Here is a 57671-nt window from a genome sequence, read left to right as displayed (position 1 = left end):
GTTCACCTGCGCTGAGTTGGACCCACGCTGAGTCAGCAGCAACTCGCGCACACGCCGTTTGCCAAAAGCAATCGCGCGTGGGCTGCCCACCTGGTCGATGAGCCCATCGGTGGTGATGAACACCAGGCTGCCCGGTGGCAGCACCAGCTCCTGGTTGTGCCAGGTGAAGTCAAACTCGGTGTCGACGTAGCCCACACCTTTGCGCTGGCCCTCGATCACCTCCACCTGGTCAACACCGGGGCGCAACACAAACAAGGCCAGGCGGGCTCCGGCAAACAGCAGGCGGCCATGCTCTGGCTCAAACCAGAAACAGGCGGCGTCCATGCCGTCATCCGACCCCGGGGTGTCGCCCTGCCGGTCGATCTGCCCCAGCATCTGTTGGATGCTGCGGTTGACACAGCCCAACAACAAGGCCGGGTCGCGGGCACCGTGTCGCTCGATGGCCTGGTTCATGCTGGTCGACGCGATCAAGGTCATAAAGGCGCCGGGCACCCCATGGCCAGTGCAGTCGGCCACGGTGGCGAACCAGCCCTGGGGGTTGTTGCTGAACAGGTAGAAGTCTCCACCCACCACATCGCGGGGCTCCCAGACCAGATCGGCATCCGGGCAAGCGCGGGCCAAGACCTCACGCGAGCTGCGCAGCGTGGCTTGCTGGATCACACTGGCGTATTCAATGCTGTGCATGATCTGGCGGTTGCGCGCCTCTTGCAGCTCGGCCACCACCCGCATCAACTGCAAACCACCACCCACACCAGCGTAATTCCCAGCCCGGGTGATGATGAAGCCGTCGGACAAGGCCTTCTCACCGTACGAAATCGCTTTCAGCGTGAGGGTCTCGATGTCCATGGCGGCATCCACCACCAGGGGCTCCTTGTCCATGAAGGCAATACAGCTTTTGCGGCCGTAAATCTCCATGCGGTAAGGCTTGCTCATCTGCGACAAGAAGATGTCACGGTTGATGAGCCCGATGGGGCGGCTGCCCTCGAGCACGGGCAGACTGGTCAGGTCACGATGCCGACTGAAGACATCGAGCACTTTTTCGTTGGTCTCGTCCGTGGTCATGGACGGCGCCTGGGTGCACAGGTCACCTGCTGCGGGCTGGCGAAATCGCGGGCGACAGTCGCGCAGGTACTCGTTGTTGTCTGACATGGGGGAAGCGGGAGGTGGGGTGTCCCTGGATGCTATGACAGACATATTGAGTTTTTGTGACAGTCCCATCCTGATCACCAGCCACCGTGGTCAGGACTGGGCACCGCGCGGGTCTCGATGTCACGAGCCAGGTGATGGAACACCGCCACATGCCCCTCGGGTACGGTGTCAAGCAGTGTCTTGACCACCCGCAGGCCATAAGACGGGCCACATTTCTCCACAATCAGGCGCGCTGCCTGCGCCACGTTCTGGATGAACTCGACCTCCCCTTGGCTGCTGTGCAGACAGGCGGCCATCGACGACGCCTCCAAATCGCGCAACAGCTGCAACCGGTCAACGATGTACATCTTGGTGCCTGCCAAGGAACGGCGTGTGCGTGGTGTCTGTGCCTGATCGTCTGTCTTGGGCCAGGCTGGCAAGCGGTCAGCACCCGAAGCAACTGCAACAGAAGCAAGAAGTGCGTCGTGAGGGGCTGTGAGACCGTGTGCACACTCCTCCAGATAACCGGATGCCAGCAGGCGCTGCACCTGCGGCCCGATGTCACGCGCCAGCAGCTGCTGCAGCGACATACGTGAATGGCTGCCATTGGCCAGGATCACGATCTGGCGCTCGCGCGGCGCCAGATGGGGGTCGCGGCTGCGCAGCGCCTCCCTGCCCTTGTCGGTCTTGATCAGTTTCATGCCCCTAGCTCTCGCAACAAACAACAGGGGGCAACCGTAACGCCCCCAGATGAATCGCCTGTGACACCGGGTGCAGCGGCTCGGCGCCGCTCGGTCAAAACAGCACAGCCAAACCGGCGTATGGCTCTGGCGGAATGGGTTTGGGGCGGTACGTAACCAGTACGTACCCAAGCCAGCTCCATGGGTATTAGGGTAAACCCTATACTGCACCGCAACAAAGTTTTTTTAGGAGGAAATCATCATGACCGACACCGTTCTGTACCCGTCCCGCTTGGCCCACGACGCCAACACCGTGAGTGATGCCCTGCGCGAGCTTGGCACCGCTACCCGCCGGTTGCTGGCAGCCGTGCTCAAGTCCGTGCTGAGAGCTCGTCCTATGAGCCAAGTCGTCACCGCGCAACAAGAAGCCGACAAGCTGCGCGCCTACGCCGACACCCTGTACCGTACCGACCCGCGTTATGCGGACGACCTGTACGCTGCCGCCAACCGCCACGAAATGGCCGTGGTGTCTGCCATGGCGCCGCTGGCCCAATAACCGAGCCAAGGCCCTGTGGTTGCTTCCTGCCACAGGGCTTGACCCTGACAACAGCCGACAACATAGCCATGTTGCCGACCCATTTTTCTGGAGGACACACCATGTCCCCTTTTGACACTTTTGCCAAAACCACCAGCCAACTGCTGAGTCTGCCCTTTGACCTGGCCCGCGCCAACTACGCCGCTGCCGTGCGTCTGGGTCTGATCAAGAACTCTTTGCTGAACTCCGCCCGCTTTGAGCAACGGCTCGGCGCAGCCGAACGCCTGACCCTCGGTCCCTGGGCACGCAAGGTTTAAACACGCTTCGGCACTGATGTGGCGCAGCCAGACTGGGCCGTGCGCCACACCCCATAGTCATCATCAAGTATGGCTGTAGCCCTTGTACATAAAGGGCTGGCAGCTATCAATTCACACACCTTGCGTCAACCAGACTAGGTGTTCTCAAGCCACGCAACCGCAAGAATTGATTGAGCTGATCCGGCTGCGTGAGTGCCTCAAGCCCTCGGTTTGAGCTATCCTCAACGCCCATCACCCGTTGTTGTTTGGGGCATGCATGGATTGGTCACGCGAAGAAGTTGAAGCCGTCGTTGCGGACTACTTGACCATGCTCACCTTGGAGCTGGCAGGCCAAAGTTACAACAAGACCCAACACCGCAAGCTGTTGCAGGCCAAGCTCAATAGTCGGTCTGATGCCGCCATCGAGTTCAAACATTGCAATATCAGCGCAGTGATGATTGAGCTCGGGTTTCCCTACATCCGGGGTTATCAACCCCGATCCAATTACCAAACACTTCTGGGTGAGATTGCCCAAGCGCAGGTGGGTGCCACCACCTCGCTGGATCACGTGGCACTCGCAGCAGTGCAACAGCCGGCCATCACCCCTGTGCAAACCGACTTTAGAAAAGTCAAAACCACAGCGCCCTCCAGGCATGACCCACATGTCTTGCACGAGCCGCGCACCCCTCTGCTATTCAAGGCGGTCAAACGCGACTACTTTGAGCGCGAAGCGCAAAACCGCTCGCTCGGGCTGGCGGGTGAAGAATTTGTCGTCTTGTTTGAACATTGGCGACTCAACGCGCTGGGCCAAGCACGGTTGGCCGACAAGGTGGAACACGTCTCCCAATCCAAAGGTGACGGCCTGGGCTACGACGTGTTGTCGTTTGAGTCGGATGGCAAAGAGCGCCTGATTGAAGTGAAAACAACCACTTTTGGCCGGGACACGCCGTTCTTTGTGTCACGCGGGGAGCTGGCGCTGTCCCAGGACGCCAAAGACCAGTTTCACCTGTATCGCTTGTTTGAGTTCCGAAAAGCGCCCCGCCTGTTTGACCTGCCTGGCGCGCTGGATCAGCATTGCCTGCTGGACCCGGTGACGTACCGGGCCAGCTTTGGTTGAGAGCCTGGTGTGAGCTGAGGCTTGAGCCACCCTCCAAGCGTTGGCCACAACACCCTCATCGCACCAGAACCTACCTATAAAGTAGCGATCAAGCCCTTTTTTATAAGGGCTTTTAGCTATTTAAGTAATAGCTAAAAAAGACAACTTCAGGGTTTCTCAGGCGGCTTAGCCGGGGCCGCAAACCACTGATCGGGTGGCACAATTTTGGGCGAGGCCGGGTCCTCAAAGTACTGGGGCGACATGATCTGCACACCGTAGGTGTTGAACACATCCTGGATGTTGGCGTGCAAGGCACTCATCACCATGGCGCGTGGACGCGGCTCGCTCGGAATCGCCTGGCACACCAGCCGGTACTGCGGGTACCAGTCGCCCAGCGCGGTCTGGAACACCTGCGGCGCAGGCTCGGCCAACACCCCGGGGGTGTGCAGTGCCGCCTCGATCAGCATGGCGTGCACCTGACGCCAGGGGGTGTCATAGCCAATGGTGACCTGGGTGTCCAAGGCAAAGCCCTGGCCACGCACCGCGCGCGAGTAGTTGCGGGTGGTGTCGTTGAGCACGGCCGAGTTGGACAGGGTCAGCTCCTCGCCCATGCCGGTGCGGATGCGGGTGAAAAACATGCCCAGTTCGGTGATCGTGCCCTCGTGCCCACCAATGGCCACATATTCACCCTGGCGGTAAACGCGGCCATAGGTGAGGATCAGCCCGCTGGCCACCTGCCCTACCAGATTCGACGCCCCGAGCGAAATCATCAGACCCAGCAGCACCGACAGGCCCTTGAAGGCCTCGGTTTGGGCGCCCGGCAGATACGGGTAGGCCATGGCCAGCGCAAACAGCCAGACCACAATCTTGACGATGCGCCGGGTCGGTTCAGCCACCGCGGCGTCAAGCCAGGTCACCTGCAACTCGCCCTCTGCGATGCGCCTGAACAACGCGTCAAGCGCCTTCGTGCCGATGCGGGTCAGGTAAAAAATGACCACGGCGGTCAGCAGGCCCGGCAAGGCAGACACCACGGCCGCCCCCATGCCGCCCACCAGATCCCACAAGAAGCTGTTGAGCAACTCACCCCACCGGTGGGTATAGGGGAATCTGGCCAGCACAAAACTCAGCCATTCGTAACCCACCACAAACAGCAGCAGCCGGTAAGTGCCGGTCAATACCGCCTGAGCCGCGCCCACCACCCGCGACGGATGCAACAACTGGACGCCACCGAGTTGCAGGCGATCCGCCTGCTTTTGCAGCACCGCCGCCAGGCCATGCGCCACAACGCGACGCACCCGCCCCAGCAGCCACACCAAGACCCCGGCCACCAGCGTGGCCAGCGCGGTCAAGCCAGCGGAGTGCAGGATCGCGTCCAGAGTGCGACTCTCGTGGCTGGCAGCAATGGCCTGCTGCAAGGCCGTGGCACTGCGTTGGGCCTGCTGCGCCAGCGTGTCCTGTTCGAGTTGGTTGATGTCGTCCGGCGTGACAAAAAACGCGGTGGCGCCGTCAATCTGCACCATCACGCCGGCGGTTTCCGGCTTTTGGGTGACCACATGGGGACCGGGCTGGCTCAGCAGCTCCTGGATACGCACCTGGGCACGGCGCACACGGTCCGGGGCCGACACGCCGTACAGGCTGCCACGCAGGGTGGTGATGTCGCGGTTGAAAAACCGCAGCGTGCTCTCAGCGGTGGCGGCACTGGACGCCAAGTTGGTATCGGACGCTGATGCGGCGGTCTGAGCATGGGATGACAGGGCCACACCAAACACCAGCAGCAGAAAAAGAAGGAGTGCACGCACAGGCAACAGTCTCCGCTCGGAAAGAAAACGAACTGGCCAGGACGAGGGCTCAGCCCTGCGTGCTGCGCAACCCATCATGCAACTCAACCAGCGCCAGCGTGATCTTGTGGCCGGGGTCCAGGTAGATCATCGGCAGGGATTGTTCGTGCGATTCGCGGATACGCACCGATGAGGGCAAATACGGTTGCAGCACCGGCAGGCCTTCTTCAATAAGCTCCGCCACCATGCGCTGCGGCAGGTTGGCGCGTGGCTGGAACTGGTTGACCACAATGCCGTCCACCTGCAGCTTGTCGTTGTGGTCGGCGCGGATTTCGGCCACGTTCTCCAGCAGGGTGTAGAGCGCCTGGCGCGAGAAACTGTCGCAGTCAAACGGGATCAGGCAGCCGGTGGCACCAATCAGCGCGGCACGGGTGTAGAAATTGAGCGCGGGCGCGGTGTCGATGTAAATGCGGTCATAACTATCGGCCAGCTTTTGCAGGGCTTCGCGCAGCTTGTAGATTTTCTGGCGCGATTCGAGCTTGACCTGCAACTCGGTCAGCGCCGGGCTGGAGGGCATCAGATCCAGGTTCTCAAATGGCGTCTGCACCACAAAATCCGTGGGCGGTTTGCTCTTGAAACTGTAGCTCAGCGTGTGTTCAAAAAAATCAGCCACGCTGGGCTGGCCGTCGGCGGCGGTGCTGCCCAGCAGGTAACTGGTGGAGTTGCCCTGCGGGTCCAGGTCAATCACCAGGGTACTCAAGCCCTGGCTGGCGCTGATGGCAGCCAGGTTGCAGGTGATGGTGGATTTGCCAACGCCACCTTTCTGGTTGAACACAACAATGGGCATGAAACAGCTCCTATGAAGCAATGGTGAAATCTCTGGTCAGTCAGCGCTATTGTCTGCGACGCCATGGCACAAGCCGCCCGGCAGTCACCAGATGCGCACGCGATCTTTGGGCGCCCGCCACATCGGGTCGCCGGGTCGGGTGCCAAACGCCTGGTGGAAACTGTCCAGGTGCAGCAGAGGCACAAAGCCGCGTAACCGGCTGTTGCCGTGGTAGTCCATCTGGGCCAGCAGGCGCAGTCGCTCGGGGCGGCCCTTGTAGGCCCACAGCTGTGACCAGGCGACAAAACAGCGTTGGTCGGTGCTCAGACCATCCACCTTGGGCTGGGGCTGGCCAGCCAGTTCGCGCTGCAGCGCCGCGTACCCGAGGGTGATGCCCCCCAGATCGGCGGTGTTTTCAGTGAGTGTGAGTTCACCGTTGTGTTGCAGGCCAGGCAGGATCGTGTACTGGCTGTATTGTTTGACCAGCACATCGGTGCGTTTCTTGAACTCGGCCGTGGCTTGTGGTGTCCACCAGTCACGCAGGTTACCGGCCGGGCCAAACTGCCGCCCAAAACTGTCAAAGCCGTGCGTCAACTCGTGGCCAATGACGGCGCCGATGGTGCAGTAGTTCACCGCAGCGTCGGCCCCCGGTTTGTAGAACGGCGGCTGCACGATGGCGGCGGTGATGTCGATGCTGTTGGTCTGCGGGTTGTAGGCGGCGTTGACCGAGATCGGCGTCGTTTGATTGGGGCTGGCAAAACGGTCTTTCAGCACCGGCTTGCCGATTTGCGAGATCTCGCTGCGAAAGGCGAAGTCGCTGAGGCGTTGCACATTGCCAAAGTGGTCGTCGGGCTTGACCACCACCGCGCTGAAGTCAATCCATTGCTGGGGGTAGCCCACCTGAATGTCCACCTTGCCGAGTTTGTCCAGCGCCGCTGCGCGGGTGGGCTCATCCAGCCAGGTGTTGGCACGCAGGCGCTGGGCGAACTCTTCCTTCACGTGACCCACCATACGGGTGATGTCGCGCCGGGTCGACTCCGGAAAATACGCCTGCACATAGAGCTGCGACAAGGGGTGAAACAGCTGCGCACCAATTTGCTGGGTGACCACGCGTTCACGCTCAGGCAGAGTCGTCAGACCTTTGTGCTGGCGGTTGAACTCTTCATCCATCTGGCGCCAGGGGCGACCGAGTTCGGAGGCGCGTGCGCCCAGCACATACCAGCGCATCGAGGATTTCAGCTCTGCGGGTGATCGGCTGGCCAGCAAGGTCTGCGCTGCCTTCAGACCGCCCACGTCAAACACCTGCAGTGTCGGTGTCACCGGCACACCCAGCGTGTTCAGGAACACCGTCAGGTCCAGACCGGGGATCAGCGCCTGGGCCTGCGCCAGGGTCATGATGTTGTAGGTCTGGCTGGGGTCACGCATCTGGATCGCGGTCAGCCGGCCAGCCGCAATGCTGGCCTCCATGGCCAACACCTGTTGCGCGGCCTCCCCGGCCTGCTGGGCGGTCTGCCCGGCATGGGTGAACATGGCCGCCATGTAGTCGCGGTACATGTCCCGCAGAGGCTGGCTCTCTGGCTTGGCGTATTCGTCATGCTCCAGCGCCTGCATGCCGGGAATCAGTACCAGAATCTGTCGAGAGCTGTCTTTGGCGTCGGGTGTGGCCGAGGCATTGATGAGCGGCGAGATGCCAAATTTGGCCTGAATGCGCGCGGCCAGAGCGCCGTAGTCTGCGGGCGTGGCACCCGCTGCAGCAATGGCGTCCAGATCGTCCTGCACCGGCTGGAGGCCCAGCGCGTCCATACGCGCCAGATCCATGGCCGCTGTGTAAAAGTCACCAATCTGCTGCTGCGGGCTGCCCGAAGGCGCTGGCGTCGCAGCGGCATCCTTGATGAGTTTGAGCAACTGCTTGTCCAGGTTGGCAGCCAGTAGCGAGAAGCCACCCACATCGGCCTCGCTGGCAGGGATCTCGGTGCGCTTGAGCCAGCTGCCAACGGCATAGTCGTAGAAGTCTTTGCGCGGGCTCACGCTGGTGTACATGTTGTCGACCGAATAACCCAGCGGCGGCGCATTGGCCAGGTCAGAACCCGCCAGACGAAGATCCAGCGTGTACCGGGTGCTTTCGTGGCGCCGGGCCGCGTTGCGCATCAGGTACACACGCACCGTGTAGTTACCTGCGACCGTGGCTTGAACCGATGCGGTGTTGCCTGAACTCGAGCCAATGAATACGGCCTCTTGAGAACCCGGCGGCAGCACATTGAAGTAGGCTGACCGGTTGGTGGGCTTGAACAACAACGCCAGGGTCTGGCCCGCAGCCAGGTGCAACTTGTAGTCCATTGTCTGGTCACCTTGGATATGACCCCGGACACTGACCGATGTCGCGCCCTTTTTGAACTGGATGTGTTGCTGCTGGAGATGGTTGGCAGCCCCGACTGGGACAACACACAGCAACAAAGCTGACGCCGAACAAGCCAGAAAGGTGTGTTTGATCAATGTGTTCATGCTGCCATTATTGGCAACAAGTCAGGCAACTTAGCGGCCGATGGCTGCAATTTGAGGAACAGAGAGGTGTTTAAACAACAGCCCGCCCCAGGTACATCGGCCTGCGCCATGCAGCTCGTGACCTGAGCGCAATCTTGGTAACGATCTATGAGTCTGAGCGAGCAGGACAGGCCTTGAGCGTTTTTTGCCCCATTCATCAGCCAAACCTAATTTGATTGGCAATTTATTTGAATTTTCATGATGAATAAGCCTGTCTATAGTCCACCCATTCACAACGCAACATCATCACCCCGAAGGAGAGACTGCATGGATCAATCGAACCGATATGCCGACCTGAGCCTCAAGGAAGACGACCTCATCGCCGGCGGCAAACACATCCTGGTGGCGTACAAGATGGCGCCCAAGACGGGCTACGGTTACCTGGAAGCGGCAGCCCACTTTGCGGCAGAGTCCTCCACCGGCACCAATGTGGAAGTGAGCACCACCGACGATTTCACCCGCAGCGTGGACGCGCTGGTGTATCACATCGACGAAGCCACCGAGGACATGCGCATTGCCTACCCGATTGACCTGTTCGACCGCAATGTGACCGATGGCCGCTTCATGCTGGTGTCGTTCCTGACCCTGGCGATTGGCAACAACCAGGGCATGGGTGACATCAAACACGCCAAGATGATCGACTTTTATATGCCCGAGCGGGTCATCCAGATGTTTGACGGCCCGGCCAAGGACATCTCGGACCTGTGGCGCATTCTGGGCCGTCCGATCAAGGACGGTGGCTACATTGCCGGCACCATCATCAAACCCAAGCTGGGTCTGCGCCCGCAGCAGTTTGCCGATGCGGCCTACCAGTTCTGGCTGGGTGGTGACTTCATCAAAAACGACGAGCCGCAAGGCAACCAGGTGTTTGCGCCGATCAAGAAAACCCTGCCGCTGGTCTACGACTCGCTCAAACGCGCCCAGGACGAAACCGGCCAGGCCAAGCTGTTCTCGATGAACATCACCGCCGACGACCACTACGAGATGCTGGCCCGCGCCGACTTTGCACTGGAAGTTTTTGGCCCGGACGCAGACAAGCTGGCCTTCCTGGTGGACGGCTATGTGGGTGGCCCCGGCATGGTGACCACGGCCCGGCGCCAATACCCCGGCCAATACCTGCACTACCACCGTGCCGGCCACGGCGCGGTCACCAGCCCGAGCGCCAAGCGCGGTTACACCGCCTTTGTGCTGGCCAAGATGAGCCGTCTGCAAGGGGCGTCGGGCATCCACGTCGGCACCATGGGCTACGGCAAGATGGAAGGTGAAGGCGACGACCGTGGCATCGCCTACATGATCGAGCGCGACGAGTGCCAGGGCCCGGTCTACTTCCAGAAGTGGTACGGCATGAAGCCGACCACCCCAATCATCTCGGGCGGCATGAACGCGCTGCGCCTGCCAGGCTTCTTCAAGAACCTGGGCCACGGCAATGTGATCAACACCGCTGGCGGCGGCTCTTATGGCCACATTGACTCACCCGCAGCCGGTGCGGTGTCGTTGCGTCAGTCGTATGAATGCTGGAAGGCGGGTGCCGACCCGATCGAGTTTGCCAAGGAACACAAAGAATTCGCCCGCGCGTTTGAGTCGTTCCCGGGGGATGCCGACAAGCTGTTCCCAGGCTGGCGCGAAAAACTCGGCGTGCACAAGTAAGCACGGGGTCATGCTATCGGGGGCCTCGGTGGACTGGCCCGTTGCGACTGGCTGCCTTACGCGACGTTTGTGGAAGGCATGTTGCGACAGGGTGCCCTGCGCCGCGAATGTCCCCCGAAAGTGGCCTACAGCCACTTTCTCCTCCTCTATTTCGCTTTGCAGGACTCCCCATCACAACATGCCCGAAATGATTTCAGCGTTCAAGCATGGCAGGCAAACCAACACAGCCAAGCAGCGTGCGTTGGGTGTCTGACGCAGCGGAATAAAGGAGGAGGTTCGGGCATAGCCCGAACCGGGGGACATCCGCGGAGTCGGACACCCAATGCGCGCTGCGGGTTCGACCAAGAATGCTGACAAACAGGATTTCAGGTCTACCATCCCTTCTTCGATGTCACTTGCCCCAACCGTGACCCCATAGGAAAGCGCACCATGACCAACTTGGCAGAGCAATACCGCATCACCCAAGAGCCTTTCTACCAGCCACAAAGCAACGAGGTGGAACTGTACGAAGCAGCTTACAACGCCCGCCTGCCAGTCATGGTCAAAGGCCCCACCGGTTGTGGCAAGTCGCGTTTTATCGAATACATGGCCTTCAAACTCGGCAAACCGCTGATCACCGTGGCCTGCAACGAGGACATGACTGCCAGCGACCTGGTGGGTCGTTACCTGCTGGAGACCAACGGCACCCGTTGGCTCGACGGCCCGCTGGCCACAGCGGCGCGCATTGGTGCGATCTGTTACCTGGATGAAATCGTCGAGGCGCGGCAAGACACCACCGTGGTGATCCACCCGCTGACCGACCACCGCCGCCAGTTACCACTCGATAAAAAAGGTGAGCTGATCCAGGCGCACCCGGACTTTCAGCTGGTCATCTCCTACAACCCAGGCTACCAGAGCCTGATGAAAGACCTCAAACAAAGCACCAAACAGCGTTTTGTCGGTTTTGACTTTGATTACCCGGCTGCCGATCTGGAAGCCAGCATCATCGCCACCGAAACCGGTATCAACAAAGCCGATGCGGTGCGGCTGGTCAAGGTGGGCGCGGCGGCGCGGGCACTCAAAGGGCATGGTCTGGACGAAGGTATCTCGACCCGCCTGCTGGTGTACGCGGCCACCCTGATCCAGGCCGAGGTGAACCCGCTGGACGCCTGCCGTATGGCGCTGGTGCGCCCGATCACCGACGACGCCGACATCCGCGCCACACTGGACCACGCCATCGACGCGATTTTTGCTTGAGCCCCATGAGTACGCTGGCTGACACGCCCAGCCCCACCGGCCTGCAAACCGAGCAGCTGGCCGCATGGCGCAAACAACTGGACTGCGGTTTCTCCCAGATCGACGACGTATTTGAAGCCTGTATGGCCGAGGCGTCTGCAAAACTCAGCCCGCAAGGGCTCGACGAGTATCTGGCGCAGGCGCGCTTTCTGGGCAAGATGGGCCGCGGTGTGGAGCCGGTGCTGATTTTTTTGCAGGAGTGGCCACCGATTGCCCAGACTGTGGGGGAAGAGTCACTCGATGCGGTGATGGCCACGGTGCGCACCATCAACAAGTCACCCAACGGCAAAGCCATCGCCCCGTTTTTGCAAAGCCTGGCAGCCGTGGCGCGGCGCCTGCCGACCCAGACGCAGCTGCAGCATTACATGGACCTGAGTCTGTTGCTGCTGGAGCGCACCAGCGGCTCGATCCACGGCATCCACAAAACTTACCCGAGCCCGAGCCTGATCGTGTTCTTCGAGAAAGCGCCGCTGCTATTGGGTGCGCTGAGTCTGCAGGGCCTCAGTAACTGGATCAACTACGGCATCCGCAACTACAGCCACCACCCCGAGCAGCAGCGCGACTTTTTCAGCCTGAGCTCCGCCGACAGCCGCGCGGTGTTGCAGCGCGAGCGCCACGGCACCCTGCTGATGGACCACACCCGCGTGCTCGACCTGTACCTGCGCGCGCTGTGGCAAGACGAGGATGTGCTGGTGCCCTACTCCACCACCTTCGATGTGCAGCGCCAGCCGATGCCCTACTTTGATAACTACGGCATGCGCCTGCCCGACGTGTACGACGAGCGCGCGGGTATCTCCGGCATCGACCGCTACCGCGCCGCTCTGGCGCACATGGCGGCACACCGGCGCTGGAGCACACCGATTTTTGCCGACAACTTCAGCCCGGCGCAGCGCCTGGCGATCGAGTGTTTTGAAGACGCGCGCATGGATCTGCTGACGCTGCGACGCTACCCCGGCCTTCGACGGATTTTCTCGGCACTGCACCCGACACCACAGGCAGGCGCCTGCAACCCGGCCACCCATTCCTGTCTGAGGCACCGGTTGGCTTTGCTGTCACGCGCGCTCTTGGACCCGCCCAAACGTTTTGAGACGCCGCCACTGGCCGAGTGGGTACAGCGTTTTCACGCCCTGCTGGACCACGGGGAGTCCAGCACCACCGAGATCGCTGGCCTGGCCCTGAGTTACCTGGGCAAAACCCGCCAGCAGAGTGACCAGCTGCCCGACACCTGGTTTGAGGACACCGAGGTCGATTACCGCGACGACAACCGCCACCTCTGGCGATTCCATGAGCTCTCAGACGACGAAGAGACATTTAGCAACCCGGACCAGACACCACCCAAGACGGAATTGCACAGCCTGCCGCCACGCCATTACCCGGAGTGGGACTACAGCAGCCAGACCGTGCGGCCAGACTGGGTCAGCCTCTACGAGCGCCTGCACCCCAGCGGCAACCCGGCCGACATCGACGCCCTGCTGGCCAAACACAGCGCCCTGGCCAAACGCCTGAAACGCCTGCTTGATCTGCTCAAACCACAAGACAAGGTGCGGGTACGCTTTCAGGAAGACGGCAGCGAGCTCGATCTGGACGTGGCGATTCGCTCACTGATCGATTTGAAGGGCGGCAGCCAGCCCGACACACGCATCAACATGAGCCACACCACCAATGGCCGCAGCATCGCGGTCACGCTCTTGCTGGACCTGTCCGAGTCGCTCAACGAGACCGCGCGTGGTTCAGAGCAGACGGTGCTACAACTGAGTCAGGAAGCGGTGTCGCTCTTAGCCTGGGCGATTGAACAGCTCGGTGACCCGCTGGCGATTGCCGGCTTTCACTCCAACACCCGCCACGATGTGCGTTACTTTCACCTCAAGGGTTTTGGAGAACACTGGGGCGATGCCGTCAAGGCGCGCCTGGCGGCGATGCAGGCTGGCTACAGCACTCGCATGGGCGCGGCGTTGCGCCATGCGGCCCACACTTTGGCCAGCCAGAAGGCCGACAAAAAACTGCTGCTGGTACTGACCGACGGCCAGCCTTCCGACATCGACGTGAAGGACGAGCGCCTGCTGATCGAGGACGCCAAGGTGGCGGTGCGTGAGCTGGGCAACCAGGGGATATTTAGCTACTGCATCAGCCTGGACGCGGGTGCCGATACCTATGTGCGTGACATCTTTGGCCAGCACTACACGGTGGTGGACAACATCAGCCGCTTGCCCGAACAGCTGCCCAGGCTGTTCCTCGCACTAACCCGTTGAAACTATCTTTTAGATAGCTACTAACCCTTGATGAACGAGGTCTAGAGGCTGTTTTGATACACAACACGTCCACCCACCAGCGTGCAACGCACACGCCCAGGCAGCTCGTAACCTGAGAACGGGGTGTGTTTGCCCTGGCTCACCAGCGCATCGGCCTTCACTGTCCAGGCAGCTTGTGGGTCAAACACACACACATCACCCAGACCACCCAGAGCCAGATGGCCTGTGCGGCCCTGGCGCGCGCCCAGCGCCTTGCCGAGCAGCGCGGCGGGGCTATCGGTCACCACCGAGAGTGCGCGCAACAGGTCGGCACCCGCATCTTGATGCCACTTGAAGGCCAGGCTCAGCAGCAGCTCCAGCCCGGTGGCGCCGGGTTCACTCTCGGCAAACGGCAGCATCTTGGCATCGTCATCCACCGGGGTGTGGTCCGACACCAGCGCATCGATGGTGCCGTCGGCCAACCCGGCACGCAGCGCGTCGCGGTCACGCTGCTGGCGCAACGGCGGGGTCAGGCGGGCGCGGCTGTCAAAGTAGCCCATGTCGGTGTCAGTCAGGTGCAGCGAGTTGATGCTCACATCACAGGTCAGGGCCAACCCCTGCGCCTTGGCCTGGCGCACCAGCTCAACCCCGGCGGCGCTGCTGATGCGGCACAGGTGCACGCGTGCGCCGGTGGCGCGCATCAGCTCAAAAATGGTGTGCATCGCAATGGTTTCGGCCATCACCGGCACGCCGCTCAGGCCCATGCGGGTGGCGAGTGGGCCGCTGGCGGCCACACCCTGCCCCAAGAAACCGTCCTGCGGACGCAGCCAGACGGCGTAGCCAAAGGTGCTGGCGTACTGGAAAGCACGCTGCAGCACCTGGGTGTTGGAGAGCGCCACCTCGGCCTGGCTGAAAGCCACACAACCGGCATCGGTGAGTTCGACCATCTCGGTCAGCACCGTGCCCTGCAGGTTGCGCGTCAGAGCGCCCAGCGGGTAAACGCGGGCCTGTTGTAATTTTTCGGCACGAAAACGCAGCATCTCGACCAGGCCGGACTCGTCAAGCACCGGGTCGGTGTCGGGCTGGCACACCAGGCTGGTGATGCCTCCGGCCACCGCCGCCGACATTTCGGACTCCAGCATGCGGGCGTGTTCGTAACCGGGTTCACGCAGGCGCACCGCCAAATCCACCAGACCGGGCAGCACCAGGCAACCGCTGGCGTCGATGGTCAGTTCGGGTGAAAAGTCAGGCGCTACATCGCCAATAGCAACCACGGCATTGCCAGCAAGGGCCACATCGGCTATTTGGTCGTAACCGCTGGCCGGGTCGATGACCCGCCCGCCTCGGATCAGCACAGTCTTGGGTGTATTCATAACAGTCGTCTCAATGAAGGGGGGAGGCTCAGGGCTCGTTGCCAGCCACGATGCTCATGACCGCCATACGCACCGCAATGCCAAAGGTGACCTGCGGCAGGATCACGCTGTGCGCGCCATCGACCACCGCCGAGTCGATCTCGACACCACGGTTGATCGGGCCGGGGTGCATCACGATGGCGTCACTCTTGGCCAGTTGCAACTTCTCGGGCGTCAGGCCAAAACTTTTGAAAAACTCCTGGCTGGAGGGCAGCAGCGCACCACTCATACGTTCGTTTTGCAGGCGCAGCATGATGATCACGTCGCAGCCCTTGATGCCTTCTTCGAGCGTGTGGCAGACCCGCACACCCATCTGCGCCATGTCGCTGGGCACCAGGGTTTTGGGGCCGACCACGCGCACCTCGGCGCAGCCCAGGGTGGTGAGTGCGTGGATATCGGAACGCGCCACGCGTGAATGCAACACGTCGCCGACGATGGCCACGGTCAGGTTGGAAAAGTCTTTTTTGTAGTGCCGGATGGTGTACATGTCCAGCAGACCCTGGGTCGGGTGCGCGTGGCGGCCGTCACCAGCGTTGACCACATGCACATGCGGCGCCACATGCTGGGCGATCAGGTAGGGCGCACCCGACTCGCTGTGGCGGACCACAAAAATGTCGGCGGCCATCGCACTCAGGTTGGCAATCGTGTCAAGCAGCGACTCACCCTTGGACGCGGAGGACTTGGCGATGTCGAGGTTGATCACGTCAGCGCTCAGGCGTTTGGCGGCGATCTCAAACGTGGTGCGGGTGCGCGTGGAGTTCTCGAAGAACAGGTTGAAGACACTTTTGCCACGTAACAGCGGCACCTTCTTGACCTCGCGGTCACCGACCGAGACGAAATTGGTGGCGGTGTCGAGCACATGGGTCAGCACACTTTTGGGCAGACCCTCGGTGGACAGCAGGTGGATCAGCTCGCCGTGTTTGTTGAGTTGCGGGTTGTTTTTGTAAAGCATAGTCAGCGCACTTTCACATTGAAGCTGAACTGGCCGGCCTCATCACGCGCCAGCGACAGTGATTGATTGGCCGGAAGGTGGATACGCGCGGCGTAGATGTCTGGCGCAATCGGCAGCTCGCGCCCGCCCCGGTCCACCAGCACCGCCAGTTTGATGCTGGCCGGACGGCCAAAGTCGAACAGCTCGTTGACCACCGCGCGAATGGTGCGCCCGGTGAACAACACGTCGTCGAGCAGCAGGATGTGGGCGTCATTCACATCAAAGGGAATCTGTGTTTGCGCGGCGGTCGTCATACCCCGGCTAGCGTAGTCATCCCGGTGCATGGCCGAGGAGATCACGCCAATAGGCTCGGTCAAAGCCAGGTCCTGCTGCAGGCGTTGCGCCAGCCAGGCGCCACCCGAGGTGATGCCCATCAGGCGCATACCGGGTTTAAAAACGGTTTTGACACTGGCCAGCAAGTCGCCGTAGAGGGCTTCGGCATCGAGTTCGAGCATGCTCATTGGGGGAGATTCCTTAAAAACTGTTCCAGGATGATGCAGGCGGCCGCGGCGTCGGCATCACGGGCGCCATCAGAACGCGCCTCGGTGGTGGTGTAACGCTCGTCCACCTCAAACACCGGCAGCTTGAAGCGGCCGTGTAGTTGCCGGGCAAAACGTCTTGCTTTCGCTGTGTTTTCATGCGCGGCGCCGTCCGGGTGAAACGGCACCCCAACCACCAGCGCGTCGGGCTGCCAGGTCTTGAGTTGGGCGGCAATCTTGACAAAGCGCGCATCGCCTTCGGCGGTGATCGTGCCTTGCGGCTGGGCGGTGCGCATCAGGCGGTTGCCCACGGCAAAACCTGTGCGCTTCACACCAAAGTCCAGCGCCAGAAAGGTCATCAAGCCAGGCGCTACAAAGGCGGTAGCTACTGGGGCTTGATCTGTCTGGGCTAGAGCCATTTTTTAACAAATAGTGTGGGTGTGTCAGGCATGGCCAGCATCGGGCGTCAGCATCCAGGCTTGCAGGCCCAGCAGTTGCAGGGCTTGTTCGTAACGCTGGTCAATCGGGGTGTCAAAAATCACCCGCACATCGGCCTCGACGGTGAGCCAGCTGTTGTCGATCAGCTCAGACTCCAACTGCCCTTCGCCCCAGGCCGAATAACCCAGAGACACCATCACCTTGCGTGGGCCGGAGCCCGAGGAAATGGCCTCCAGCACATCACGTGAGGTGGTCATCTCCAGCCCGCCGGGAATGATCATGGTGGAGGAATAGACCGGGTCAACGGGTTTGTCCGCGTCCTTGAAAATCGCCTCGTGCAGCACAAAACCACGTTCGGTCTGCACCGGGCCGCCCAAAAACACCGGGTCGTCACTGAGGTCGGGGCGCATCAGCGGCAGCTCGACCTTGTCAAACAGGCCCTTGAGCGAGATGTCGCAGGGTTTGTTGATCACCAGGCCCAAAGCACCGCGTTCGCTGTGTTCACACAAATAAACGACACTGCGCGCAAACAGCGGGTCCTCCAGCCCAGGCATGGCGATCAGAAAGTGATTCGTCAGGTTGGTGGAGGCAGAATCAGAGGACATCAAACGATTTTAGCGATGAACACAAGCCACGAATACGAGACCGGATTGATGTGGTTCCGCCGCGATTTGCGCAGCAGCGACAACGCCACACTGCACCGGGCCTTGCGCAGTTGCCGCCAGTTGCACTGCGTTTTTGTCTTTGACCGGGCCATTCTGGAGGCCCTGCCACGGGTCGACCGGCGCGTGGAATTTATCCGCGAATCCTTGGTGGAACTGGATGAGGCGCTACGGCTTTTGAGTCAACACACCAACGGTGGTCTGATCATTCGCCACGCGGTGGCCAGTGACGAGATTCCCCGCCTGGCGCGCCAGCTCCAGGTCCAGGCCGTGTTTGCCGGGAATGACTACGAACCACAAGCCATCGAACGCGACACGGTTGTCGCCAACGCACTGCAAGCTGATGGCATCGCGTTGCTTACCTGCAAAGACCATGTGATTTTTGAGCGCCGCGAGATCCTGACGCAAAGTGGCGGCGTCTACGGCGTGTTCACCCCGTACAAGAACAACTGGCTCTCGCGTCTGGCCCCCGAACACCTGGTGGACCACAATGTCAACACGCTGGGAAACCGCTTGGCGCCACGACCACCCGAGTTTCAGACACTGGTTCCGACTCTGGCCGACATCGGTTTTGAGCCCAGCAACCTGGGGCAACTCAAGATCCCAACCGGCATGTCCGGCGGTGCACGCCTGTTTGAGGACTTCTTCGAGCGCATGGACCGTTATGACCGCACGCGGGACTTCCCAGCTACCAAAGGGCCGAGTTACCTGAGTGTGCACCTGCGTTTTGGCACGGTGTCGCTGCGCCGCCTGGTGGCCATCGCCTGGCAGCGCCAGCTGGCGGGCAGCGCAGGCGCTGCGGTGTGGCTCAGCGAGCTGGTCTGGCGCGACTTTTATGTGGCCATCCTGGCCAATTTCCCCCATGTAGCCACCCAGGCCTTCAAACCCGAATATGACGCGATTTCTTGGGAGACTGGCCCCGAGGCCGAGGCCCTGTTCGCCGCCTGGTGTGCCGGGCGCACCGGTTACCCGCTGGTGGACGCGGCCATGGCGCAGCTCAACCAGACCGGCTACATGCACAACCGCCTGCGCATGGTGGTCGGCAGCTTCCTGGTGAAAGATTTAGGGCTGGACTGGCGCTGGGGTGAGGCCTACTTTGCCAAGCACCTGAACGACTTTGATTTAAGCGCCAACAACGGCGGCTGGCAATGGGTGGCCTCCAGCGGCTGTGATGCACAACCCTACTTTCGCATCTTCAATCCCATCAGCCAGAGCGAGAAGTTTGACCCCGAGGGCAAATTCATCCGGCGCTACCTGCCGCAACTGGCGCCCCTGTCCAACAAAAGCATCCACGCGCCCTGGCTGGCCAAACCGCTGGAGTTGCAAGCGGCAGGCGTAACGCTGGGTGGCAACTACCCGCAACCGGTGGTGCAACACGACGCGGCGCGGGCAAAAACCCTGGCGCGGTATGCGGTGGTGAAAAAAGCCCCAAGCGCTTGAATCACCCGTCTGGGGTGAAGCAACGCAGGGATTTACATGAATTTGATAGCTATCAGCCCTTATTTCATAAGGGCTAGAGGCCTATTTGGCTTGAAAACTGGCGTCACAATAGCCACGTACCAGCGCCAGAAGCTCGTCTTCTGGATAGGGTTTGCCGAGGTAGTGATCGACCCCGAGCGCACGCGCGTAGTCGCGGTGTTTTTCGGCGATGCGTGAGGTGATCATGATCACCGGCAGGTCTTTGAGACGGTCATCACTGCGGATGTTGCGCACCAGGTCAAAACCGTCCATACGCGGCATCTCGATGTCGGCCAGCACCACCACCGGTTTTTCCAGCTGCAGCTGCTCCAACGCCTGCAGACCATCGGCGGCCAGGGCCACCCGGTAACCTTCGCGCTTCAACAGCCGCTGCGTGACACGCCGCACGGTGATCGAGTCATCCACCACCAGCACCAGCGGCACCTGGCTGGCCGGGGAGACCTGGTCAGACGGCGTGACACCTTGTGTCTGGGCAGCAGCTGAAGCAGCACCCGCATGGGCTGAGGTGTAGGCCTGCGCCTGTTCACCATAGGCCCCCGCCAGCGCCACCGGGTTGTAGATCAGCACCACCGCACCGGAGGCCAGTGCCGACATGCCCACCAGACCCGGCAAGCGTGACAACTGCGGACCGAGGTTCTTGACCACCACTTCCTGGTTGCCCAGCACCTCGTCCACATGCAGGGCGACCAACTGGCCCGCGCTGCGAAAAACCGCCACCGGCGCCGTTTTGGCGGGTGGCTCGGTACTGGCGGCTGAGGTTTGCAACAAGGCCCCGGCCCAGTAAAAGACCAGTTCCTGCCCGTTGTAATCAAAATGCCTCGACTGGTAGGCCGCCTGCAGCACCGCCAGCGGCACCCGGCGTACCAGCTCGATCTGGTTGGCGGGCACCCCCATCACCAGTTCACCAAAACGCAGCAGCACCACCTGGTTGACCGCCGTGGTCAAAGGCAGCACCAACTTGAAGCGGCTGCCCTGACCGGCCTCGGTACTGAGCTCCACCCGCCCCCCGAGGGCATTGACCTCGTTGCGCACCACGTCCAGGCCAATCCCGCGCCCGGCCATCTCGCTGAGCTCGGGTGCGGTAGACAGGCCCGAGCTGAAGACCAAATTGGCCACCTGGGCCTCGGTCAACACCTGATCGACCTCGATCAGTCCCTGGGCCAGCGCTTTGTCACGGATACGCACCAAGTCCAGGCCCACACCGTCATCGGCAAAACTCACTGCCACGTCGTTGCTTTGCTGCTCCACTGTGAGGGTGATGACTCCGACCTCGGGTTTGCCAGCGGCCAGACGGGCAGCCGTGGGCTCGATGCCATGACCCACCGCGTTGCGCAGAATGTGTTCGAACGCTGGTACGGCGCGCTCCAGCACACCACGGTCCAGTTCGAGAGAGCCCCCTTCGATCTCCAGTCGGGCGGCTTTGCCAACGTCCTTGGACGCCTGGCGCACCACACCGTGCAGGCGCTCGGCCACACTGTCGAACTCGACCATGCGAGTGCGCAGCAGATCACGCTGCAAATCACGCGTCTGCCGACCCTGTGCGGCCAAGTCGTCTTCAACACCGGCCACCGTTTGCTGCAGCGTGCGCTGCAAGGTGGCCACGTCGTGCACCGACTCGGCCATCATGCGGGTGAGCTCCTGCACCCGGGTGAAGCGGTCGAATTCGAGCGGATCAAAACCCTGCTCGGAGTCCTTGGCCAGCGCCATGCGCGACTGCATTTGTGACTCGGACTGCAGCTCCAGGTCGCGCAACTGCCCACGCAGGCGCGACAGGTTGCTGGTCAGTTCCCCCAGCGAGCCATGCAACTGGCCCAGGCGCGACTCGAGCCGAGAGCGCGAGATCATCACCTCACCGGCCTGGTCCACCATGTGGTCGATCAGCTGGGCCTTGACCCGGATGGTCTGGCTGGAGGCGCGGCGCAGTGGCGGCGCGGTTAAGGGTGTCAGGCCCGCCAGCAAGGGCGATAGATCACGGACAGCAGGCGCAGCCGACGGGTCGGACTCCTCATCCTGCGCCGACCCCAGTTCAACCGCCATGGTGGACGCCACCTCCGGCAACACCAGCTCGGACAATGGTGTGGCGCGCAAGGCCTCAAAACGCTGGGTGATGGCATCCAGTTGCGCCAGCAAGGGTGTCACCTGGCTGGTGTGCGCGGTCTCGGCATCAATCAGTTCAACCGCCGACTCCATGCGGTGTGCCATCTCGCCCAGGCCCATCGCCCCGGCGAGCCGGGCACTGCCCTTGAGGGTGTGCAAAACGCGCAAGACCTCCTGACGGGCACCGAGGTTGTCGGGGCGCACACTCCACTGCCGCAGCGCACCACTGAGTTGTGGCAACAGTTCCAGGGCTTCTTCTTCAAACACCGAGAACAGGTCCACATCCAGCGTATCCACCACCTCGCTGACCACGTCGGGAGCGGCCACAGGCAGCTCGGACTCGGGGGGCTCAGGCTCGGCCACCTCAAAGTCGATATCACCCAGGTCGATCTCGGAGACCGGTGCCTCCTCTGGCGGCTGGGCAAGCAGGTCAGCATCAGGCGGCGCCAACACGTCGTCAAAATCCAGATCCAGTTCGGGCGGTTCCTCGTCGAGCCAAGACAACGGCGATACCGGTTGCGACAGATCACTGTCGAGCACCGACTTCAGGGCAGCCAGGACCTCTGGGTCCGGTTGTTTGAGGAAACCCGCCGCAAACTGGTGCAGCAGGCGCCGGATGTCCTCGGCCGCGTCAACAAACAGTTGCGCGTGTTCGGGCAGGCCGGCCTCACCCAGGTGGGTGTGTTCCAGCGCATGCTCCAGCGCTCGCGCCAGTTCCGACAGGGCCAGGAAACCAACGGTAGCCGAGCTGCCTGCGAGCGAGTGCGCAAGGCCAATGGTCGAATCGGGCACCGGCTGCGCCAGCTCCATCGACCACTCGGTCAGCTCGGTCAACAGACGGCGTGACCATTCGTCGGCCTCGTTGAGGTACACGTTGTAGAGCGGGATGCCAATCCGCAGGGTGCCAATCACCTTGACCTGTTCTTCGGCGGGCTCGGATGGCGTCTCCAGCCCATCCATGGCGTCAGGCAACACCCCGTCGGCCTCAACGACACCAAGCTCTGGCTCTGGTTCAGACTCTGGTTCTGCTTCGGCATCGGGCAACATCAGCTCAATCGGCTCCTCGCTGTCCGATGCCGTCTCGGCCGGTGCCAATACATCGTCCAGAGGTACACCGAGCGATGCCAGCGGGTCCTCCGGTACATCCGGCTGGTCTTCGGAAAAGTCTGCAAAGTTGCTCAGCAGGGTTTCGCTGAAGTCCACCAACTGTGTTTCGCTGAAATCCTGCTTCGCCGGGGTGGCAGCGTCCGTCAGCACCTCGGCGGCCACCGGCGCCTCATCCACAACAGGGGGCTCCATGGGCGTGACCACGGGCGGCAACAGATCGTCCAGGACATCGGGCTCAGCCAATTCGTCAGGCGTCGCTTCCGGCGCAGGCAACGGTGCCGCCACCGTGCTGCCATGCAGCAACAACTCGGTCGCGATACCGTCGACGCGCAAGCGGTCGGCCGCACTGCGAAACGGTGTGGCGCTCCAGGCAGTGTCGTTGTGGCCCGCAATGTCGTTGATCCACTGGCCAAAACCTTGCAAGGCCTGGTGGGCCAGGTGCACCAGTTCCGGGCTGGCAGGCAACTGCTGTGGCAACCAGGCATTGAGCAACTGCTCCATGGCCCAGGCCGCTTCTCCAAACTCGGTCAGGCCCACCATGCGGGCACTGCCCTTGAGGGTGTGGAAAGCACGCCGCAAGCTGGTCTGCTGGTCCATCGCGGCCGGGTCGTTGTGCAAAGCCAGTACCGCGCCCAGCCCGGTTTCGATCACCTCCTGCGCCTCTTCCAGGAAGATGTCGCGCAGCTCGGCGTCATCATCCACATCGTCTTCCATGGGCGCAGCCGCTTTGGCCGCCAGATCTTCCGAGGGCGCCACAAGCGGCGCTGCCGGTGTCGGCTCTGGTGGGGTTGGCGCAGGGCTGGCAGGCAATGCAGCTTGCGTCGGCACAAACAGCGGCGCAGAAGGCTCGTCCGCCTGCGTCTGGCGCCCCATCACCGAGCGGAACTCACCGCTGACCTCATCGTAGACAAACAGCTTCTTGGCCAGCTCGCGCTGGTAACTGAGCATGTCAACCAGGAAACCCAGTGCCCCGAGGCTGTTGCCAAGTTTGTCGAAATCTGCCGTGTGATCCTGGGGGCTGGTCTCGCCACTGATCAGAAAGCGCTCCACACTGTCGCGCATGCGCAAGGACGCCAGCGCGGCCTGGTCCAGCCCCAGCACCGAGAACACGCCGCGCATCTGCGCCAGCCGCCCCGGCACCTGGTGCAGCGGCACGGTGTCCGCAGGCTGGCGGAAAAACGTGTCCAGCGCGGACTCCACCTCACCCAAGGTGCTGCGCAGCTCATCGACCACACTGCCCATGACCTGGCGGTCACTGACCCGCCGGTACAACTCTTCCATCCAGCTGTCCATCGGCTCGGGCTGGCCACCCGTGTTGACATGGTCCAAACGCTGAGCCAGACGGTTGCCGCGTGCCACCGTCTGGGCACTGTCCGGATCCAGCTCCTCATACGCCGACTCCAGGTACAACACGGAGGTGGCCACCTCCATCGCCAGCGACACATCGGGCGCGGCACCGGATCGGGTGACACTGTCAAGCGCACGCAGCAAAGCGGCGGCCAGTTCACGGTTGTCGGGGTGTAACTTCACCACGGAATCGGCCACCAAGGCAAACTGGTCGGCCGCCGTCTTGATCCGGCTGACATCGCCACCACTCAGGGATGACCAGGTTTCTGCCGCAGCGGCCACGCGTTTGCGCGCCTGCGCCAGCACCACCGGATCAAACAGACCAAACTGGGGGGTCTCGTAGTCCACCCGGACCGGTGCGGCAAAGCCCCAGGCCAAATGCACCGCTTGCAAAGCCGGTGTCTGCCCCGCGCTCAGCGGTGCCGCCTGGGCACAAAAGAACAACAGGTCACGGGCCAGCCGCTCGGAAATTTCGGGCTCACCCCGTGCCAGGGTACGGTACTGCAGCAGCACATGGGTCGCCGCCCGTTTTTCATACACATCGCTGGCACACAGCTGGTACCCGACTGCTTCAAAATAAGCAGCACATACCATCCACCAGGTGCGGGGGTTGGGCTGTTTTTGTGCTGCGGCAAAACCCAGACAGATGTCCCGCATGGCCAGTGCTGAAGGCACGTGAGCGGCCTTCACCAAGTTGAGGATCAGGCCGTCAATGCGCGAGCGGGCCACTGCGTCGTAAGCCAGCGGCACAACGGCGGCGGGCACAGGCACATCCACCCAGTGCCAGTCATGGGCCCACAGGTCTGCCGGATGGATGCGTTCGTCACCGGTCAAGGCCAACACCTCGCGGTACTGTGGAAACAAGGCTACCGAGGACAGCGGTTTGCCCTTGAGCACCCCTTCCAGGTAGTCGGTCAACGCAAAGCTGGCGCGCTCGACCCGCTGCGCCGCGTCGTCGCTGCAGAACTCGGGGCGCTGAACAAATTTCTGCACCAGCGCTTCCATCGCGCGCAACATGGTTGCGGGTGCTTCCAGCCCCACCATCTCCAGCGCACCCACCGCCTGGTGCAACTGCTGGCGCGCAATGCGCAGGTGGCTGGCATCCAGCGCGGCCAAGTCAGAACCCCGGGACAGTTCGGCATCACGCACAAACCGGCGCAATGCCTGCGTGGCGCCATCCAGGGATTTGCGCAACTCGTCGAGCACCCAGGCCAGCGGCCCCAAATCGGGCTCAAGGTGACGGATGTCGGTAGGGGTTGCAACAGCTAGCATGGGTCAGACAATCCAATCAAATGGGGGTGAAGCCAGTCAGACAATTCGGAAACGCGCCACCGATTGCCGCAACTCCTCAGCCACCTTGGACAACTCGCGCACCTGCGCCGCCGTGGCCCGGGTACCTTCCCCGGTCTGCTCGGTCACCGCAAAAATATGCTGGATGTTGCCGGCCACCTCGTTGGCCATGTTGGCCTCGTGCTGGGTGGCCCCCGAAATCTGCTCGATCAGCTCCGCCAATCGACGCGACACCTGGTCAATCTCGGACAAGGCTGAACCCGCGCTGTCGGACAGCTTGGCCCCCTCCACCACACCCTGGGTGGAGCGCTCCATGGCGCCGACCGCGTCCTGGGTATCGGTCTGGATCGCCTTGACCAGGGCCGAAATCTGGCGCGTGGCGTCGGCTGAACGCTCCGCCAGACGCTGCACTTCTTCCGCCACCACGGAAAAGCCCCGCCCGGCCTCACCGGCCGAGGCGGCCTGGATCGCGGCATTGAGAGCCAGCACGTTGGTCTGCTCGGTGATGTCGGAAATCAGTTCGGTGATTTCGCCAATCTCCTGCGAGGACTCACCCAGGCGCTTGATGCGTTTGGAGGTTTCCTGAATCTGGTCACGGATGGCATTCATACCGCCAATCGTGTTCTGCACCGCCTGCAGCCCCTCGGCCGCAGCCTTCAAGGACTGGCGCGCCACATCAGCTGACTGCTGTGCCTGTGCCGACACCTGGTTGATCCGCTGGGCCATGTCCACCACCGACTGGCCGGTTTCGCGGATTTCATGCAACTGCTCTTGCGAGGCCGCCAACAGCTCGGTCGAGGCCATGTCGACTTCGGCGGTGGTGGTGGCCACCTTGGTGGCGGTGTTTTGCACATTACCCACCAGAGAGCGCAACTCCTCGACGGTGTAGTTCACCGAATCGGCAATGGCACCGGTGATGTCTTCGGTCACCGTGGCCTGTTGTGTCAGGTCGCCTTCAGCCACCGTCTGCAACTCGTTCATGAGGCGCAGAATGGCCGCCTGGTTGGCATCGTTGACCCGTTTGGCGTCCTGCTCCTGCTGCTGCGCTTCCAGGCGCAAACGTTCTGCACTGGCCTGACGCTGACGGCTGTCGAGCAGCTGCACCCGTGACAAACCACCCGCACTGAGCAAAGCCAGCAGCGCCGCCACAACCAGCACCCCCAAGGCCACACGACTCAAGCCCCCTTCTGAGGACAAGGCGGTTTGCAAGGTACCCAGCTCCTTGCGCAACACCTCACTGTCAGCCAGGAAGCTTGGCTGCAAGGCATGCGCCGCCACCAACCCCGGCTGGTTATCCCGCAACACCACTGCCTGCGCAAGGATGCTGTCAGACAACTTGACCAGGTCCGCCAGTCGTTGCCGGGCCACCGAATCGGTGGCCGCAGACAGATGCAGCTCGGCGCTGCCATCCAGCAGACCGCGGGCGAGGTCAAGGAACAGGGCCAGATCCCTGCCAAACAGGACCACGACCTCAGGGCCAACGCCCTGCGCCAGCGTCAGATCACTGGCCGTTTTGCCAACGTTCTGCGCCAAGACCACCAGTTGACGCGCCACAGCAAGATTCACGGCAGACGCGCTTTGTTGCACCATCAGGGTCGGCACGTCCTGGGTTTTGTCCAGCAACTCGGGGGGCTGGCGCGCAATCACCTTCAAGGCAGAGCCGACCTGGATCAAGGACTTTTGCTGCGCCAACAAAGTAGCGATGTTTTTGTCGGTGCGTTCCACCGACGGGGTGATGGTGGCCAAGGAATCCTGGTGCGCCGCCCCCAGCGGATCCACCCGCAGTTCCGAATCACCCTGGGCCAGGCCACGCACCGCGCGCGTCAGCGCCTGGGAACTCTGTGCCACCTCGGGAAACACCTTGGCCTCACCCAGCAGCGCTTGCGACATCAAGCGGACGAGGCGCTGAGACTCCAGCTGGGCCTGGGTGGTGGCTGCCACTTGGCGCGCCACCTGGTCACTGCCGCTCAAACCAAACAACACCGCCCCCACCAGCAACACCAAGGCCAGCCCCATCAGGATGGACAGGGTGCGCTGGTGTTGCGCCACCGTTTTTTTGCCCAGTGGCGCCAGATGGATCAGGTGGGCGTCTGCCGGGCTGCTCCCGTCCGGACCAGACGTTGGATCACGGTCCGACAACTGCTGACGCACCTCGTTGGGCGCCTGCTCCAAAGGCGCCTGATAACTCGAAGGATCAGGCATGCCCAGACTCAGCCCCGAGTCCAGGTCAGCGTCCTGGGGTTTCTTTTTGAAGAGGTCTTTGAAGCGATCAACAACAGCCATAAGGTCAACCCGGTAAAAAAATCAAGCACCAATGCTTAAAAAAGCAGTGGTCTGGGACAAGGCGTAGAGGTCGATTTCCTGCCACACCTGGCCATATGTATCTATCAAACGATGGCCAAACCAGGCAGGAGAACCGTCCGGCGCGGGCTCAACACCTGTGAAAGCCTCTTGGCGGCGCAGCCCCATCAAACCGTCCAGCACCAGGGCACAGTTGAGCCCCGACTCGGCATTCAGGGTGACCAGCCGGACCTGAGCCCAGGCCTGCTCGCTGCGTACCGCTGCGTCACCCATCAGCGCCAGCAGGTCCACCACAGCATACAGCCCCCCACGAAGGTTGGCCACACCACAAAACCATGCCTGGGTATAAGGCACCTGGGTGATGCTGGGCAAGGGAAAAATTTCACCCGATTGCGACAGCGGCAACAGGTAGTGCGCCTCACCCAAGCGCACCGCCAGCCAGGCCACAGACACCGATTGCCCCTGGGCTGACTGGAGTCTGTCAGCCAGCCGAGTTTGCAGGTCTCTGAGGGCTTGTTTGTTGCTCATTGACGTTTGGAGGGTCCGCCCAGCGCCTTGATTTTGTCCATCAGTTCCTGAGCGTTGACAGGTTTGGTGATGTAGTCACTGGCGCCCTGGCGCAAACCCCAGACCCGGTCGGTCTCCTGGTTCTTGCTGGTACAGATGATGATCGGAATCTCGGCGTACTCCGGTGTTCGGTGGATCGAGCGCGTCAGCTGGAAGCCGTTTTGCCCAGGCATGACCACATCCATCAGGATCAGGTCGGGCTTGGCGTCGGCCAGGCGTTGCAAGGCTTCGTCGCCACTCTCGGCGGTACGCACCGACAGGCCGTTGTCCTGCAGCAGGCCACTGAGGAACATCAACTCGGTTTTGGAGTCATCAACAATCAATACTTCACGAATAGTCACGCGGGATCCCCTTGTAGGGTGGCAGCATATTGCGCCACAGCTTTGAGCAATTGGTCTTTGGTAAATGGTTTGGTCAGGTAGTCTTGCGCACCCACCATGCGGCCACGTGCCTTGTCAAACACACCGTCCTTGGATGAGAGCATGATCACCGGCACACTGGCAAACTTGGTGTTGCGTTTGATGATGGCACAGGTCTGGTACCCGTCCAGGCGGGGCATCAGGATGTCGCAAAACACCAGATCGGGCTGATAGTCACTGACCTTGGACAAGGCATCAAACCCGTCTTCAGCGAGCATCACATCATGCTGGCCCGCTTTGAGGAAAATCTCTGCACTGCGCCGGATGGTGTTACTGTCATCCACCACCAGAATTTTCAAGTTGGAACCGGTTGTGTTCACCCGATGCATCTCCAGAGTTGATGTTGGAAAACGGTAACCAACGCGGTGTCAGATCCGCACCATCTCAAAATCGTCCTTGCGGGCGCCACATTCAGGACAGGCCCAGTTCAAGGGCACCTTGTCCCAGGGTGTCCCTGCGGGCACACCGCTGTCAGGATCACCCACGGTTTCATCATAAATCCAGCCACAGATCAAACACATCCAGGTTGTTGACGAGGTCACGGGTTAGGCACCTTTGCAAAGATCGGAGGAAAACCTGTCCGCCGCCCTGCGCGGCAAGCCACTTGCTCGCTATTCTGCCTCAAGAAATTTGCATCTTGATGCTTTTATCCCTGAGCTATGTCAGCCTTCTGACTGTGTGGAGAGAGACAATTCAAGAAGCGTGACTTAGTGGGCACTATCTGCGATTGGCAGTGAACCCCTTGCCCCGCTTTTTTACCCGATCTTTTCAAGAAGCGCACTTTCCATGACCACTCACACCGACCTCAACCAGACCTTGTTCGAACGCGCCAAACACGTCATCCCCGGTGGCGTTAACTCACCTGTGCGGGCGTTCCGCGCGGTGGGCGGCACACCCCGCTTCATCAGCCGCGCCCAGGGCGCCTACATCTGGGACGCCAATGGCCAGAAGTACATCGACTACATCGGATCCTGGGGACCGATGATCTTGGGCCATGGCCACCCGGCGGTGGTGGAGGCGGTGCAAAAAGCGGTGCTGGAAGGTTTTTCCTACGGCGCCCCCACCGAACGCGAGGTGGAACTGGCCGAAGAAATCCTCAAGATCATGCCCAGCATGGACATGGTGCGGCTGGTCAGCTCCGGCACTGAAGCCGGCATGAGCGCCATCCGCCTGGCACGCGGCGCCACCGGCCGCAAAACCATCCTCAAGTTCGAGGGCTGTTACCACGGCCACGCCGACGCGCTGCTGGTCAAGGCAGGCTCGGGCCTGGCCACCTTTGGCAACCCCACCAGCGCCGGTGTGCCACCTGAGGTGGTGCAACACACCATGGTGCTGGAGTACAACAACGTCGAGCAGATCGAAGCCGCGTTTGCCGAACACGGCAAAGAGATTGCCTGCATCATCATCGAACCGATTGCCGGCAACATGAACTTCGTGCGCGCCAGCGTGCCCTTCATGAAACGCTGCCGCGAGCTCTGCACCGCCAACGGCGCGCTGCTGATCCTGGATGAGGTGATGACCGGTTTCCGCGTGGCACTCGGTGGTGCACAAAGTGTCTACGCCAAAGCCATCCCGGGTTTCGAGCCCGACATCACGGTGATGGGCAAGGTGATTGGTGGCGGCATGCCGCTGGCGGCTTTTGGCGCCAAACGGGCCGTGATGGAACACCTGGCGCCACTCGGTGGTGTCTACCAGGCCGGCACCCTCTCTGGCAACCCGATTGCCACCGCCTGCGGTCTGGCCACTCTCAAAGAAATCAGCCGACCCGGCTTTTATGACGAACTGGGCCGCAAGACCCAGTCTCTGATCAGCGGCCTGAAAAGCGCGGCGGCCGCAGAAGGCGTGGCCTTCAGCGGCGACAGCCAGGGCGGCATGATGGGCTTTTTCCTGCTCGGCACCCTGCCCAGCACCTACAGCGAAGTCATGACCACGAACGGCGCCAAGTTCAACCAGCTGTTCCACGGCCTGCTGGACCGCGGCGTCTACATCGCACCAGCCTTGTACGAAGCCGGGTTTGTGAGTGCCGCGCACACCGACGAGGACATTGCGACCTCAGTGGCGGCGGCGCGTGAGATATTCAAGTTGCTTCCGAAGTAATAGCTACCAGCCCTTTTAAAATAAGGGCTGGAGGCCAATTCCATGCAAAAAGCGGCCAATGGCCGCTTTTTTGTGGGTCCATGTCTTCGCTATGCGTATTGCCCTGCGCAAGGTAAGCAGTGGGTTAGCGACACTGGATCCGTTTTAGGCTGATAGCCGCCTTCCCAATATTCAGCCAACTGCCATCCAAGTCATCTGATTGACTATTTTGATGCTGACGCTCCGCTGTAGCGAAGGGCTACGTAGCGGCAATTGAGTTAGAGAAAGTAGGAGTATTTACGCCCCTCAAACTCACCGGTATCCGATAGCGTCATATTCAACCTTTTGAAAAATCGAAAGAAGTCACGGAGGGACAAGTTTCGTTCTATTTGGCGTACAACGATTGTGGGCGGATCCTCCTCGCCGGGGATACGCAAATTGAGATTGGTGTCAATCGGCGCCACCAAAAAAACAGCATGAACTGATGTCTCGCCGCTCGCTGGCAACTCCCCATAATCCAGGCTCATCCCCAAAATTCGCTCTCCGTCAACTAGCAGTGCTCGATCCCTAAGCCAACATTCCATCGATTCGATATCTGCTCGGTCGGCCGCCACTGATCCTTTAAGGTCGTTGTACTGGGTAGATGCACAGAACCGGTCGGTGGGCATGAGATCCTCCTAAATAAGGTTTGTCGCCTCACTTTTTTACTTTCGTTCGACTTTGTGACACGAAAGTAAGCATTCTGGCAGACCTGAGATGGGGCTAAGACACCATCATCAGCACCACACCAATAAGATCCAAATTGGACCAACGACCTGGATTTCCGCTCCCGCCGCCAACCAGACTTCGGTGGCGCCATGAACTCGGGTGACCTCGTCCGAGCACCAACGTCGCTCGCCAGCAGGGGATGGGTTGGGGTGGCGGCCGATTTCTGGGCCTTTGACAGTATGAGGCCGCCGCCCCAACCCATTCCCAGCCTCCCGTGGACACAACTGACAGGCCCCATGTCTTTGACCGCTTGAATAAGCCGCAACAAGGCAAAAAAAAAGGCCAACCGCCAGGTCAGCCTTTTGCTTTCAAACCACTCAGCTCAATGCCTGAAATGCCGCACGCCGGAAAACACCATAGCCACACCACGTTCGTTGGCTGCGTTGATCACTTCCTGGTCGCGCATCGAGCCGCCGGGCTGGATGATGCAGGTGGCGCCTGCATCCACCACCACGTCCAGGCCGTCGCGGAACGGGAAGAAGGCGTCGCTGGCGACTGCGGTGCCAGCCAGGCTCAGGCCCGCGGCCTGCGCCTTGATGCTGGCAATGCGAGCCGAGTCAAGGCGGCTCATTTGGCCAGCGCCCACACCCATGGTCATGCCACCTTTGCAGAAGACGATGGCATTGCTCTTGACGAACTTGCCGATCTTCCAGGCAAACAACAGGTCTTGTAACTGCTCGGCTGTCGGTTGCACCTTGGTGACCACTTTCAGATCGGCCAGGGTCAGTTCATGGTTGTCGGCGGTTTGCATCAGCAGGCCGGAGCCGACGCGTTTGATGTCCATCGCATTGCGGCCATTGGCCCAGTCGGTGGCGCCACCGGGTGGCAGCGCGATCTTGAGGATACGCACATTGACCTTGGTCTTGAACACCGCAAGTGCCTCGGGCGTGAAGTCCGGGGCCATCAGCACCTCGATGAACTGCTTCGACATCTGTAGCGCAGCCGCCTCGTCCAGCGTGCAGTTGATGGCAATGATGCCGCCAAACGCGGAGGTCGGGTCGGTCTGGAAGGCTTTGCTGTAGGCCTGCAGCGCGTCCACACCCACAGCCACACCGCAGGGGTTGGCGTGTTTGACGATGACGCAGGCGGCGCCGTCCTTGGCCGCGTCAAAACTCTTGACACATTCCCAGGCGGCGTCGGCATCGGCGATGTTGTTGTAGCTGAGCTCCTTGCCTTGCAGCTGCACGGCGGTGACCAGAGAACCAGGCGCCGGGTACAGGTCGCGGTAGAAGGCAGCGCTCTGGTGCGGGTTTTCGCCGTAACGCAGGTCCTGCAACTTGATGAAGTTGCTGTTGGCCTGGGCCGGGAACAGCGCGGGCACCGGAGCACTCACCGCTTCGTCAAAGGTGATGGCGGACAGGTAGTTGCTGATGGCGGCGTCGTACTGGGCGACACGGTTAAAGGCGGCCACACTCAGCGCAAACTTGGTGGCCAGGGTCAGCTTACCGTCGGCTTTGAGTTCGGCCAGCACCTGCGGGTATTGGGATGCGTCGGTCAGGATACCCACATCTTTCCAGTTTTTGGCAGCGCTGCGCACCATGGCCGGGCCACCGATGTCGATGTTCTCGATGGCGTCTTCAAGCGTGCAACCGGGTTTTGCCACGGTGGCCTCAAACGGGTAGAGGTTGATCACCGCCAAGTCAATGGTGTCGATGGCATAGGCCTTGAGCGCGGCCATGTGTTCGGGCAGATCGCGGCGCGCCAGCAGGCCGCCGTGCACCTTGGGGTGCAGGGTTTTGACACGGCCATCGAGCATCTCGGGGAAACCGGTGACACCAGCCACCTCGGTCACCGGCAAACCGCTATCGGCCAACAGCTTGGCGGTGCCGCCGGTGGAGATCAGCTTGATGCCCAGCGCGTGTAAGGCCTGGGCAAATTCGACGATGCCGGTTTTGTCAGAGACGGAAAGAAGTGCGTTCATGGTGTCGGGGTGGTTGGAAAGGAAAGTGGCTTGAATTGGAATAAAAAACAGGCTCTAGCCCTGATTTATCAAGGGCTGGCAGCTATCAATCGATGAGTTTGTGTTCGAGCAGTTTTTTGCGTAAGGTGTTGCGGTTAAGACCCAGCCACTGGGCGGCTTTGGACTGGTTGTTGTCGGCGCGTTGCATCACCACCTCCAACAGCGGTTTCTCGACCACACTGATCAGCATGTCGTACATGCCGTCGGGCTCGCTGCCGCCCAGATCACACAGGTAGCCTTCGACGTTGCTGCGCACACATTCGGCGATGTGCATGGGTTTCATGGTGTCTTCTCCAGATTCAAACGGTTTCCTTCGGGGGTGGCGCGCGCGGGCAGCCGGTCCATGCGCTCGTGCAGCGCATCAAAAAAGTAGGCAACGGCGGCCAACTGCTGGGCGCCGTCATCCAAGGTGTTCATGTGGGAACAAAACAAATCGCCACCGGGCAGCGACTTGACGTACCAGCCGATGTGTTTGCGCGCGGTGCGCACGCCCAGGTACTCGCCATAGAGGCTGTAATGGTCTTGCAGGTGGTCCAGCATCAGGTGCTTGACCTCGCCCACCAGCGGCGGCGCCAGCAGCGTGCCGGTGTCCAAAAAGTGGGCGATCTCGCGGAAGATCCACGGCCTGCCCTGCGCGGCGCGGCCAATCATGATGGCGTCGGCGCCGGTGGCGTCGAGCACAGCGCGCGCTTTGTGCGGGCTATCAATGTCACCATTGGCGACCACCGGGATAGACACGGCGGCCTTGACCTCGGCGATGGTGCTGTATTCGGCCTGGCCTTTGTAACCCTGCTCGCGTGTGCGGCCATGCACGGTGAGCATCTGCACCCCGGCCAACTCAAAGGCACGCGCCAGTTGCACCGCGTTTTTGTGTGACTGGTCCCAGCCGGTTCGCATCTTGAGTGTGACCGGCACGCCCAAAGGCGCACAGGCCTGCACCACGGCTTCCACAATCTGCAGGGCCAGCGGCTCGTCTTGCATCAGGGCCGAACCGGCCCATTTGTTGCACACCTTTTTGGCCGGACAACCCATGTTGATGTCAATCACCTGGGCGCCGTGGTCGATGTTGTAACGCGCGGCATCGGCCATCATGGCCGGCTCGGTGCCGGCAATCTGCACCGCAATCACACCGGATTCACCGGCATGGTTGACCCGTCGGCTGGTTTTGGCGGAGGCTTGTAAATCGGGACGGCTGGTGACCATCTCACTCACCGCATAACCCGCGCCCAGGCGTTTGCACAGCTGGCGAAACGGGCGATCGGTGACGCCTGCCATGGGCGCCACAAAATAAGCATTGGGCAGCAAATAAGGGCCGATGTTCATGCTGGCAAAAAAAGAAAAACTGGGGAAACGCCAATGATTGACCGGCAAGACATGTCAACCAGCGTGGGGCTGGGCGCAGGTACTTGCCGGGATAGACAGGCATTCTAACTGCTTAAAAAAGCGGCACCCAAACACCAGGCAGCGCGCCAGGGCGCAAACCCATACCGGCCAAGGCCAATCCGGGCCTTCCTATACTCGGCCACCCATGGACGCCTGGATCGACCCCCTTCTCAACTGGCTGGCCTTGCCGCAGTACGGCCTGAGCAGCGTGTTTGTGGTGGCCTTTGTGTCGGCCACCCTGCTGCCCATGGGCTCCGAGCCAGCGGTGTTTGGCCTGGTCCAGCTCAACCCACATCTGTTCTGGCCAGCCATCGGGGTGGCCACGCTGGGCAACACCTTGGGCGGCGCGTTAACTTGGTGGATGGGCCTGGCCTCCCACAAGGTGGTGGACCGTTACCAGCATTCACCCCACCACCTGCGGGCGCTGGCCTGGCTCGAAAAACTTGGCCCCAAAGCCTGCCTGCTGGCCTGGCTGCCGGTGGTGGGCGACCCGCTGTGTGCGGTGGCGGGCTGGCTCAAACTGCCGTTCTGGCCCTGCCTGGTCTACATGGCCATTGGCAAGTTTGCCCGCTACCTGACTATGACGGCGGTGCTGGTGGGTGCGTTTGGCGGTTGAGCCACCGTCACACACCACTGCATTCCTCATAGCTATCAGCCCTTATTAAATAAGGGCCAGAGGCTAATCTGGCTTATAGCAGTATCAGGAACTGAACAAGAAGTTCATCACGTCGCCATCCTTGACAACATAGTCCTTGCCTTCGGCGCGCATCTTGCCGGCATCCTTGGCGCCTTGTTCACCTTTGAAAGCGATGAAGTCTTCATAAGCGATGGTCTGGGCGCGGATGTAGCCCTTCTCGAAGTCGGTGTGAATCACACCGGCCGCTTGCGGGCCGGTGTCGCCTTTGTGAATGGTCCAGGCGCGCACTTCCTTGACACCGGCGGTGAAGTAGGTTTGCAGTCCCAGCAGGTCGTAGGCCGAGCGGATCAGGCGGTTCAGACCCGGCTCGTGCAGGCCGAGCTCTTCCAGGAACATCTGGCGGTCCTCGTCACTCATCTCGGCCATTTCGGCCTCCAGCTTGGCACTGATCGCCACCACCGGTGCGTTTTGCGCGTTGGCGTAGGCGGTCAGCCGGTCCAGCAGCGGGTTGTTGGTGAAGCCGTCTTCGGCCACATTGGCCACAAACATCGCGGGTTTGGCGGTGATCAGGAAAAACTGCTTGAGCAACGGCAACTCTTCCTTGCTGAAATCGAGTGTGCGCACCGGTTTGGCTTCGTTAAGCGCCACTTGGCATTTTTCAAGAATCGCCACCAGTTTGGCCGATTCTTTGTCCCCCGAGCGCGCCAGCTTGGTCACACGGTGCAGGGCTTTTTCCACGGCAGCCAGGTCGGCCAGGCACAACTCGGTTTGGATCACCTCGATGTCGGAGATCGGATCGACCTTGCCGGACACGTGCACCACGTTGTCATCCTCAAAACAGCGCACCACGTTGATGGTGGCATCGGTTTCGCGGATGTGGGCCAAAAACTTGTTGCCCAGGCCTTCACCGGTGCTGGCACCGGCCACCAGACCCGCAATGTCCACAAACTCAACAATGGCGCGCTGCACTTTTTGCGGGTTCACGATGGCGGACAAGGCGTCCAGCCGCGCGTCCGGCACTTCCACAATGCCCACATTGGGCTCAATCGTGCAAAAGGGGTAGTTCTCCGCAGCAATGCCCGCCTTGGTGAGTGCGTTGAACAGGGTCGATTTACCGACGTTGGGCAAGCCCACGATGCCACATTTCATAAAAATCCTAACGAGTTGGGGGCGCTCTGGCGCAGGGCCAAACTGGCGCAAGCGGCCAGACTGGCTAAACCCTGGATTATCCATGAGGCTGCCGGGGCACTTCTACAATCATCCGCCATGAAACACCAATATGACATCTGCATCCGGGGCGGCGGCATTGTGGGCCACACCCTGGCCCTGTTGCTGGCACGTGAACGCCTGAAGGTGGCCCTGGTAGCCAAACCACCGGCCCAGCCCGCCGCCAGCGCTGCGGATGTGCGCGCCTACGCCTTGAATGCCAAGTCCAGGGCGCTGCTGGAGTCAGTGCGCTGCTGGCCGGACGCCCAACACGCCACCGCCGTCACCCACATGCAGGTGTTGGGTGACGATGGCGGTGAGGTCAACTTCTCGGCACCAGCGCTGGATGTCCCCGCCCTGACCTGGATTGTGGATGTGCCGCTGCTGGAGGCCCGGCTGGCCGAGGCGGTGCGTTTTCAGCCGCAGATCGAGCTGCTGGACAGCCCGGCACCCGCCAGCCTGATGGTGGTGTGTGAAGGCAAAAACAGCGCCACCCGGGCCGAGCTGGGTGTGGCGTTTGAGACAACACGCTACAGCCAGCGTGCGATTGCGACGCGCCTGAGCACCGAACAGGCCCACGGCCAGACCGCACGCCAGTGGTTCACGCAAGGCGAGATCCTGGCCTTTTTGCCACTCGAGGGTGAACAGGGCCACAGCGTGGGCATCGTCTGGTCGGTGCAGGAGAACCGGGTGGAGGCCCTGATGGCAGCCAGCGACGATGACTTTTGTGCCGAGCTGGGGCAAGTCAGCCAGCACTGTCTGGGCCAGTTGAAACTGGCCAGCCCGCGCGTGGCCTGGCCCTTGCAGGCCGCTCAAGCCAGCCGTTGGATCGGCCACACGGCCAACGGCCAGGCTTGGGCGCTGGCCGGTGACGCCGCCCATGCGGTGCACCCGCTGGCCGGGCAAGGGCTCAACCTGGGCCTGGGTGACGCGGCTGAGTTGGCGCGCATTCTGCAAAACCGCGCCTACTGGCGCCCGGTCAACGACCCCAAGCTGCTGCGCCAGTACGAGCGTGCACGCCGTGCCGAGGTGGGCACCACCGCGCTGGCCATGGACGGCCTGCAACGGCTGTTTTCCCGGAACAGCCCCAACTGGCAGGCCCTGCGCAACTGGGGCATGAACGGTTTTGAGCGCAGCGGCCAGGCCAAACAATGGGCAGCGCGTTACGCCATGGGCCTTTGAACCTTTTTTGACCGGAGCCACAATGAAACGACTCTCTCACCTGATCACCTGCGCCGCGCTGCTGGCCACCTGCACCCTCACCAGCGCCTTGGCACAAGAGGCGGCCATCCGCAAAAACCTGGGTGAACGTGTGCCCCAACTCGGCAAGATCGACGAAGTTAATAAAACACCGATCGCCGGTGTCTACGAGCTGCGTATCAACGGCACCGACATCCTGTACACCGACGCCCAAGGCGACTTCCTGATCCAGGGCAACCTGATCGACACCAAACAGCGCCGCAACCTGACCGAAGAGCGGGTGGACAAACTCAGCGCCATCCAGTTCGACAGCCTGCCGTTCAAGGACGCCTTCACCATCGTACGTGGCAACGGCAAACGCAAGCTGGCGGTGTTTGAGGACCCCAACTGCGGCTACTGCAAACGGTTCGAGGAAGGCCTGCAACAGATCAACAATGTGACGGTCTACATGTTCCTCTACCCGGTGTTGGGGCCGAACTCGGTCGACAAGAGCAAAACCATCTGGTGCGCCAAAGACAAGGCCAAGACCTGGAGCGACTGGATGCTCAAAGGGGTGGAGCCCAGCAGCGCCAAATGTGATACCGCTGCGGTAGACCGCAATGTGCAGTTGGGCAAAAAACACAAGATCAACGGCACACCGACCCTGATATTTGCCGACGGCACCCGGGTGCCGGGCGCGATTGGCCCGGAGCAGGTGGAAAAACAACTCGACCAGGCAGGCAGCTAACAGAGACAACCCATGCAAGCCATCCACTACCAGATCAGCGCACACAACTTACACGCCCACCTGTTTGACATCACACTGAACATCCCTAGCCCCGCCGCCCAACAGGTGGTGAGCCTGCCGGTGTGGATTGCAGGCAGTTACTTGGTGCGTGAATTTGCCAAACACATGCAGAATTTGAGCGCCCGCCAGGGCAAAAAGACTCTGGCCATCACCCAGCTCGACAAAAACAGCTGGCAGATCGACTGCCAGGCTGGCAAACCGCTGAGCCTGAACTACCAGGTGTATGCCTTTGACAACTCGGTGCGCACCGCCTGGTTGGACGCCCAACGTGGCTTTTTCAACGGCACCAGCCTGTGCCTGCGGGTGCACGGCCAGGAAGACCAAGCCCATCAACTGAAGCTCGCCAACGATGGCCTGCCAAGCGACTGGCAGGTGGCGACCGCGCTGCGGCCTGAAAAAACCACTCCCAAAGGTTTTGGCAGCTACTTGGCCGAGAACTACGACGAACTGGTCGATTCACCGGTGGAGATGGGCGCCTTCTGGAGCGGCAGTTTCAGCGCTGGCGGGGTGGAGCACCGTTTTGTGGTGGCCGGTGCCTGCGCCAGCTTTGACGGCGCGCGCCTGCTGGCCGACACCCAGGCCATCTGTGAAGCCGAAATGACGTTCTGGCACGGCAAGCCGACCAAAGGCAAGTCACGCAGTGCCAAGAACCGCCCACCGCATGACCGGTATGTATTCATGCTCAACGCGGTGGACAACAGTTATGGCGGGCTGGAGCACCGCCACAGCACCGCGCTGATCTGCAAACGTGCAGACCTGCCACGCATCGGCCAGAGCCACACGTTGAGCGCCACTGACGGCTACACCAACCTGCTGGGCCTGATTTGCCACGAGTATTTCCACACCTGGAACGTCAAGCGTCTGCGCCCGGCCGAGTTGACCCGTTATGACTATGGACGCGAGAACTACACCGAGCTGTTGTGGTTTTTTGAAGGCTTCACGAGTTATTACGACGACCTGCTGCTGCGCCGCGCTGGCCTGATCGACAACGCCACCTACCTGGCGCTGCTGTGCAAAAACATCAATGTCGTGCTGCAAAGCCCGGGGCGCTTGGTGCAAACGGTGGCGCAAGCCAGTTTTGACGCCTGGGTCAAGTACTACCGGCAGGACGAAAACAGCCCCAACGCCACCATCAGTTATTACACCAAGGGCGCGCTGGTGGCACTGTGCCTGGACATGAGCCTGCGCCAGGGCGGCAAAACCAGTCTGGACGCGGTGATGCGGACACTGTGGCAACGCTGCCAGGGCGGCCCGATGACCGAGGCCGACGTGCTGGCCGTGTTGCAGGAACTCTCGGGCGAGTCTTATGCAGACAGATTGGCAACCTGGGTGCACAGCACGGCCGAGCTGCCGCTGCAGGCCCTGCTGCGTGCGCAGGGGGTGGACTATCTGGAAGAGGCTGCGGGCCTGGCCGATCAGCTCGGCCTCAAGCTCACCGAGTCAGGAGGTGTTCGTATCAAGACCGTGTTACGTGGCAGCGCCGCCGAGACGGCCGGGTTTGCTGCGGGTGACGAGTGGCTGGCGGTGTTGCCCGCAGCGGGCAAAGGTAAAACAGCTGGTGGCTGGCGCCTCAACAAACTGGATGAACTACCGCTGTACGTGGACCTGACCCATGCGTTCCAGGCGCTGGTGGCGCGTGACCAACGCCTGATGCACTTGCCAGTCCGTTTGACCAAAGGCGTCACCCAGGTCAAACTCTCGGCAAGCCTGAGCCCGCAGCTGGCGGCCTGGCTGGAAACCCAAAAACAATAGCTATCAGCCCTTTTGGAATAAGGGCGACAGGCCATTTTTTTACTCAAGCGTTTGTATTCACCAAGGAGTCAGCATGAGCTACGAACTGATCACCGTGCGTGTGGAAGCTGGCAAGGTCGGCATCATCACCCTGAACCGGCCCAAACAGCTCAATGCGCTCAACGACCAGCTGATGAGCGAGCTGGGCGCCGCGCTGCAGGCCTTTGACGCGGACAGCGCCATTGCCTGCACGGTCATCACCGGCAGCGAAAAAGCCTTTGCCGCCGGTGCCGACATCGGCGCCATGGCCAGCTACAGCTTTGCCGACGCCTACAAGGGCGACTTCATCACCCGCAACTGGGAACAAATCCGCAGCGTGCGCAAACCGGTGATTGCCGCAGTGAGCGGTTTTGCGCTGGGCGGCGGTTGTGAACTGGCGATGATGTGTGACTTCATCATCGCCGCCGACAACGCCAAATTTGGCCAGCCCGAGATCAAACTCGGCATCATCCCCGGCGCCGGTGGCACACAACGCCTGCCACGCGCTGTCGGCAAGGCCAAAGCCATGGACATGGCCCTCACCGGCCGCATGATGGACGCGGTGGAGGCCGAACGCGCCGGGCTGGTCAGCCGTGTGGTGCCGCTGGACAAGCTGATGGACGAGGCCCTGGGCGCGGCCCTGATGATCAGCGAGTTCTCACAAATCGCGGTCATGGCGGCCAAGGAGTCGGTCAACCGCGCGTTTGAAGGCAGCTTGAGTGACGGTGTGATGTTTGAGCGCCGCCTGTTCCACGCCTTGTTTGCCACGGCCGACCAGAAAGAAGGCATGGACGCCTTCGTCAACAAACGCAAAGCCAACTTCAGCCACCAATAACGGACAACCCAGTTTGCCAAAAGGCCATTTCTTCCCGCTATAATCTTGCCTCGTTGGTGATATAGCTCAGCTGGTTAGAGCGCAGCATTCATAATGCTGATGTCGGTGGTTCAAATCCACCTATCACCACCAAGATTTTTCAGGAAACCTCAAAAACCCGCACGCTCTCCAGCCTGGCGGGTTTTTTGTTGTCTTACGCCCAGTCCATGGCGTTGCTCTACATCGGAGGTATTGGGTTTGTCTGATCGGAAAAAAAGGATAGGTGCCAGCGTCTGGTTGGGCGTTGTTCTGCTGGCTGCTGTGGGTGCGGCCGCGTGGTTCAGGCAGGAGCTTGTGCCAGTCTGGGCCATGGCTCAGCCCACCATCGAGCCGCTGTGGCAACACCTCAAAACGCCCTCACAGTGGCCCAACTGGGTGGCCTACCTGGCCAGCATCCCGTCGGTGCTGGCCGTGTTTTTCCTGGGCTGGCGTTATCTGCAGTACCGAAAAAGCAGCCGACGCCTGTTCAAGCAGCTGACCTATCTGGGTTCGGTCTGGCGCTGGAACAGCCCGGCAGACCTGCCCATGGCCTTGAAACCCTACTGCCCCAACTGCAACGCCCTGCTGGTCTACGAAGAACTGGGCGGACGAGCTGGTAACCAGTCGCAATCGGTGGCGCTGCACTGTGAAGCCTGCCAGACCATCCCGACCGAACAACCCGGCACCTGGAAATACCTGCAGGCGCGCGCAGCGCGCGAAATCGAGCGACTGATCCGCACCGGCGAATGGCGGCAACATGTGCCAGACCATTAAAGTGGTGAAGCCAATCGCCGACCCGCTCTTGTGGGGCCCGCGGCTCTGATACCCTTGTGGCCAAACCACCGCACCAACCAACCCAAAACTGATCCATGAAACCCCACCTTGGTCTGTTGTCTGCGGGGCTCTTGATCACGCTGTCTGCGTTGGCCCAGGCGCAAACGCCTTCGCTGACCTTTGAATCGGCCTGGGACCGTCTTCAATCCGGCTCCGACCAGCTGGCTGCGGCCCAGGCCGGTGTCGACAGCAAAACCCTGCAGTCCCAAGGCCTCCAGGGTCTGGGCGGGCCGGTGGTGCAGCTGAGCGCCGCTGCGTACGCCTACAACCTGAACCTGGATGTGAATCTGGACACGGTCAACAAGAGCCTGTCCCAGATCGGCCAGTTGCTGCCCGCATCGCTGCAGTCCATGGGCATCAGCCTGCCGCAGTTTCCATCAAGCTATACCTACAACCGCTCGGACACCGGCACCACCAAAAACATCTCCTTCGTCTGGCCGCTCTACACCGGTGGTGTGGCCGACTCGGTGCGTGGTTTTGTGCAGGCGCAAGGCGACGAAGCCCGTGCCGATGCCGATAAAACCGGCCAAGCGCTGATGACCCAACTGGTGCAGCGTTATTTTGGCGCCCAGCTCAGCGCCCGGGCCGCTGGTTTGCGCCAGGCGGCGCTGGATGACATCAGTCAACACGATGCGGCGACCGCCAAGATGCTGGCCTCAGGCGTGATCTCGCGGGTCGAACGGCTGCAGGCACAGGTCGCGCTCGAAGAAGCCCGGCGCCAGGCCCAGAAAGCCCGCAGTGATGCCGAACTGGCTGCCGTGGCCCTGGCACGCACCCTGCAGATGGAGACGATGGTGACACCAGCCACCCCGCTGTTTGTGTTGACCCAGCCGGTGGAGCCGCTAACCCATTTTTTGTCGGAGGCGCTCTCGCGCCACCCCGGGCTGGCCAAGGTGGCGGCCAAACAGGCGCAGGCCGAGCAGTTGCACCAAGGTCAGGAAGGTTTGCGCAAACCCCAGGTGTTTGCCTTTGGCCAGCGTGAGTTGCAAACCGGCCAGGCCGATTGGGTGGCCGGGGTCGGGGTGCGCTGGACGCTGTTTGATGCGGTCGACCGCGACCTGCTGGCTGCCGCCTCAGCCAAGCAGATTGAACAAGCTCAACGCACCGAGCAACAAGCACGCAGCGACATCAGCCTGCTGGTCGAGAAAAACTGGCGCCAGCTCGAACAGACACGGCGCCAGTTTCTGGCCACCGAGCCCGGTGTGACCCTGGCCAAAGAGGTGCTGCGCCTGCGCCGCGCCGCCTTGCGCGAAGGCACCGGCACCGTGCTGGAGCTGATGGATGCCGACGTCAACCTGGTCAAGGTGGAAACCGAACGCGCCCAGGTGGCCTACGACTATGTGCTGGCACTGGCCAGTTTGCTCGAGAGCTGCGGCCTGTCTGACAGCTTCAGCCGTTATGCCAGCCGCGCCGATGTGAGGATAGAGGGATCATGACAACAAGCCGACCCGTGAAAAAACTTGCACTGGGCGTTGCGGCCGCTGCCGTGGTGGCTCTTCTGGCCTATGGGTTCTGGCAAGCCAGCCAGCCCGCACCGGAAGTGTTTCAAGGCCAGATGGAGGCGCATGAAACCGACATTGCGCCCAAAGTGACGGCCCGCATCGCCGAGGTGCTGGTGCAAGAGGGGGACCAGGTCAGCGTGGGCAGCCTCCTGATGCGCACCCACAGCCCGGAAGTGAGCGCCAAGCTGGCCCAGGCCACCGGTGCCCAGCAGGCGGCACAGGCCCTGTCCGACAAGGCCCAGGCTGGTGCCCGTCCACAAGAAATCGAGATGGCGCGGCTGCAGTGGCAGCGTGCCCAGTCAGCCGCTGAGCTGGCCGAGGTGTCGTACAAACGTGTGGCCGGTCTGGCCAAAGACGGTTTGGTGGCCGACCAGAAACGTGACGAGGCCTACGCCAACTTCAGCACCTCGCGCGACCAGGCGCTGGCCGCCAAAGCCCAGTACGAGCTGGCCCGCGCGGGCGCACGTGCCGAAGACAAGGCCGCCGCCAAGGCCCAGGTGCAACAGGTCAGCGGTGTGGTGGCGGAGGTGCAAGCGGCCCAGGACGAAACCGAGTTGAAGAGTCCGGTGGCCGGTGAGGTGGCCAAGGTGCTGGCCAAGGTGGGCGAACTCTCCGCCCAGGGTGTGGCGGTGGTCACAGTGGTGGACCTGGCCGACCAGTGGGTGGTGCTCAATGTGCGTGAAGACCGCCTGCAGCGTTTTGCCAACGGCAGCGAGTTTGACGCGGTGTTGCCCGCACTGGGCAAGCAGCAGGTGCGCTTCAAGGTGTTTTACACCGCTGTTTTGCCCGATTTCGCCACCTGGCGCGCCACCCGTGCCGGGCAAGGTTTTGATGCCCGTACCTTTGAGGTCAAGGCCCGGCCACTGGTGCGTATCGACGGCGCTCGCCCCGGCATGAGTGTGCTGGTGCAGTGATCTGCCTGCCCAGCAGCGTGGCATGACAAGCTTCTGGCACAGCTTTACCAACAGCGCCCGGCGCGAGGCAAAGCGTTTGCGAAGCAGCCCGTGGGATCTGGCCATGATCTCCTGGGTGCCTTTGCTGGCCTGCGCCGTCATGGGCTGGATTTTTTCTGCCGGGCTGCCACAGCAACTGCCGATTGGCCTGATGGACCAGGACCATTCGGCCCTGTCGCGCCAGCTGGAACGCTTTTTGTCGGCCACGCCGGGCCTGAAACTGGTGGCCAGTTACGACGACACCGCGCAGGCCACGCAGGCGCTGCGACGTACCGAGGTCTATGCGGTGGTGAGCATCCCTGCCGACTTTTCACGCCAAGTCAAGCTCGGCCAGGCAGCGCAGGTCACCCTGTTGCACAACGCCCAGCTGGGCACGCATTCGGGCCTGATCCAGCGTGATGTGCGCACGGCGGTGGCCACCCTCTCCGCCGGTATCGAGATGAGCGCACGCAACAAACGTGGCCAGCCTGCGTTGTTGACGCGGGTGGCGATGGAGCCGATCCAGACGCAGCTGGTGACCCTGTTCAACGTCTCACTCAACTACGAACAGTTTCTGGCCGCCGCGCTGATCCCGGCGCTGTTGCACATCCTGGCCATGACCGCCGGGGCCTGGGCCGTAGGGCGCGAGCTGCGTGATGCCACGCTGGGTCAGTGGCTGGGTGATTCACCGGGCTGGTCAGGTGCTGCTGCCGCCCTGCTGGGCAAGCTGGCCTGGCCCGTCATCAGCCTGGGTCTGGTGGGCACGGCCAGTTTGCTGGGACTGACCTGGGGGCGTGGCTGGTTTCCGCCGGGCTCATTGGCCTGGGTGCTGTTGGGCTTGTGGGGCCTGCTGGCCTTGTCCCTGGTGATGGGTGCGGCAGTCGCGGCGGGTACGCTGTCTTTACGCACTGCACTTTCGGCCACCGGCTTTATCACTGCGCCCGCCTTTGCCTTCAGCGGGGTGGGGTTTCCGCTGCAGTCGATGCCGGTGCTGGCGCGCGGCTGGGCTGAGTTGTTGCCCTACACCCATTACATCCGGCTGCAGATGGAGCAACTGCAAATGGGCGCGCCGCTGCGCTACAGCAGCCTGAGTTTGGTCGGTCTGTGGCTGGCCACCGCTGTGCTGGGGGCTTTGTCGGCGCGGCTGCTGGTGCAGGCAACGCGGCAGCCAGCGCGTTGGGGTGGCCGCTGATGAACGCGTGGTCCAGACTGTGGCAGGCCTGGCTGGCCACGCTAAAAACCATAGCACACGACAAAGGTGTGGTGCTGATTTTGGGCCTGGCGCCGCTGATCTATGGCTTTTTTTACCCCTGGCCTTATGGCACCCAGGTCGTGACCCGCGTGCCGGTGGCGGTGGTGGATCTGGACCACAGCAATCTCTCGCGCCAGATAACGCGTTATGTGCAAGCCAGCCCACGTGTTGAGGTGCGCCTGATCACAGGCGACGAACATGCCGCGCAACAAGCCCTGTGGGCCGGTGAGATCGAAGGTTTTGCTGTTCTGCCACGCGACCTCAAGCGCAGCGTGCTGCGCGGCACCCCGACCGTCGTCACGGTGCAGGCCAACGGCAGCTACGCGCTGCTCAACAAAGCGGTGTCGTACGGGTTCTCAGAAGCCATTGGCACCGTGTCTGCCGGGGTTGAGATCGCCAAACTGGAGGCCGCTGGGCAAGGCAAGCGGCAGGCCCAGGCCAGCCGCAACCCGATCAGCACCCTGTTGGTGGCCTTGTTCAACCCGACGGAAGGCTATGGCAGTTATGTGGTGCCCGCCGTGGCCTTGCTGATCCTGCAGCAGACCCTGCTGATGGGCGTGGGCATGCTGGTAGGCTTGTGGTGTGAAACGGGTCAAAAACGTGCTGATACCCCAACCTGGATGGGCCGACTGCTAGCATTTTGCACAGTCGGCTGGGCCAACGGGCTGCTGTACTTTGGCTGGATCTATGTGTTGCAGGACTTCCCACGGGGTGGCAACCCAGGCGGTGCGCTGGTGCTGCTGGCCTGTTATGTCCCAGCCATCTGCACCCTCGGCGCCTTGCTGGGGGTGTGGTTTGGCAACCGCGAACGGGCCTTGCAGGTGTTGTTGTTCACCGCGCTGCCGGTGATTTTTGTCTCGGGTTTTTCGTGGCCCAGTGAGTCCTTGCCAGCCCTTCTGCAGCATCTGCGCTGGCTGTTTCCGAGCACTGCCGGGATCCAGGCCTCGCTCAAACTCAACCAGATGGGGGCACCTCTGTCGGATGTGGCCGGGTTGCTGGGGCTGTTGAGCCTGTTGGCGCTGGGTTGTGGCGGTTGGCTGCTGCGGGTCACGCGTCTGCGCCAACCCTGAGCAGCTATTTCAACGACTCAATCGTCCAAAGACGGCTCGCCGCCGCCTTGGTCAGAGGGCGCACGTGCCTTGCGCACACCCGGTTTGGCCAGCAACTCCAGATAAAAAGCATCGGCACCGTCTGACGCTGCCGCATCGATCAGGGCCGTGATGTTGGCCACATGCACGGCCTCGGCACTCTCCTCACTGCGGCCAAATCGGCAGTCAAAGTCCCAGAAATCGACACCCTCGGGCAAAGCCTTGTTGCGCTCGCGCTTCATGTACTGGCGAATTTCGTGTTTGGTGGCGTCCAGCACGCGGTCGCGGTTTTTGCCTTCGATGTTGATTTTGAATGTTTTTTTCACGGTGTCCTTTGCATCAATCTGAACCCGAGCCCCACAGGCTCACAGGATTCGCAGGGGGTCGATTATGCGGCTTGCCCCCACATCGGTGGCCAAAACCCCGCCCGCTTGTGTTACACCTGCGCCCTTGATGCTGCGCCATCCCTCGGCCCGCCACCCTTTTTGACTCTTTGAGCACACCATGACGTTTCCCTCCCTGGGCCTTTCGCCCGCCCTGCTGGCCGCGCTTTCCCAACTGGGCCACAGCAGCCCGACCCCGATCCAGCAAGGCGCGATTCCTCCCGCCCTGGCGGGCCAGGATGTGCTGGGCTCGGCGCAGACCGGCTCCGGCAAAACCCTGGCCTTTGCCCTGCCGCTGTTGCAGCGTTTACAAGCCAGCACGAGCCGGGTGCGCCCAGCACAGGCCCTGGTGCTGGTGCCCACGCGGGAGCTGGCAACCCAGGTCGGTGAGGTGATCCAGTCGCTGGCGCAGCACTTGCCACAGCGGGTCAAGGTGTCTGTGTTTTTTGGCGGTGTCTCGATCAACCCGCAAATGATGGGCTTGCGCGGAGGTACCGACGTGGTGGTGGCCACACCGGGTCGGCTGCTGGACCTGCTGGCACACAACGCCCTCAAACTCGACCAGGTCAAGCTGCTGGTGCTTGACGAGGCTGACCGCATGCTCGACCTGGGCTTTGCTGAGGAACTGGCCCAGGTGCTGGCGCTGCTGCCAACCCAGCGGCAAAACCTGTTTTTCTCGGCCACCTTCAGCCCGGTCGTACAAGCCCTGGCCAACACACTGCTGCACAACGCGGTGCGAGTCGAGGTGGATGCCAGCCAACAACAACCAGTGGAGATTGTCCAGCGTGCCATCGCCGTCGACACGCCCCAACGCACCCAGCTGCTGCGCCACCTGATCAAGCAGAACAGCTGGGAACGCACCCTGGTGTTTGTCGCCACCAAGTTTGCCGCCGAGATCGTGGCCGACAAATTGCGCAAAGGTGGGCTCACCGCCGAGCCCTTCCATGGCGAACTGAGCCAGGGCAAACGCAGCCAGGTGCTGACCGACTTCAAGGCTGAGCGCCTGCAGGTGGTGGTGGCCACCGATGTGGCGGCGCGTGGGCTGGACATTGTGGGCTTGCCGGTGGTGGTCAACTTTGACCTGCCACGTTCGACCCAGGACTACACCCACCGCATTGGCCGCACCGGCCGCGCAGGTGAGCCCGGGCTGGCCCTGAGTTTTGTTTGCGCCGAATCCAGTGCGCACTGGCGGCTGATCCAGAAACGCAACCAGTTGACCGTGACGCTGGAAAGCGAGCCCGGCTTTGAGGCGCAAGAAGTTGCCCCACCCGAATCGAGCGCGCCCGACGCCCCGGGCAATGGTGGGATCAAGGGCAAACGCCCGAGCAAAAAGGACAAGTTGCGCGCTGCCGCCGGGTACGGAAAGTGACCCATTAAAATCCGGGCTTTCTTTCACAGCCTCTGGATGTACACCATGAAACGCTGGCTTCTGCAGTTCAAAACCCCCTTGCTGGTCCTGGCCTTGTGCCTGATGGGCGCCGCCTGCCTGCTGCCCGGTGTGGCCGAGGCGCAGGGCTTGGCGAAGCGCGATTTCCCACCCAAGGCATTGCGGGGTTTGCTGGAGGTCACCGCGCCGCCGAACATCCTGCTTGACCGCAAACCGCGACGCCTGTCCCCCGGCGCACGCATCAAGGACACCAAAAACCTGATCGTGATGTCGGCCAGCCTGGTCGGCAAAGAGCTGCTGGTGAACTACGTGGCTGACCCGCAGGGCCTGATTCACGAAGTCTGGATCCTGACGCCGACCGAGGCCCAACAAAAACGTGCCGGTCTGGAGACCCTGACCAACATCCGCTTCGGATCGGACCAGGACCGCACGGCCCGCCATCCCGAGCCAGCGGCCAGCCAGTAGCCACACTGCGGCCGGGTCCGGGCACACCGCGTCAGCAGGTGGCGCCCGGTCTTTCACTTCATTGGCAAAATTGGCCTCTAGCCCTTATGAAATAAGGGCTTATAGCTACAAACAACATAGTTTTACCGGATACCCACAGCATGAGCAAAAAAGTCTTTATCAAAACCTACGGCTGCCAGATGAACGAGTACGACTCGGACAAGATGAGCGATGTGCTCGGCGCCGCACAAGGTTACGAGCCCACCGACAACGTCGAGGAAGCCGATCTGATCCTGTTCAACACCTGCTCGGTGCGCGAGAAGGCACAAGAGAAGGTGTTCTCCGACCTGGGCCGGGTCAAACACCTCAAGAAAAAGGGCGCACTCATTGGTGTGGGTGGTTGTGTGGCCAGCCAGGAAGGTGAGGCCATCATCGCGCGTGCACCCTATGTGGACGTGGTGTTTGGCCCGCAGACGCTGCACCGCCTGCCGCAGATGCTTGACGAGCGCGCCCGCCTGAACCGCTCCCAGGTGGACATCAGCTTTCCTGAGATCGAGAAGTTTGACCACATGCCCGCCGCGCGGGTGGACGGTGCCAGCGCCTTTGTGTCGATCATGGAAGGTTGCTCCAAATACTGCAGCTACTGCGTGGTGCCCTACACCCGCGGTGAAGAGGTGCACCGCCCGTTTGAGGACGTGCTGGTGGAGGTGGCTGGCCTGGCCGACCAGGGCGTCAAGGAAATCACCCTGCTCGGCCAGAACGTCAACGCCTGGCGTGCGCCGATGGGTGACACGAGCGAGATGGCGGACTTTGCCACCCTGCTCGAATACGTGTCCGACATCCCCGGCATCGAGCGCATCCGTTATGTCACCAGCCACCCCAACGAGTTCACCCCGGCGCTGATCGCCGCCTATGACAAGTTACCCAAGCTGGTCAGCCACCTGCACCTGCCGGTGCAACACGGCTCGGACCGCATCCTGATGGCCATGAAACGCGGCTACACCGCCATGGAATACAAAAGCACGGTGCGCAAGTTGCGCGCGATCCGGCCCAACATGGCGCTCAGTTCCGACTTCATCGTCGGTTTTCCGGGTGAAACCGAGGAGGACCACAGCAAACTCATGAAGCTGATGGACGACATCGGCTTTGACAACAGTTTCAGCTTCATCTTCAGCCCACGCCCCGGCACACCGGCAGCCAACCTGGCGGATGACACCCCGCACGAGGTGAAACTGCGCCGGCTGCAACAGGTGCAGGCCAACATCAATGACAACATGGCGCGCATCAGCGCCAGCCTGGTCGGCACCACACAACGCCTGCTGGTGGAAGGCGCGTCCAAACGCGACGGTGGTGAGCTGATGGGCCGCACCGAATGCAACCGCGTGGTCAATTTTGTCGGCCAACCACGGCTGGTTGGCCAGATGGTGGATGTGGCCATCACCGAAACGCGCACCTACACCCTGCGCGGTGACGTGTTGACCAGCGAGTCCGCGACCGCCTGATTGCTATACAAACTAAAGCTACTAGACCAGTTTATATAAGGACCATAGGCCAATTTGTGATGTCAATAGGACAACACTCCCTGAGTCTGTGTGTTCCAGCCGCAACAGGGTTGAGGGTACCCGGCCCCCGGCGAGACAGAGCGCGCCACCCTCGCTAGAATTTGCGGCATCCCCCTCCTTTGGCTTGCTGATGAAACACTGGCGCCATGTTTAAGACCTCGCACCGTCTGCCTCGGCTTGCTTCGCTGGTTCTGGCTACCACCTGTTTGTGCGGCCTGAGCCTGCCAATCTGCGCCGGGCCGATTGTTTTGCAGGACGGCAAAGCCCCCGCAGATGCCATGGTCGATACCAGCAAGCTGGTGACGCTGGAGCATCAGGACACACTCCCGGTGGATGAGCTCATCAACTGGGACAAATCAAACGCCCCCCCTGCCGCCCCTCAAGGCCGTGCTTCATCGACCACCGCAGCCCAGGCCACGGCCTCCTCCCCCGCCAAGCCAGCGCAAGCTGTGGCCAGCGCAGCCACAGCGGCGGCCAACACACAGCCCACGGTGGGCGACGAGTTGCGCAAAAGCATCAAAGAAGGCGTGCGCCCGGTGTATGACCAGTTGCTGGAGTCCGGCGCCATCGATGCAGTGCACGATGTGAAAGAAAGCCTTGGACTTAACAAAGGCCAGTGGAACGACCCTGCCCAGGCCGACGGTCAACCCAAGGCGGCCAACCAATGGGACACGCCCGAGACCTTCCAGCCGCCAAAAACCGCGGCCCAAGCGCAGATGGACCGCGAACTGGCCGGCATGATGCGCGAGAAACTGATTGACCAGATCACCCCGTGGGTGGTGGGTCTGGTGGGCCTGTACATCCTGGGCTATCTGGCCAAACTGCTTTACGGCTACATGCGCTGGAAGTCGGCCCGCCGCATGGAGCAGCACATCCATCGCGCCAAACGCCATGCCGCGCACAGCCAGCGCAGCGCCCGCAGCCCAGCGGGCACACCCACACAGCAGGCCCCCCTGGAGCCCGACAAGCCGGTTTGACCCTGCTGTCGTTGCCAGTGCCACTGGCCCACACGGTGCAGCAGCTTTCCTTGATCCAGCACAGGTTCAGTGCTCAGATTCGGGGTCAAAATGGCGCCCGATTGACACTCAGGAGCCCAGACATGAGCCCAACGGACTCGCAACTTGCCGCCTTCAAAGCCATCCGACAAGAAGCCCAAAGCCTGATGCGGACCCGCCTGACCAGCGAGGTGCGCGACAGCCTGGAGCGCATCCTGCACATCACCCGTGTCCAGATCAATGCGGGCAATGCCGCGCTGCAGGCGCAGGACAACCCCGCCCCAGCCAAACCCCAGGGACTGCAGGAGCGGCTGAGTCAGACGCCTTCAGAGAAACGCTCCAGAATCATCTGGGTGGTGGTGATCGCGCTGTGGGTGGTGGTGGGCTACATCGGCAGCCAGAACATCAAACAAATCCTGCAGCTGCCGCCCGAGACCGCGCAGGCGGCAGAAGCTGATCCCGCTGTCGAGGCGCCGGCGACCGCACCCCCTGAAGCGGCAGCCGAGCCCGCTTCAAAAAAATCAAAATAAGTAGCAACCAGCCCTTATTTAATAAGGGCTGGAGGCACAAAACCCTTCAATAGGGTCAGAACGGCATCTTGGGCATGCCGCCCATGCCTTTCATGCCACCCAGGCGCTTCATCATTTTCATCATGCCGCCGCCCTTCATCTTTTTCATCATGTCCTGCATCTGCTCAAACTCCTTGAGCATGCGGTTGACTTCCTGCACCTGAACGCCCGCACCGGCGGCAATACGGCGCTTGCGGGTGGCTTTGATCAGCTCGGGTTTGCGCCGCTCCAGCGGCGTCATGCTGTGGATGATGCCTTCCTTGCGTTTGATGTCTTTCTCGACCCGGCCCATGTCGACCTGACCGGCCTTGGCAGCCATCGCGGTGGGCAACTTGTCCATCAGGCTGGAAAGCCCCCCCATCTGTTTCATCTGCTGGATCTGGCTCAAGAAGTCATTGAGGTCGAAGCTGGCACCACTCTTGACCTTGGCCGCCAGCTTCTGCGCGCTGGCCATGTCGACGCCTGCGGTCACCTGTTCCACCAGCGCCAGGATGTCGCCCATGCCCAGCACACGGCCGGCATGGCGGTTCGCATCAAACACCTCCAGGCCGTCGAGTTTTTCGCTGGTACCGGCAAACTTGATCGGTGCACCGGTGATCTGGCGCACCGAGAGTGCCGCACCACCACGTGAATCACCATCGAGCTTGGTCAGGATGATGCCGGTCAGCGGCAGCGCTTCCTTGAACGCCTTGGCGGTGTTGATCGCGTCCTGACCCTGCATGGCGTCCACCACAAACAGGGTTTCGACTGGGTGGATGGCCGCGTGCAACTCGCGGATTTCGCGCATCAAGGCCTCGTCAATCGCCAGGCGACCGGCGGTGTCAACCAGCAGCACGTCGAAGAAGTGTTTTTTGGCATAGTCGAGTGCGGCCAGGGCAATGTCCACCGGCTTCTGATCCGGCGTGCTGGGGAACCACTCGGCACCGGCCTGTTTGGTCACCGTCTTGAGCTGCTCGATGGCTGCCGGGCGGTACACGTCGCCTGAGACCGTCAACACCTTTTTGCCGCGCTTTTCCATCAGGTGTTTGGCCAGCTTGGCGGTGGTGGTGGTTTTACCCGCGCCCTGCAGGCCCGCCATCAGGATCACCGCTGGCGGTTGCGCTGCCAGGTTGATGTCGGCCACACCGTCGCCCATGGTGGCGGCCAATTCCTTGTTGACGATGCTCACCAGCGCCTGACCGGGGGTGAGCGAACCCAACACCTCCTGGCCAAGCGCCTTTTCCTTGACTCGGGCGATGAAGTCACGCACCACAGGCAGGGCCACGTCGGCCTCGAGCAGGGCCATGCGCACTTCGCGCAGCATGTCGGACACATTGGTCTCGGTAATGCGGGCCTGTCCGCGGATTTCCTTGACCAGGCGGGAGAGTTTGTCGGTGAGTGCTGAAGCCATAGGGGTGAATCCGACAAGCGGAACCTGAGTTGGCGCCATCAGGGGAAATGGCGGGTGACAAAACGCTAAACTGTAGCCATGATTTTACCCAGTGCTTCTCCTCTGACGTGGACACTGTCGCTGGCGGCGGCGGCGGCCTATGCGGTATCTGCCACGGGCGCCTCACGTGTCAACCAGATCTTGCCACGCATCACCGTCTGGCTGGCTTGGACCTTGCACGGCTGTTTGCTTGCCTGGGGCCTGTGGGGTGGTGAACGGCCGCTGTTTGGTTTTGCGCCAGCCTTGTCGATCACCGCTTGGCTGGTCGGGCTGGTGTATGCCGTGGAGAACGTGGTGTTTCCGCAGCTCAAAACACCGTGGATGTTGTCGGGCGGTGGTGCGGCAGCGGTGTTGCTGACGCTGGTGTTCCCGGGTGAGCCACTGAGCGCCCACCTGTCAGCCTGGCTGCCCCTGCATTGGGCGCTGGGCATCGCCTCGTATGGCCTGTTTGCGGTGGCGGTGATCCATGCCTGGATGATGACACGCGCCGAGGCCCGCATCCGCAGTGCCTCGGGTGGTTTTGACGGCATGCCCTTGCTGACCATGGAGCGCCTCACTTTCCGTTTTGTGAATGTGGGTTTTGTGCTGCTGTCGGCCACCCTGATTGCCGGTTTTTTCTTTGGCTCACACCTGTACGGCAGCGCCCACGCGCTCAAGTGGGACCACAAGTCCATCTTCTCGGTCCTGTCCTGGTTGACCTTTGGTGTGTTGCTGATCGGGCGCGCGCGCTTTGGCTGGCGGGGTCGCAAAGCGGTGCGGGTGCTGTATGTCGGCTCCGGTCTGCTGCTGCTGGCCTATGTGGGCTCACGCTTTGTGCTTGAGGTGATGCTGGAGCGCAGCTTGTGAAAGCCCTGCTGTTGCTGGCCGTGCTGCTGGCAGGCGTCTGGCTCTGGCGCCAACGCGGTGCACCGGCCAATCCGGCACGGCCACCCAAAACGCCCATACAGCAGGACATGCTGCGCTGCCACCAATGTGGCATGCACATTCCCAGCAATGAGGCCATCGCCGGCCAGTTGGGCAGCTACTGCTGCGCAGAACATCTGCGCCTGTCCGAACCCTGACCCGCACATCTGCCAGTGACGCCCCTCTGGCTCCCTGTTTCACCCGCCGCTGACCCAGGCGCAGACCACCCGCAGGAATTCGAGCGCTTGTGGCGTGGCTTCATGACGGCCCGCGCCACCCTGGGCGGGGTACTGGTGGTTTTCCAAGGCGGTGTTTGGGTGCTGCTACCGCAGTCCGGCAGCACGCTGTTGTGGATTTGTCTGGCCTATTTTGCAGCGGCCCTGACGGTGCGTTTGACCACCCGCCCGCAACAGCTGCAACCGGCACTGGACGCACAATGGCTGCGCACCGTGGGCGTGGATGTGCTGGCCTTTACCATCTTGCAGATTTTGCAAGGTGGGGCAATCAATTACGCGCCCTTGTTTGCCTTGCCGGTGCTGATGGTCAGCGTGCTGGGCTCGATGCTGCTGGCCATGGCCACGGCCGCGTGCATCACCCTGCTGCTGTTTGCCCATGCGCTGTGGTTGCTGCTCCAGAACACGGGTGATGTTGGCACCATTTTTTTGCAGGCAGCCCTGACTGGTGCAGGCTGTTTTGCTATTTCTTTTATAGCAAACCAGCTCGCCACACGGCTCGCCAGTGTTGAACTGCGGGCGCAGCGCAACCAACTGGCCGCGACGGAGCAGCGCCAGGTGAACGAGCTGGTGATCCGGTCGCTGACCGAAGGTGTGCTGGTGGTGGACGAGCATGGCAAGGTGCGCTCGGCCAATCCCGCAGCCTGCCTGCTGCTCGACACCCAGGCACCGACAAGCGAACTCGACTTAAGTCGCTATCCGGGCGCGCAGGCGCTGATGCAGCTGATCGAAACCAGTTTTGTCAACCAGGCGCCGCAGCAGGCAGACATCAGCCTTCGCCAGCCCGGACGCAGCACACGCCGACTGCGGGTACGCACCCAGCTCACAGACAGCTCGCAGGACCCCACCATGGGCTTATGTGTGGTGTTTTTGCAAGACCAGCGTGAGGTGCAAGCGCGCATCCGCGCCGAAAAGCTGGCGGGCATGGGCCGCATGTCGGCTGCCGTGGCGCATGAAATACGCAACCCCCTGGCCGCCATCACCCAAGCCAACGCATTGCTGGCCGAGGAACTGAGCGACCCAGCGCAGCAACGCCTGGCGCAGATGGTGGGACAAAACGCCCTGCGCCTGGAAAACATCGTCCAGGATGTGCTACACCTGACCCATGCGGGTGCGGCGGGCGGCGACGATTCGGCGCAACCGCTGGACCTGTGCGAGAGTACCGAACGAATCTGTCGCGACTGGCGCAACCAGCATGCGGTGGACGACAGATTGCGGGTGAGCCTGCCAACTGACCTGCCCAAGGTCTGGTTTGATGTGGAGCATTTGCGCCGTGTGCTGATCAACCTGCTGGACAACGCGTTGCGTTATGCCAGCCCTCAGCCCACCAGCATACAGGTGAGTGTGGCACTCACGGAACCCGGTTTGGCGCAACGCGGGGTGATGCTGCGGGTGTGGAGTGATGGCTCAGGACTGGACAGCGCCATCGAGCAGCATTTGTTCGAGCCCTTTTTTTCAACCGAGAGCCGCTCCAGCGGACTCGGGTTGTATATTTGCCGGGAGCTGTGTGAAAGTCACGGCGCAAGCATCTCCTACGAACGCAGCGAAAGACCCTTGGCCCATCAAGCCCAGCCCGGCAATGAATTCTGTGTCACCTTCAGGTTGGCACCCAGCCCTATCAGTACACCATGACCATCTCAGTCAGTCCGGCCCACATTCTGGTGGTTGATGACGAGCCCGATCTGCGCACGCTGTACGAGTTGACACTGCTGCGTGAAGGGCATCGGGTCGACACAGCAGACAATCTGCAGCAGGCGCAAGCACTGCTGGCGACACACCACTTTGATGTGGTGATCACCGACATGCGCCTGCCTGATGGCTTGGGCATGTCCTTGCTGCACCACATCAAAGCGCAGGGGCGCGAGGAACGCAGCATCGTCATCACCGCTTACGGCTCCGCACAAAACGCTGTGGAGGCACTAAAGGCCGGGGCCTTTGATTACCTGACCAAACCGGTGGACCTGAAACAGTTTCGCGCGGTGGTGGCCTCGGCCCTACGCAGTGTGGTGCCAGCCACCACCACAGACACCGTGTCCACCAGCAAATCAAACACGGGCACAGCGGCCGGAGCGCTGGGGCAGCGTGCGCTGGACCGACTGATTGGGCAGTCGGACTGCATGCAACAGATCAAGGCCCGTATCCTGAAAGTGGCTACCAGCATGGCACCGGTGATGGTGACCGGTGAGTCTGGCACCGGCAAGGAACTGGTGGCCTATGCCATCCACGCCAACAGCCACCGCGTCAAAGGGCCGTGGGTCGCGGTGAACTGCGGTGCCATCCCCGAGACCCTGCTGGAGGCCGAGTTTTTTGGTGCCCGCAAAGGTGCTTACACCGGCGCCACCCAGGACCGTGAGGGCTTCTTCCAGGCCGCCCGTGGCGGCACCTTGTTTCTTGACGAGATCGGCGACCTGCCGCTGCCGATGCAGTCCAAACTGCTGCGTGCGATTCAGGAGCGGCGCATTCGCCCCCTGGGTTCCAACCAGGAGGAAGTGGTGGACGTGCGCATTGTCAGCGCCACCCACAAACATCTGGCGCACGAGGTTCAGAACGGCAACTTCCGCCAGGACCTGTTTTTCCGGCTCAATGTGATCGACTTGGTGATCGCCCCCTTGCGCGAACGCACCCAAGATCTGCCCGATCTGTGCCAAGCCCTGCTGACACGGATTGCGCAGGAGTCAGACATGCCAACACCCGTTCTGTCCAAAGAGATGCTGCGCGAGCTCTCGAGCCTGCCTTTACCGGGCAATGTGCGGGAGCTGGAGAACCTGCTGTACCGCGCGGTCGCCTTGGGGGATGGTCAAAGCTTGCAGCTGGATCGGCCCATGCAGTTCTCACCCGCTGTCAATGACTCGACACTGGATGCCCCCGAGTTTGATCTGCCATTACCAGACCTGTCTGA

50 protein-coding genes and 1 tRNA gene (2 of these 51 only partly in view) are annotated in these 57671 nt (G+C 61.7%); 28 read left to right on the top strand and 23 right to left on the bottom strand.

The window, feature by feature from the left end:
• Nucleotides 1–1149 carry the 5' portion of a SpoIIE family protein phosphatase gene (locus tag KKO72_RS08915; protein WP_214937453.1) on the bottom strand. 84 nt of this gene lie to the left of the window's left edge, so 1149 of the gene's 1233 nt are visible here — the first part of the coding sequence; its start codon is at nt 1147–1149; its stop codon lies off the left edge, out of view.
• Between the two features lie 74 nt (nt 1150–1223).
• On the bottom strand, nt 1224–1829 hold the full coding sequence (locus tag KKO72_RS08910; protein ID WP_214937452.1) for a hypothetical protein: 606 nt from the start codon (nt 1827–1829) through the stop codon (nt 1224–1226).
• A 241-nt stretch (nt 1830–2070) separates the two neighbouring features.
• Here KKO72_RS08910 and KKO72_RS08905 point away from each other — a divergent pair, with 241 nt between their 5' ends.
• From KKO72_RS08905 to KKO72_RS08895, 3 genes are all read left to right on the top strand, one after another.
• On the top strand, nt 2071–2364 hold the full coding sequence (locus KKO72_RS08905; protein WP_214937450.1) for a hypothetical protein: 294 nt from the start codon (nt 2071–2073) through the stop codon (nt 2362–2364).
• Between the two features lie 101 nt (nt 2365–2465).
• Nucleotides 2466–2660, top strand: coding sequence for a hypothetical protein (locus tag KKO72_RS08900; RefSeq protein WP_078366518.1), 195 nt, complete (start codon nt 2466–2468; stop codon nt 2658–2660).
• A gap of 256 nt (nt 2661–2916) precedes the next feature.
• Complete coding sequence (locus tag KKO72_RS08895) at nt 2917–3756, top strand: DUF3883 domain-containing protein (protein WP_214937448.1); 840 nt, start codon at nt 2917–2919, stop codon at nt 3754–3756.
• A gap of 146 nt (nt 3757–3902) precedes the next feature.
• On the opposite strand, the gene KKO72_RS21375 is transcribed toward KKO72_RS08895, so the two are convergent.
• The 3 genes from KKO72_RS21375 to KKO72_RS08880 form a co-directional block, all read right to left on the bottom strand.
• Entirely contained in the window at nt 3903–5534 is a 1632-nt protein-coding gene (locus KKO72_RS21375) for a mechanosensitive ion channel family protein (RefSeq protein ID WP_214937447.1), read from the bottom strand.
• 49 nt (nt 5535–5583) lie between these two features.
• The gene (locus KKO72_RS08885; RefSeq protein WP_214937445.1) at nt 5584–6360 is read right to left on the bottom strand and encodes a ParA family protein; all 777 of its coding nucleotides are present in this window, start codon (nt 6358–6360) and stop codon (nt 5584–5586) included.
• 84 nt (nt 6361–6444) lie between these two features.
• The gene (locus KKO72_RS08880) at nt 6445–8841 is read right to left on the bottom strand and encodes a M13 family metallopeptidase (protein ID WP_214937443.1); all 2397 of its coding nucleotides are present in this window, start codon (nt 8839–8841) and stop codon (nt 6445–6447) included.
• A 306-nt stretch (nt 8842–9147) separates the two neighbouring features.
• On the opposite strand from KKO72_RS08880, the gene KKO72_RS08875 reads away from it, so the two are divergent.
• From KKO72_RS08875 to KKO72_RS08865, 3 genes are all read left to right on the top strand, one after another.
• On the top strand, nt 9148–10527 hold the full coding sequence (locus KKO72_RS08875; protein ID WP_214937441.1) for a ribulose-bisphosphate carboxylase: 1380 nt from the start codon (nt 9148–9150) through the stop codon (nt 10525–10527).
• Nucleotides 10528–10956: 429 nt separating this feature from the next.
• Nucleotides 10957–11763 (top strand): CbbQ/NirQ/NorQ/GpvN family protein, encoded by an 807-nt coding sequence (locus KKO72_RS08870; protein ID WP_214937439.1) that lies wholly within the window; start codon nt 10957–10959, stop codon nt 11761–11763.
• 5 nt (nt 11764–11768) lie between these two features.
• Nucleotides 11769–14051 (top strand): nitric oxide reductase activation protein NorD, encoded by a 2283-nt coding sequence (locus KKO72_RS08865; RefSeq protein ID WP_214937436.1) that lies wholly within the window; start codon nt 11769–11771, stop codon nt 14049–14051.
• Nucleotides 14052–14092: 41 nt separating this feature from the next.
• Here the strand turns inward: KKO72_RS08865 and KKO72_RS08860 are convergent, their stop codons facing one another.
• From KKO72_RS08860 to KKO72_RS08840, 5 genes are read right to left on the bottom strand one after another with little or no spacing between them, the layout of a single operon-like run.
• Nucleotides 14093–15403, bottom strand: coding sequence for a dihydroorotase (locus KKO72_RS08860; protein ID WP_214937435.1), 1311 nt, complete (start codon nt 15401–15403; stop codon nt 14093–14095).
• Between the two features lie 28 nt (nt 15404–15431).
• Entirely contained in the window at nt 15432–16394 is a 963-nt protein-coding gene (locus KKO72_RS08855; protein WP_078366524.1) for an aspartate carbamoyltransferase catalytic subunit, read from the bottom strand.
• A 2-nt stretch (nt 16395–16396) separates the two neighbouring features.
• Nucleotides 16397–16894: a bifunctional pyr operon transcriptional regulator/uracil phosphoribosyltransferase PyrR gene (pyrR, locus tag KKO72_RS08850; RefSeq protein WP_214937433.1), complete on the bottom strand. Its 498-nt coding sequence runs from the start codon at nt 16892–16894 to the stop codon at nt 16397–16399.
• Complete coding sequence (gene ruvX / locus KKO72_RS08845) at nt 16891–17331, bottom strand: Holliday junction resolvase RuvX (protein WP_214937431.1); 441 nt, start codon at nt 17329–17331, stop codon at nt 16891–16893. Before ruvX ends, pyrR begins: the two co-directional genes overlap by 4 nt.
• 24 nt (nt 17332–17355) lie before the next feature.
• Nucleotides 17356–17955 (bottom strand): YqgE/AlgH family protein, encoded by a 600-nt coding sequence (locus KKO72_RS08840; protein ID WP_214937430.1) that lies wholly within the window; start codon nt 17953–17955, stop codon nt 17356–17358.
• Between the two features lie 15 nt (nt 17956–17970).
• On the opposite strand from KKO72_RS08840, the gene KKO72_RS08835 reads away from it, so the two are divergent.
• Nucleotides 17971–19452, top strand: a complete 1482-nt coding sequence (locus KKO72_RS08835) for a deoxyribodipyrimidine photo-lyase (RefSeq protein WP_214937428.1) — start codon at nt 17971–17973, stop codon at nt 19450–19452.
• Between the two features lie 81 nt (nt 19453–19533).
• Here KKO72_RS08835 and KKO72_RS08830 read toward each other — a convergent pair whose 3' ends face one another.
• The 6 genes from KKO72_RS08830 to KKO72_RS08805 are packed head-to-tail and all read right to left on the bottom strand — an operon-like array spanning nt 19534 to nt 29161.
• Entirely contained in the window at nt 19534–25314 is a 5781-nt protein-coding gene (locus tag KKO72_RS08830) for an Hpt domain-containing protein (protein WP_214937427.1), read from the bottom strand.
• 36 nt (nt 25315–25350) lie between these two features.
• Complete coding sequence (locus KKO72_RS08825; protein ID WP_214937425.1) at nt 25351–27615, bottom strand: methyl-accepting chemotaxis protein; 2265 nt, start codon at nt 27613–27615, stop codon at nt 25351–25353.
• A 21-nt stretch (nt 27616–27636) separates the two neighbouring features.
• Nucleotides 27637–28161, bottom strand: coding sequence for a chemotaxis protein CheW (locus KKO72_RS08820; RefSeq protein WP_214937422.1), 525 nt, complete (start codon nt 28159–28161; stop codon nt 27637–27639).
• Nucleotides 28158–28541, bottom strand: a complete 384-nt coding sequence (locus tag KKO72_RS08815; RefSeq protein WP_371736854.1) for a PleD family two-component system response regulator — start codon at nt 28539–28541, stop codon at nt 28158–28160. The genes KKO72_RS08820 and KKO72_RS08815 overlap by 4 nt, the downstream gene beginning before the upstream one ends.
• Nucleotides 28538–28939 carry a PleD family two-component system response regulator gene (locus KKO72_RS08810; protein ID WP_371736853.1) on the bottom strand — a complete coding sequence of 134 codons (402 nt, stop codon included), beginning with the start codon at nt 28937–28939 and terminating at the stop codon, nt 28538–28540. Before KKO72_RS08810 ends, KKO72_RS08815 begins: the two co-directional genes overlap by 4 nt.
• Before the next feature lie 48 nt (nt 28940–28987).
• The gene (locus KKO72_RS08805) at nt 28988–29161 is read right to left on the bottom strand and encodes a rubredoxin (RefSeq protein ID WP_143541778.1); all 174 of its coding nucleotides are present in this window, start codon (nt 29159–29161) and stop codon (nt 28988–28990) included.
• 244 nt (nt 29162–29405) lie between these two features.
• On the opposite strand from KKO72_RS08805, the gene hemL reads away from it, so the two are divergent.
• Entirely contained in the window at nt 29406–30716 is a 1311-nt protein-coding gene (hemL, locus tag KKO72_RS08800) for a glutamate-1-semialdehyde 2,1-aminomutase (RefSeq protein WP_214937419.1), read from the top strand.
• A gap of 257 nt (nt 30717–30973) precedes the next feature.
• Here hemL and KKO72_RS08795 read toward each other — a convergent pair whose 3' ends face one another.
• The 4 genes from KKO72_RS08795 to dusB all read right to left on the bottom strand — a co-directional run bounded on the left by KKO72_RS08795 (nt 30974) and on the right by dusB (nt 34746).
• A complete protein-coding gene (locus KKO72_RS08795) occupies nt 30974–31363 on the bottom strand; it encodes a hypothetical protein (RefSeq protein WP_214937417.1) in 390 nt (129 codons plus the stop codon).
• A gap of 422 nt (nt 31364–31785) precedes the next feature.
• On the bottom strand, nt 31786–33384 hold the full coding sequence (purH, locus tag KKO72_RS08790) for a bifunctional phosphoribosylaminoimidazolecarboxamide formyltransferase/IMP cyclohydrolase (RefSeq protein ID WP_214937416.1): 1599 nt from the start codon (nt 33382–33384) through the stop codon (nt 31786–31788).
• Nucleotides 33385–33469: 85 nt separating this feature from the next.
• Entirely contained in the window at nt 33470–33706 is a 237-nt protein-coding gene (locus tag KKO72_RS08785; protein WP_078366538.1) for a helix-turn-helix domain-containing protein, read from the bottom strand.
• Nucleotides 33703–34746 carry a tRNA dihydrouridine synthase DusB gene (gene dusB, locus KKO72_RS08780; protein ID WP_214937414.1) on the bottom strand — a complete coding sequence of 348 codons (1044 nt, stop codon included), beginning with the start codon at nt 34744–34746 and terminating at the stop codon, nt 33703–33705. Before dusB ends, KKO72_RS08785 begins: the two co-directional genes overlap by 4 nt.
• 205 nt (nt 34747–34951) lie before the next feature.
• Between dusB and KKO72_RS08775 the strand changes: the two genes are divergently transcribed.
• On the top strand, nt 34952–35422 hold the full coding sequence (locus tag KKO72_RS08775; protein ID WP_214937412.1) for a YqaA family protein: 471 nt from the start codon (nt 34952–34954) through the stop codon (nt 35420–35422).
• Between the two features lie 84 nt (nt 35423–35506).
• Here the strand turns inward: KKO72_RS08775 and ychF are convergent, their stop codons facing one another.
• On the bottom strand, nt 35507–36598 hold the full coding sequence (gene ychF / locus KKO72_RS08770) for a redox-regulated ATPase YchF (protein ID WP_214937493.1): 1092 nt from the start codon (nt 36596–36598) through the stop codon (nt 35507–35509).
• 111 nt (nt 36599–36709) lie between these two features.
• On the opposite strand from ychF, the gene KKO72_RS08765 reads away from it, so the two are divergent.
• From KKO72_RS08765 to KKO72_RS08720, 10 genes are all read left to right on the top strand, one after another.
• A complete protein-coding gene (locus KKO72_RS08765) occupies nt 36710–37831 on the top strand; it encodes an FAD-dependent monooxygenase (protein WP_214937411.1) in 1122 nt (373 codons plus the stop codon).
• Nucleotides 37832–37853: 22 nt separating this feature from the next.
• Nucleotides 37854–38576, top strand: a complete 723-nt coding sequence (locus KKO72_RS08760; RefSeq protein ID WP_214937409.1) for a DsbC family protein — start codon at nt 37854–37856, stop codon at nt 38574–38576.
• Nucleotides 38577–38588: 12 nt separating this feature from the next.
• Nucleotides 38589–40388, top strand: a complete 1800-nt coding sequence (locus tag KKO72_RS08755; RefSeq protein WP_214937407.1) for a M61 family metallopeptidase — start codon at nt 38589–38591, stop codon at nt 40386–40388.
• 73 nt (nt 40389–40461) lie between these two features.
• The gene (locus KKO72_RS08750) at nt 40462–41241 is read left to right on the top strand and encodes an enoyl-CoA hydratase (protein WP_214937405.1); all 780 of its coding nucleotides are present in this window, start codon (nt 40462–40464) and stop codon (nt 41239–41241) included.
• 55 nt (nt 41242–41296) lie between these two features.
• A tRNA-Met gene (locus KKO72_RS08745) sits at nt 41297–41373 on the top strand.
• A 216-nt stretch (nt 41374–41589) separates the two neighbouring features.
• Nucleotides 41590–42033 (top strand): hypothetical protein, encoded by a 444-nt coding sequence (locus KKO72_RS08740; RefSeq protein ID WP_214937404.1) that lies wholly within the window; start codon nt 41590–41592, stop codon nt 42031–42033.
• 95 nt (nt 42034–42128) lie between these two features.
• Nucleotides 42129–43529, top strand: coding sequence for a TolC family protein (locus KKO72_RS08735; protein WP_214937402.1), 1401 nt, complete (start codon nt 42129–42131; stop codon nt 43527–43529).
• Nucleotides 43526–44509 (top strand): HlyD family secretion protein, encoded by a 984-nt coding sequence (locus tag KKO72_RS08730; protein WP_214937400.1) that lies wholly within the window; start codon nt 43526–43528, stop codon nt 44507–44509. The genes KKO72_RS08735 and KKO72_RS08730 overlap by 4 nt, the downstream gene beginning before the upstream one ends.
• Nucleotides 44510–44531: 22 nt before the next feature.
• Complete coding sequence (locus KKO72_RS08725; protein WP_214937399.1) at nt 44532–45719, top strand: ABC transporter permease; 1188 nt, start codon at nt 44532–44534, stop codon at nt 45717–45719.
• A complete protein-coding gene (locus KKO72_RS08720; protein WP_214937397.1) occupies nt 45719–46849 on the top strand; it encodes an ABC transporter permease in 1131 nt (376 codons plus the stop codon). The genes KKO72_RS08725 and KKO72_RS08720 overlap by 1 nt, the downstream gene beginning before the upstream one ends.
• A 17-nt stretch (nt 46850–46866) precedes the next feature.
• Here KKO72_RS08720 and KKO72_RS08715 read toward each other — a convergent pair whose 3' ends face one another.
• Nucleotides 46867–47193, bottom strand: coding sequence for a DUF6172 family protein (locus KKO72_RS08715; RefSeq protein ID WP_214937396.1), 327 nt, complete (start codon nt 47191–47193; stop codon nt 46867–46869).
• Nucleotides 47194–47371: 178 nt separating this feature from the next.
• On the opposite strand from KKO72_RS08715, the gene KKO72_RS08710 reads away from it, so the two are divergent.
• The 5 genes from KKO72_RS08710 to KKO72_RS08690 all read left to right on the top strand — a co-directional run bounded on the left by KKO72_RS08710 (nt 47372) and on the right by KKO72_RS08690 (nt 52168).
• Nucleotides 47372–48619 (top strand): DEAD/DEAH box helicase, encoded by a 1248-nt coding sequence (locus KKO72_RS08710; protein WP_214937394.1) that lies wholly within the window; start codon nt 47372–47374, stop codon nt 48617–48619.
• A gap of 45 nt (nt 48620–48664) precedes the next feature.
• Nucleotides 48665–49102, top strand: a complete 438-nt coding sequence (locus KKO72_RS08705; protein ID WP_251140546.1) for a hypothetical protein — start codon at nt 48665–48667, stop codon at nt 49100–49102.
• A gap of 140 nt (nt 49103–49242) precedes the next feature.
• The gene (gene miaB, locus KKO72_RS08700; protein ID WP_214937392.1) at nt 49243–50583 is read left to right on the top strand and encodes a tRNA (N6-isopentenyl adenosine(37)-C2)-methylthiotransferase MiaB; all 1341 of its coding nucleotides are present in this window, start codon (nt 49243–49245) and stop codon (nt 50581–50583) included.
• A gap of 206 nt (nt 50584–50789) precedes the next feature.
• Nucleotides 50790–51620, top strand: coding sequence for a hypothetical protein (locus tag KKO72_RS08695; RefSeq protein WP_214937390.1), 831 nt, complete (start codon nt 50790–50792; stop codon nt 51618–51620).
• 122 nt (nt 51621–51742) lie between these two features.
• On the top strand, nt 51743–52168 hold the full coding sequence (locus KKO72_RS08690; protein WP_214937388.1) for a hypothetical protein: 426 nt from the start codon (nt 51743–51745) through the stop codon (nt 52166–52168).
• Between the two features lie 55 nt (nt 52169–52223).
• Here the strand turns inward: KKO72_RS08690 and ffh are convergent, their stop codons facing one another.
• Complete coding sequence (gene ffh, locus KKO72_RS08685; protein ID WP_214937386.1) at nt 52224–53597, bottom strand: signal recognition particle protein; 1374 nt, start codon at nt 53595–53597, stop codon at nt 52224–52226.
• A 78-nt stretch (nt 53598–53675) separates the two neighbouring features.
• On the opposite strand from ffh, the gene KKO72_RS08680 reads away from it, so the two are divergent.
• The 4 genes in view from KKO72_RS08680 to KKO72_RS08665 are tightly spaced (at most 15 nt apart) and all read left to right on the top strand, a layout consistent with a single transcriptional unit that may run on beyond the window.
• Nucleotides 53676–54482: an inner membrane protein YpjD gene (locus KKO72_RS08680; RefSeq protein WP_078366556.1), complete on the top strand. Its 807-nt coding sequence runs from the start codon at nt 53676–53678 to the stop codon at nt 54480–54482.
• Complete coding sequence (locus tag KKO72_RS08675; RefSeq protein WP_214937384.1) at nt 54479–54697, top strand: PP0621 family protein; 219 nt, start codon at nt 54479–54481, stop codon at nt 54695–54697. The genes KKO72_RS08680 and KKO72_RS08675 overlap by 4 nt, the downstream gene beginning before the upstream one ends.
• Nucleotides 54698–54712: 15 nt before the next feature.
• Entirely contained in the window at nt 54713–56404 is a 1692-nt protein-coding gene (locus tag KKO72_RS21370; protein ID WP_371736852.1) for a PAS domain-containing sensor histidine kinase, read from the top strand.
• Nucleotides 56401–57671: the 5' portion of a sigma-54 dependent transcriptional regulator gene (locus KKO72_RS08665; protein WP_251140545.1), read on the top strand. It continues 214 nt past the right edge of the window; 1271 of the gene's 1485 nt are visible here — the first part of the coding sequence; it begins with the start codon at nt 56401–56403; its stop codon lies off the right edge, out of view. Before KKO72_RS21370 ends, KKO72_RS08665 begins: the two co-directional genes overlap by 4 nt.

The sequence above is a fragment of the Rhodoferax sp. U11-2br genome, assembly GCF_018619435.1.
GTDB lineage: Bacteria > Pseudomonadota > Gammaproteobacteria > Burkholderiales > Burkholderiaceae_C > Rhodoferax.
The sequence above is the reverse complement of the archived record's forward strand: the minus strand, read 5'-3'. Positions and strand labels throughout refer to the sequence as shown.

What these genes read in the sequence shown, in the direction of transcription:
- KKO72_RS08910 (WP_214937452.1), bottom strand. Translation starts at nt 1,829, where the DNA reads ATGAAACTGATCAAGACCGACAAGGGCAGGGAGGCGCTGCGCAGCCGC.
- KKO72_RS08905 (WP_214937450.1), top strand. Translation starts at nt 2,071, where the DNA reads ATGACCGACACCGTTCTGTACCCGTCCCGCTTGGCCCACGACGCCAAC.
- KKO72_RS08900 (WP_078366518.1), top strand. Translation starts at nt 2,466, where the DNA reads ATGTCCCCTTTTGACACTTTTGCCAAAACCACCAGCCAACTGCTGAGT.
- KKO72_RS08895 (WP_214937448.1), top strand. Translation starts at nt 2,917, where the DNA reads ATGGATTGGTCACGCGAAGAAGTTGAAGCCGTCGTTGCGGACTACTTG.
- KKO72_RS08885 (WP_214937445.1), bottom strand. Translation starts at nt 6,360, where the DNA reads ATGCCCATTGTTGTGTTCAACCAGAAAGGTGGCGTTGGCAAATCCACC.
- KKO72_RS08880 (WP_214937443.1), bottom strand. Translation starts at nt 8,841, where the DNA reads ATGAACACATTGATCAAACACACCTTTCTGGCTTGTTCGGCGTCAGCT.
- KKO72_RS08875 (WP_214937441.1), top strand. Translation starts at nt 9,148, where the DNA reads ATGGATCAATCGAACCGATATGCCGACCTGAGCCTCAAGGAAGACGAC.
- KKO72_RS08870 (WP_214937439.1), top strand. Translation starts at nt 10,957, where the DNA reads ATGACCAACTTGGCAGAGCAATACCGCATCACCCAAGAGCCTTTCTAC.
- KKO72_RS08865 (WP_214937436.1), top strand. Translation starts at nt 11,769, where the DNA reads ATGAGTACGCTGGCTGACACGCCCAGCCCCACCGGCCTGCAAACCGAG.
- KKO72_RS08860 (WP_214937435.1), bottom strand. Translation starts at nt 15,403, where the DNA reads ATGAATACACCCAAGACTGTGCTGATCCGAGGCGGGCGGGTCATCGAC.
- KKO72_RS08855 (WP_078366524.1), bottom strand. Translation starts at nt 16,394, where the DNA reads ATGCTTTACAAAAACAACCCGCAACTCAACAAACACGGCGAGCTGATC.
- pyrR (WP_214937433.1), bottom strand. Translation starts at nt 16,894, where the DNA reads ATGAGCATGCTCGAACTCGATGCCGAAGCCCTCTACGGCGACTTGCTG.
- ruvX (WP_214937431.1), bottom strand. Translation starts at nt 17,331, where the DNA reads ATGGCTCTAGCCCAGACAGATCAAGCCCCAGTAGCTACCGCCTTTGTA.
- KKO72_RS08840 (WP_214937430.1), bottom strand. Translation starts at nt 17,955, where the DNA reads ATGTCCTCTGATTCTGCCTCCACCAACCTGACGAATCACTTTCTGATC.
- KKO72_RS08835 (WP_214937428.1), top strand. Translation starts at nt 17,971, where the DNA reads ATGAACACAAGCCACGAATACGAGACCGGATTGATGTGGTTCCGCCGC.
- KKO72_RS08830 (WP_214937427.1), bottom strand. Translation starts at nt 25,314, where the DNA reads ATGCTAGCTGTTGCAACCCCTACCGACATCCGTCACCTTGAGCCCGAT.
- KKO72_RS08825 (WP_214937425.1), bottom strand. Translation starts at nt 27,615, where the DNA reads ATGGCTGTTGTTGATCGCTTCAAAGACCTCTTCAAAAAGAAACCCCAG.
- KKO72_RS08820 (WP_214937422.1), bottom strand. Translation starts at nt 28,161, where the DNA reads ATGAGCAACAAACAAGCCCTCAGAGACCTGCAAACTCGGCTGGCTGAC.
- hemL (WP_214937419.1), top strand. Translation starts at nt 29,406, where the DNA reads ATGACCACTCACACCGACCTCAACCAGACCTTGTTCGAACGCGCCAAA.
- KKO72_RS08795 (WP_214937417.1), bottom strand. Translation starts at nt 31,363, where the DNA reads ATGCCCACCGACCGGTTCTGTGCATCTACCCAGTACAACGACCTTAAA.
- purH (WP_214937416.1), bottom strand. Translation starts at nt 33,384, where the DNA reads ATGAACGCACTTCTTTCCGTCTCTGACAAAACCGGCATCGTCGAATTT.
- KKO72_RS08785 (WP_078366538.1), bottom strand. Translation starts at nt 33,706, where the DNA reads ATGAAACCCATGCACATCGCCGAATGTGTGCGCAGCAACGTCGAAGGC.
- dusB (WP_214937414.1), bottom strand. Translation starts at nt 34,746, where the DNA reads ATGAACATCGGCCCTTATTTGCTGCCCAATGCTTATTTTGTGGCGCCC.
- KKO72_RS08775 (WP_214937412.1), top strand. Translation starts at nt 34,952, where the DNA reads ATGGACGCCTGGATCGACCCCCTTCTCAACTGGCTGGCCTTGCCGCAG.
- KKO72_RS08765 (WP_214937411.1), top strand. Translation starts at nt 36,710, where the DNA reads ATGAAACACCAATATGACATCTGCATCCGGGGCGGCGGCATTGTGGGC.
- KKO72_RS08760 (WP_214937409.1), top strand. Translation starts at nt 37,854, where the DNA reads ATGAAACGACTCTCTCACCTGATCACCTGCGCCGCGCTGCTGGCCACC.
- KKO72_RS08755 (WP_214937407.1), top strand. Translation starts at nt 38,589, where the DNA reads ATGCAAGCCATCCACTACCAGATCAGCGCACACAACTTACACGCCCAC.
- KKO72_RS08750 (WP_214937405.1), top strand. Translation starts at nt 40,462, where the DNA reads ATGAGCTACGAACTGATCACCGTGCGTGTGGAAGCTGGCAAGGTCGGC.
- KKO72_RS08740 (WP_214937404.1), top strand. Translation starts at nt 41,590, where the DNA reads ATGGCTCAGCCCACCATCGAGCCGCTGTGGCAACACCTCAAAACGCCC.
- KKO72_RS08735 (WP_214937402.1), top strand. Translation starts at nt 42,129, where the DNA reads ATGAAACCCCACCTTGGTCTGTTGTCTGCGGGGCTCTTGATCACGCTG.
- KKO72_RS08730 (WP_214937400.1), top strand. Translation starts at nt 43,526, where the DNA reads ATGACAACAAGCCGACCCGTGAAAAAACTTGCACTGGGCGTTGCGGCC.
- KKO72_RS08725 (WP_214937399.1), top strand. Translation starts at nt 44,532, where the DNA reads ATGACAAGCTTCTGGCACAGCTTTACCAACAGCGCCCGGCGCGAGGCA.
- KKO72_RS08720 (WP_214937397.1), top strand. Translation starts at nt 45,719, where the DNA reads ATGAACGCGTGGTCCAGACTGTGGCAGGCCTGGCTGGCCACGCTAAAA.
- KKO72_RS08710 (WP_214937394.1), top strand. Translation starts at nt 47,372, where the DNA reads ATGACGTTTCCCTCCCTGGGCCTTTCGCCCGCCCTGCTGGCCGCGCTT.
- KKO72_RS08705 (WP_251140546.1), top strand. Translation starts at nt 48,665, where the DNA reads ATGAAACGCTGGCTTCTGCAGTTCAAAACCCCCTTGCTGGTCCTGGCC.
- miaB (WP_214937392.1), top strand. Translation starts at nt 49,243, where the DNA reads ATGAGCAAAAAAGTCTTTATCAAAACCTACGGCTGCCAGATGAACGAG.
- KKO72_RS08695 (WP_214937390.1), top strand. Translation starts at nt 50,790, where the DNA reads ATGTTTAAGACCTCGCACCGTCTGCCTCGGCTTGCTTCGCTGGTTCTG.
- KKO72_RS08690 (WP_214937388.1), top strand. Translation starts at nt 51,743, where the DNA reads ATGAGCCCAACGGACTCGCAACTTGCCGCCTTCAAAGCCATCCGACAA.
- ffh (WP_214937386.1), bottom strand. Translation starts at nt 53,597, where the DNA reads ATGGCTTCAGCACTCACCGACAAACTCTCCCGCCTGGTCAAGGAAATC.
- KKO72_RS08680 (WP_078366556.1), top strand. Translation starts at nt 53,676, where the DNA reads ATGATTTTACCCAGTGCTTCTCCTCTGACGTGGACACTGTCGCTGGCG.